Here is a 57,671-nt window from a genome sequence, read left to right as displayed (position 1 = left end):
AAATATCTGGGGTGATGTCCCATTCCTACAGGATATTTACGCTTGGCCGCACAATGAAAACTGAGTACTCTCAGTGAGATAGAGATTATGAAACATACCGTTGAAGTGATGATTTCCGAGCAGGAAATAAAGAACCGTGTTACAGAATTAGGGCAACAGATCACCACCGCTTACCAAGATCGTGGTAGAGAGATGGTGTTAGTCGGCTTGCTGCGCGGTTCATTTATGTTTATGGCGGACCTTTGTCGAGCGATTGACGTTTCTCACGAAGTTGATTTTATCACTGCCTCAAGTTACGGAAATGGCATGTCTTCAACGCGAGATGTGAAAATACTGAAAGATTTAGATGAAGATATCCGCGGTAAAGATATTTTGATCGTGGAAGATATTATCGATTCAGGTAATACCTTAAGCAAAGTTCGCGAAATCTTACAATTGCGTGAACCTGCCTCCGTGGCGATCTGTACTTTATTGGATAAACCCGAGCGTCGTGAAGTTGACGTGACCGTGGAATACGTCGGTTTCTCAATCCCTGATGAGTTTGTCGTCGGTTACGGAATCGATTATGCTCAACGTTATCGTCATCTGCCTTACGTTGGACGTGTTGTCCCTGAGTAATGGGGAAATAGCACAAAGTTTCAGGCCAGCCTTGCTGGCCTGTTCTATAATGGACGAGGCTCAGATGACCTCGGCATGTTCAAGCATTGTTCGTCAGGAGATTACCCGACGACGGTGGCACATTAGTTTTCACTTCATCTTGTGATGACACGAAATCCCTTAAGATATTCCTCTCTGTGCACCGTTCGCGTTCTCTGCCACTAATACTGAGGGTAATCGACGCTTAAGTCTGATTAGGATATTGATAGGGTTATATCGAGTCGTGGTCAGGTTGATTTACGTCTCAGCCAAGAGCGGACGCACGGGTATTGGCTGCGATAGTAAAGACCAATGCTGTTCTTGGAGACTGCTTAAAAGCCGTCGTTCAGATCCCTTCATTCCCTTCCTTCACCATAAGGTCGAATGAGGACTATTTTTAAATACTCATCTGTCATAAACAGGCGTGGAGTTGATATGAATTATGCACTGGAAATTTCCGGGCTAACAAAAACGTATGGCAACCAAGTTCAAGCGTTAAAAGGGATTGATTTAACGGTAGAAGCCGGGGATTTCTACGCGCTACTCGGCCCGAATGGGGCAGGGAAGTCGACGACCATTGGGATTATTAGTTCGTTAGTGAATAAATCCTCAGGAATCGTGCGCGTGTTTGGTCATGACCTCGACACTGATAAAGTACGAGCCAAACTCCAGCTTGGTTTAGTCCCGCAAGAGTTTAATTTTAACCCTTTCGAAAGCGTCTTACAGGTAGTGACCAACCAAGCAGGGTATTACGGTGTAGAGAAAAAACTGGCCTTAGTGAGAGCCGAGAAATACCTAAGACAGCTCGATTTATGGGAAAAGCGCCACCAAAAATCACGAATGCTATCCGGTGGCATGAAGCGCCGCTTGATGATTGCACGTGCCTTAATGCATGAACCTAAGCTACTGATTCTCGATGAACCGACCGCCGGAGTGGATATTGAATTACGCCGTTCAATGTGGGGATTCTTGAAGCAGCTTAATGAGGCCGGTACCACCATTATTCTGACCACGCACTATCTGGAAGAAGCAGAGATGCTATGTCGAAATATCGGTATTATTCAACGTGGTGAATTAGTTGAAAATACCAGTATGAAGGCATTGCTCGCTAAAGTGGTTTCCGAAACCTTTATTCTTGATCTGGCCCCTCATTCTGCCCCTGCGGTATTAGACGGCTTTCAGTATGAGGTGATCGATGGCACAACCTTAGAGGTTGAAGTGCTGCGAGAGCAGGGGATTAACCAAGTCTTTAGCCAACTCTCAGCGCAAAATATTCAAGTGTTGAGTATGCGAAATAAGGCAAACCGTTTAGAAGAGCTATTTGTCGATTTAGTCAGTAATACGGGGAAAGAGAAGTAATGGCACACTTATATTGGGTAGCACTTAAGCGGCTATGGGCGAAGGAAATCCATCGATTCGGACGGATTTGGATCCAGACCTTAGTCCCTCCTGTTATTACCATGACGCTCTACTTTATTATTTTCGGCAATTTAATTGGGTCGCGAATTGGTGATATGCATGGCTTTACCTATATGCAATTTATCGTTCCCGGACTGATTATGATGTCGGTAATCACTAACTCTTATGCCAATGTGGCATCCTCCTTCTTTAGTGCCAAGTTCCAACACAATATCGAAGAGTTACTTGTCGCACCGGTTCCCACACACGTGATCATTGCCGGCTATATCGGTGGGGGCGTGGCGCGGGGGATTTGTGTCGGCGCACTGGTGACGGCTATTTCGCTACTCTTTGTGCCTTTCCATGTCTTCTATTGGCCAATGGTGGCATTAACCATTTTACTGACCGCTATTGTCTTCTCTTTGGCTGGACTACTGAATGCTGTCTTTGCCCGTAGCTTTGACGATATTAGTCTGATCCCGACTTTTGTCTTGACGCCTCTCACCTATTTGGGTGGCGTCTTTTATTCTCTCTCGCTGCTGCCCCCTTTTTGGCAAGCGGTATCCAAGTTAAACCCTATCGTTTATATGATTAGTGGTTTTCGCTACGGTTTTCTGGGGATCCAAGATGTACCGGTGCCTTTGACGTTAGCAATACTTGTGGTATTCGTAGCGGTGTTTTATGCGATTGTCTGGGCGTTAATCGAGCGGGGTAAAGGGTTACGCAGCTAACCCCTCCCACCCGATCCCCCTAGTGTGAGAGGGAAAACCCTCACACTAGGGGAGTGTTACCTGCTGATTATCGATCAGTCGGGCTTTCCCCAACCATGCTGCCATAAGAATAACGGCTTCACGGCTTTGTGCGGTCAGCGGCATCAGGGTCTGCGCATCACAGATAGCAATACCATCAGGCTGCCAGCCCATTTTCGTTAGACTCGCGACAGCACTATCGACGATAGCGGTATACGCTTGCTCCCCTTGTTGTAAACGCTCGGCCATCAACTTCATCGTCTGACTTAACTCAACCGCTTGCAGACGCTCAGCGGCGGTGAGGTAGCCATTGCGTGAACTGAGGGCAAGGCCATCTTCAGTTCGAACGGTCGGTACGCCAATAATAGTGATGGGGTAATTAAGGTCGAGCACCATTTTGCGAATAATGGCCAATTGTTGAAAATCTTTCTCGCCAAAACACGCCACATCCGGCTGGACGATATTAAATAATTTACTGACTACCGTACTGACACCGCGAAAATGGCCGGGACGGCTAGCCCCCTCCAGCAGCTCAGAAAGCCCAGGCACATGAACGAAGGATTGCTCAGTGAGTCCTGTCGGGTAGAGCGTATTGGCCGCAGGGGCGAATAACAGATCCGCCTTATCCGAGAGTAATTGCTGATCTTGTTCGAGGGTGCGCGGATAGCGCGCTAAATCATCAGACCGATCAAACTGCATCGGGTTAACAAAAATCGAGACCACAACATAATCAGCTAACTGCTTCGCTCGCTCTACCAGCGTAATATGCCCCTGATGGAGATTTCCCATGGTCGGCACAAACGCGATGGTTTTACCTTGGCGGCGTAAATCGCGCAATTGCTGTTGTAAAGTAGGGATTTCATGAAATGTCTGCATGGAAAGCGTTCTATCCTTTAAAACTGTGGGCCAACTCAGGGAAAGTACCCTCTTGCACATGGCGTTGATACTGCGCAACGGCAAGCGCGATCGAGCCGGTATCCGCTAAGAAGTTTTTCGCAAATTTAGGCACATAGCCTGAAGTAATACCGATAACATCCTGCATGACAAGAATTTGACCATCGGTATGCGTCCCTGCACCAATGCCAATGACCGGAATTGATAGCGCCTCGGTAATACGTTTTGCCAGAGAAATAGGGACGCACTCGAGCACCAGCAGTTGCATACCGGCGGCTTCGAGGGTGAGTGCATCATTAAGTAGCTGTTCCGCTTGCGCTTCTGTTTTACCTTGAACCTGATAACCACCGAAGATATTGACCGATTGCGGGGTTAATCCAATATGACCGCAGACGGGGACTGCGCGCTCAGTGAGATAACGGATGGTATCCGCCAACCACGCACCGCCTTCGATCTTGACCATATTCGCACCGGCCTGCATTACGCGTGCGGCATTGTGGCCCGCTTGTTCAAGCGTCGGGTAGCTCATAAAAGGTAAGTCAGTGAGCAGTAAGACGTTTGGTGCACCTTGACGCACATGGCGCGTGTGGTAAACCATATCATCGACAGTTACCGGAACCGTCGAGTCATGGCCTTGTATCGTCATTCCTAAGGAGTCGCCGACCAGTAATACTGGGATATCTTGCTCAGCGAACAGCCGCGCGAAGCTATAATCGTACGCCGTGAGTGAGGCGAATTTTTTACCTTCAAGTTTCCACTGACGTAAATTTTTCAGGGTGATAGGTGTCATTATACACTCTTGTCAAGGATAAACATGACGCGGAGTTTACAGTAACTCCCACTAGACGGGAATCCCTATCCCACTTTAGGCATTACCACAGAGTGATGGTTGAGGTGTCTAACGAAGCCAAGCAGCTTGCTACACTGCCCTTGTCACCAAGGGGAAGGTCGCCTGCCACTTCGGCTAATGGGACGAGCATAAAAGCACGATTATGCATGTCGTAGTGAGGCAGTACCAATCGCTCGCTCGTCATGAACTGTTCGCCGAACAGCAGCAGATCAAGGTCGAGCGTACGTGGCCCCCAACGTTCATCTTTGCGCTCCCGTCCTTGTTCCAATTCGATTCGTTGGGTATGGTCCAGCAGCGCTAAGGGTGATAACGCCGTCTCTAACACCACCACGGCATTCAAAAAGTCGGGCTGATCTTGTGGGCCGTAAGGGGGCGTCCGATAGAGAGAGGAGGTATTGATAAGCGTTGTCTCAGGCAGGGCCGCGAGGGCGGTAATCGCCCTCTGGCACTGATCGAGTGGGTCCCGTAAATTGCTACCGAGTGCAATATAGACACGCGTCATATTAGCTGCCGTTTCGACGCGAGTTGTTACTTTTCGGTGCACGCTTACGCGGTCTATTGTAGCGGCGTCGCTGGGCCGGATCGCTGCCTAAATCTTGTAACATCGCGGCTTGGTCGTTCGCATTCTTAGTCTGGAACTCGGTCCACCACTCACTCAACCGTTGAAGCTCTGCGGAGGATTCCACTGCCGCACGCAGAACCAATAGGTCATAGGCTGCGCGGAATTTAGGGTGTTCCATCAATTTCCAAGCGCGTTTGCCGTGACGACGAGAGATCCGCAGTTGCAATGTCCAAATATCACGGATCATGGTGGTGAAACGTTTAGGTATCGCTATCGCTCGGCAGGCTTCATCTAACGTATCGTTCATCGCCAAAGAGAAGGCCTCAAAGAAAGGCAGGCCACTCTCTTGAGCAATTTGCTGCGCTTTTTCTTGCAGTGGATACCAGTACATTACCGCAAACAGAAACGCAGGATTGACGCGTCTATCGTTTTGGATACGGTTATCGGTATTTTTAAGCACCTGTACTAGGATGCGCTCCATTGGGCTGTCCCCCCCCTCAGTGAAGTACTGATGGACTAACGGGAAGAGCGGCTCAAAAAGGTGGTATTTACGTAATAATGGGTAGGTCTGCTCACCGTAACCAGATTGCAGCAACTTCAACGTTTCTTCGAAGAGACGCGCAGGTGGAATATTTTTTAACAGCCCGGCGAGTTCGCTAATAGGCGCTGCGGTCTCAGGAGCGATAGTCATTCCGAGTTTCGCACTAAAGCGAATCACACGTAGCATCCGCACCGGGTCTTCACGATAACGGGTTTCAGGATGGCCAATGAGGCGAATAACGCCCTGTTCTAGGTCGCTTAATCCGTTAACATAATCGCGTACGGTGAAGTCTGCAGCGCTGTAATAGAGACTGTTAATGGTTAAATCACGGCGTTGGGCATCGTCTTCGATACTGCCGAAAATATTGTCGCGCAACAGCATGCCGTTTTGGCCCTGTTGTGACGTATTGCGATCAACGCTTTCTTCTTGTTCATGATGGCCGCGAAAGGTGGCAACCTCAATCACTTCTGGGCCAAACATAACATGTGCCAAGCGAAAACGTCGGCCAACTAATCGGCAGTTGCGGAATAATTTACGCATCTGCTCTGGGGTGGCGTTAGTCGTAATATCAAAATCTTTAGGTTTTTTACCCAGAAGAAGGTCACGAACCCCTCCACCGACCAAGTAGGCCTCAAAGCCAGACTTATTAAGACGATGCAGTACCTTCAATGCATTATCACTAATATCTCGGCGAGAGATAGTATGTTGATCGCGTGGAATGATCGTTATCGGTGGTGGGACGTTTTCTGCAGAGGTGCTCTCCTCGTCACGCGTAAGGATTTTTCGGCAAAAATTAGCGACTCGGGTAAAAATAGTACACCTCAACAATAAAAAGTAGATACGGTTCTAAAATGAGAGGCTCATCATAGCCTGTTGTGAATCATTTTAGAATGTTGATAACACATCTGTAGTAATGAAAGTGCTATTAATTGGGATTTTTGCTCTCTGCCACCGTTGTGTTGCCTGCTGAATGAGTTGCTCAACGCTGAAATCATGCCACGTATCGTCGACCTCTTGTCCTAGCGCTGCCAAGGCCAATATCAGCATTCGCTGTGGCGCTTCCCGTGGAAGTGGGGGGGCATGATTTTGTTTTGAAAGCTTACTACCTTCCTGATTCAATGCGAGCGGTAGGTGCAGGTAATCGGGGGCATTCCATCCTAGTTGCTGAAATAACGTAATTTGCCGCACCGTGGGCTCAATCAAGTCCGCTCCCCGTACCACTTGCGTAATGCCTTGGTCATGGTCATCCACCGTCACGGCAAGATTATAGGCAAATAACCCATCTCGACGATGTATAATAAAATCCTCTTGCGCTAACTGAGGATGGCAGTGGACGGTTCCTCGTAACAGGTCAGTGAACTGGGTAACGGGAGAGTGTTGGAACAAGCGTAGTGCTGCACCTTCTGCGCTGTGCTGGGCATTACGGCAGGTACCGAGATAGTATCCCCCCGATTGCTGAATCGCTTTACGGCTACAGGTACAGAAGTAACTGCGCCGATGCGTAATCAGCCAGTCGAGTATTTCTCGATAACGAGCATGATGCTGTGACTGCCAAATGACCGGACCATCCCAGGTTAACCCATAGTATTCGAGTTGTTGAAGGATACGTTGGGAGGCTCCTGCAATCTCTCTGGGGGGATCGATATCTTCGATGCGGACGCGCCACAGACCGTTTTGCGATTTGGCATCCAGATAGCTGCCGAGTGCGGCCATTAACGAACCAAAGTGGAGGTCACCTGAAGGGGAGGGCGCAAAGCGTCCAATGATAGGTGTAGAGTGCGTCATAATAGAAGTAATCGCACAGCCACTCGCAATAGGGCGCCGCGGCCGTGCAATTAGGTATATCCTCGATCAGCGGTAGGGTTAGCCTGCCATCTGTTTTTCGCGAATTTCTGCTAGCGTTTTACAGTCGATACACATATCGGCGGTAGGACGCGCTTCAAGACGGCGAATGCCGATTTCTACACCACAAGCTTCACAAAAACCGAAGTCGTCATCTTCAACTTTTTTCAGCGTTTTTTCTATTTTCTTGATTAACTTACGTTCACGATCTCGGTTACGCAGTTCCAGACTGAACTCTTCTTCCTGTGTTGCGCGATCGGCCGGGTCAGGAAAGTTAGCCGCTTCGTCTTGCATATGACTAACGGTACGGTCTACTTCATCCCTGAGTTGATTGCGCCAAGCAACAAGAATTTTCTTGAAGTGTTCCAGCTGGGCTTCGTTCATATACTCTTCGCCCGGTTTCTCCTGATACGGCGCCACCCCAGCGATGGCGAGGATACTTAGAGACGATGTTTTACGGTTTTGCCCTTCTTGCATGTTGCTTCTCCTGGATAACACGCACTATCGATTCCTGATTCCCATTAAGGGAAAAAAAACAGGGCGCTATAAATATCAGAAACCTTGTGGGTTGGCAATTGCTGATAACGATGAGTTTCGCGTTATTGATAATATGTTTCTAATTAAAGAGGAAAAAGTCCTAAAAGAAAACATTTAGCCTGTTATTCAACGAATGGTATCGGGTCCACGAGTAACAGTCGATGGCGACTCATCTGTGCACGATAGACAATGACCTCGACACCTGCCGCTATCGCTTCACGTAAAAGTTGCGCATAGGTGGGATCGAGATGTTCGGCCGCACTCACTTGATCAATCCCCGAATGTAATACGGCAAACAATAGCCCCGCACGATGGCCTTGTTTTACGATCGACATCAATTCTCGAAGATGCTTTTGCCCACGTAGCGTGATGGTATCGGGAAAATAGCCTTTTCCATCGAGTAATAATGTGACTGATTTCACTTCAAGGTAATATTTTTGTGCCTTGTCATCGGTGAGAACGAAGTCAATTCGACTCTTCTCATCGCCGAACGCCACTTCTCGTTGCCAATGCGTAAACTGCGCGAGTGCGGAAATGCCCTGTCGAAGCAGGAGCTCTTCCACGAGTTGGTTCGCGCGTAGCGTATTAATACCGATCCAATGCTGGTCGGCGGTTTGTGTCAGTTCCCAGCTATAAGGATATTTACGCGTAGTTGAGGTGGATGTGGAGTACCAGATCGTATCACCTGGCGTCGCACACCCAGTCATTGCACCAGTATTTGCGCAGTGGATAGTGGTAATTTCTCCGCTGGGGAGGCGGACATCAGCGAGAAAGCGTTTGTAGCGTTTAATTAAGGTGGCGGGCTTTAGGGGGGGGGTGAATTCCATTAATCTTGCTCTCTGTCAAACAGGGGATAGCACTGTTCGGTGTTAAGGATGATTCTGCCACGCTGATAGCGGCTTCTTATTAACGATACCTCTTGGCAGGTGACAGGCCATGAGAAATCGCGTTTCGGCAAACGGATTGAGGTGGGTACCTGTCTGAGAAGCGTGACATGGGGATGAAAAGGAAAAGCCGGTTGCGGGCAGCCTACACGGGCGGCTCTTGAGCGTAACAGATCGGCTAACTGTAAAAGTTCACGCGGCGCGGGGCGGCATCCTACCCATAGCTGTCCAGAACGAGGCCAATACCCAGCATCGTTGAGGGTAAAAGTAAACGACGGTGAACGCAGCCCGCTAATCATAGACTGTAGTTGAGTCAGTTGTGACACCGTCGGGGCGTTCATCCACGCCAGCACCATGTAGAGTTGCTCTCGGGGAACTGGGGTGCCGGTGTCTGCTGGCAGAGCGGTAGCGCGCCATTGAATCAGTTGCTCAGTGGTGTGACTGGGAAGAGTTAAGGCGAGAAAGTAATTATCAGTCGCAGTTGTTCGGGAAACCACAGAGTTCCTTAAGACGATAGGAGGCAAGTATCACCTACCAATTAATGCTATAATGGCCATAGTATCATAATCCCTAAACGGAGCGAAGATTGAGCGTCCTCCCGATTCACGATGTGCTGGATGAGTTAGTGCTAGCCCTCACTCATTCACCTCAAGTTATTCTTCAGGCCCCCCCTGGTGCCGGCAAATCGACTTGGCTTCCTATACAGTTACTGCAACGCCTTACACTAAGCGGCAAAATTATTATGGTAGAGCCAAGACGGCTCGCCGCCAAAAATGTGGCGCTTCGCCTTGCCCACTATTTGGGGGAAGCTCCCGGTGAGACGGTCGGTTACCGAATGCGTGCGGAGCAATGTATAGGTAAAACGACACGGCTTGAGGTCGTTACCGAAGGGGTACTGACTCGATGGTTACAGCAAGATCCCATGCTAGACGATGTCTCACTGGTGATCATCGATGAGTTTCATGAGCGCAGTGTCCACACTGATCTAGCATTAGCCTTTCTGTTAGATATTCAACAAGGATTACGTGAGGATCTTAAACTCTTAATTATGTCGGCGACTCTCGACAATCGTCGGTTAGGGGAGGTATTGGACCAAGCACCGACCATCACCTCGGAAGGTCGACATTATCCGGTGGAACGCTTCTATCACGGGCTCCCGTCTCAGGGGCTGTTTTACGTACATCTCGCGAATAAAATCCTTAACGTACTGCGGCAAGAACAGGGTGATATGCTGGTTTTCTTACCGGGCGAACGTGAAATCCATCAAGTAATAAATGAGGTCACGGCACGATGCCCAGTTGGGGTGGAATTGAGGCCCTTATACGGCGCGCTACCCATTGCGCAACAAGAACTTGCGATCAGCCCCTCTGCCCCGGGGCAACGAAAAGTCGTCTTCGCCACCAATATAGCCGAGACTAGCTTAACGATTGAAGGCATAAGCTTAATTATCGACTCGGTATTAGAACGTATATCGTTATTTGATTTACGGGCGGGTGCTCATCGACTTAAAACACAGTTTATCAGCCAGTCGTCATTAACCCAACGGGCTGGGCGAGCCGGTCGCTTAATGCCAGGAAAATGTTGGCATTTAATTGCGCCTGAGCAAGCTGAGCGTTTGGCCGAACAAGCGACTCCTGAGATTTTACGCAGTGATTTAACCGGTCTGTTACTCAATGTGTTGGCTTGGGGCTGCCAAAAGATCTCTGCGTTACAGTGGCTAGACCAGCCCTCTCGACCTGCGCTAGCCTACGCCAAGGCACAACTTCGCCAATTTGGTGCCATTGATGCAAGTGGCACGTTAACGGCGAAGGGACGAAAAATGGCTGCACTCGGGATTATGCCACGCCTTGCGGCAATGCTGGTCGCAAGTAAGGGAACCGATAGCGTATCGACTGCAGCAATGTTAACAGCCATCATCGAGCAACCGGAACGACGCAGCGAGGGGGACTTACGTGACCATCTCTCCGCCCCAAGTACAGTATGGATGACCCGAGCTAGGCAAGTCTGCCGGATGCTGGAGGAAAGATTTTCATTCAGCCCTCTCGATGATGCTCTCGCACCTTTATTATCGGCGTTTGCCGACCGTATTGCCTACCGACGAGGAACGACCCATCGCTATCAACTCGCAGATGGTCGCGGCGCGACATTAACCTTAGATCATCCTCTGACCCGTTATAATTGGCTGCTCGCGGTACAATTACAGTTGCCAGCTGATCGGCACGAGGCCCATATTCAGTTAGCTTTTCCCCTATCGCTAGACGATATTCGACATCAGGCACCGCAGTTAATTACCCATCGGCACGCGCTAGAGTGGGATGAGAGTCAGGCGCAATTTAAGGTCTGGCAACATGAGGTCATAGGCGAGATTATTGTTAGCTCGCGGCCAGGAGACAAACCCAATCCAGAACAGTTGATCGCGGCGTACTTAGCCTGGATAAAAGATAAGGGCTTGGCGGTTTTACCTTGGGATCAACCTGCACTCGAATTGAAACAGCGGCTGAGTTATGCGCAACAGTGGCTACCTGAATGCGATTGGCCAGCAATAACCGATACCGACCTGATGAATAATCTTGAGGGATGGTTAGGACCAGAACTGACTCGCTTGCCTTCATTTGGGAATTTTTCACGCATTAATCTCTATCAGGCTTTAAAATCTCAGTTATCCTGGGAGCAGTGGCGGTGTCTAGAGACCGAGGTCCCCAGCCATATTGAGGTCCCTACGGGTAGGAAAGTTGCGATCGATTATCTTTCTCCACGCGCGCCTTTACTCTCGATAAAAGTGCAAGAGATGTATGGGCAGCAACGTCCGCTTACCGTCGCATGTGGGCGGGTAAATGTAGTGATAGAATTATTGTCACCGGCACAGCGGCCGATCCAAATCACGCAAGACTTAGCGGGTTTTTGGCAAGGCAGCTGGCGTGAAGTTCAAAAAGAGATGAAAGGGCGCTATCCTAAACATCTGTGGCCTGACGATCCGGCCAACACCTTACCGACGACGAAAACCAGAAAGTCGTCCACGTGAAATTTAGTAACCAATCTTTCGGACGGTTCTGTGTTTTTGGACCTAAAATAGAGATAAAGTATGTCGCCGATTGAGGCAAAGCCTGGAGAGAGAATCCATGTCTGGGAATGATCGCGAACCCATAGGGCGTAAAGGAAAATCCACGCCAAAGGGAAAAAGCCCCCCGGCTTCACCACGCAATAAGAAATATCAAGACGATCCGGATAGCTATGATGATGAGGAGAATACGTCATTGCCTGCAACTAAAAAGCGCGGAAAAACCCCGCAAAAAAGCCATAAGAGAAGTTGGCTAGGTCTACTACTAAAAATCATCTTAGTCGTTGCTGTTATCGTTGCAGCATGGGGGGTCTACCTAGATTCTGAGATCCGCCATCGGATTGATGGGCGAGTATGGGACCTTCCAGCGACGGTTTATGGGCGTATGGTCAGTCTTGAACCCGGCATGCCGTTCGATCGTAAAGATATGATCGCCTTGCTTGAAGGAACACAATACCGTCAAGTAACGAAAATTACTCGTCCGGGTGAATTCTCTGTTAAAGGCAACAGTATTGAATTACTCCGCCGACCTTTCGACTTTCCAGATGGTAAAGAAGGCCAGATTCATACTCAGCTGAATTTCGAAGACGGTGAGCTTAGCGAGATCAAAAACCTCGATACTGGTCGTGATTTTGGCTATTTCCGTCTCGACCCGCGCCTCATCACCATGATGCAATCCCCTAATGGTGAGCAACGTCTATTTGTTCCTCGTGCTGGATTCCCAGCTCTCCTTGTCGATACCTTAGTCGCGACAGAAGACCGCCATTTCTACGAGCACGATGGAATTAGCCTCTACTCTATTGGACGGGCGTTCGTCGCAAACCTTACCGCGGGGCGTGCTGTGCAAGGGGGAAGTACCCTGACCCAGCAATTGGTTAAAAACTTATTCTTAACGAATCAGCGTTCACTGTGGCGTAAAGTGCGCGAAGCCTATATGGCGGTGATCGTTGACGCACGCTATAGCAAAGATCGCATCTTGGAACTCTACCTTAATGAGGTGTATTTAGGCCAAGCGGGTAATGACCAGATTCGTGGCTTCCCACTCGCCAGTTTATACTACTTCGGTCGTCCGGTTGATGAACTCAGTCTCGATCAGCAAGCGCTATTAGTCGGTATGGTAAAAGGGGCTTCGCTGTACAACCCTTGGCGCAACCCGAAATTAGCGTTAGAGCGTCGTAACTTAGTGCTGCGTCTGCTGCAACAGCAAAAAGTCATCAACCAAGAACTTTACGATATGCTCTCTGCACGGCCATTAGGGGTTCAACCTAAGGGCGGAGTGATCACTCCACAGCCTGCGTTTATGCAAATGGTTCGTAATGAACTGCAGCAAAAGCTGGGCGATAAAATGCAGGACCTCTCGGGGGTGAAAATCTTTACGACGCTTGATCCGATTTCGCAAGACGCGGCAGAAAAAGCGGTCGAAGAAGGGATTCCAGTCCTACGTAAACAACGTCGCCTCGCCGATTTAGAAACGGCAATGGTAGTGGTCGACCGTTTCAGCGGTGAAGTTCGTGCAATGGTTGGCGGCGCTAATCCTCAGTTTGCCGGGTATAACCGTGCCATGCAGGCGCGTCGTTCTATTGGTTCTTTAGCCAAGCCTGCGACTTACCTCACCGCGTTAAGCCAGCCACAGCAGTATCGTTTGAATAGCTGGATTGCTGACCAACCGTTGGCGTTAAAACAACCGAACGGTCAAGTGTGGCGTCCTGAGAATGACGATCATCAGTTTAGTGGTAAGGTCATGCTCGTCGATGCATTAACCCATTCGATGAACGTGCCGACCGTTAACCTGGGGATGTCATTGGGGCTTAAAAATGTGGTGGATACTTGGACCAAGCTGGGTGTCAGCCAAGACCAGTTATCGCCGGTTCCGGCAATGTTACTGGGCGCGCTGAACTTGACGCCGGTCGAGGTTGCACAGGCCTTCCAAACCATTGCTAGCGGCGGTAATCGGGCGACATTATCGGCGGTACGTTCGGTGATCTCTGAAGACAATAAAGTGCTGTATCAGAGCTACCCACAAGCACAGCAGGTCGAGCCGCCAGAAGCTGCTTATCTGACGCTTTACTCGATGCAGCAAGTGGTGGACCACGGGACCGCTCATGCATTAGGAAGCCAATACAACAGCATGCATCTGGCTGGTAAGACGGGTACGACCAATAACTTGGTTGACAGCTGGTTTGCGGGGATCGATGGTAAGGAAGTCGCCATCACTTGGATTGGTCGCGATAATAACCAATCGACCCGTCTCTATGGGGCGAGTGGTGCGATGCAAATTTACCGTCGTTATCTGGCCAGTCAGCCGCCAACGCCTTTACAGTTGACGCCTCCCGATGATGTGTCGATGATGCCTGTCGATTCAGCGGGGAACTTTGTCTGTAATACTGGCAGTAGCACTTGGCGTAGCCTACCCGTTTGGACGGCTGATCCGACCGCGCTGTGCCAACAGCAGCAGCAACAAGTCGAGCAGCAACAGCAACAGTTGCAGCAGCAACAACAGCAAGAGCAACAAGGCAGCCAAAGTAATGGTGTTGCGGGTTGGATAAAAGATATGTTTGGCCACTAAGCTAAGTGGAGAGACATTAAAAAAGCGCTGCCATGGCAGCGCTTTTTTTATCTTGATAGTAGATTACGCTAATTTTGCAAAGCTGCGGCGAGCCGCTTCGATTGTACGATCGATATCTTCTTCACTGTGAGCCAGCGACATGAAGCCCGCTTCAAAGGCTGAAGGGGCAAAGTAGACGCCTTCTTCTAACATCAGATGGAAAAATTGCTTAAAGCGCTCGGTATCGCAACGCGTCACATCCGCGTAACAGGTGACCTCTTTATCTTCAGTAAAGAATAAACCGAACATCGCACCCACCTGATTGGTCACTAATGGAATAGCGTATTGCTCAGCCACTCGCTGGAGTCCTGAGCAGAGGCGTTTCGTCAGAGAAGTCAGCGTGCTATGAACACCTGGCTGAGAAAGTTGTTTTAAACATGCATAGCCGGCTGCCATGGCAATAGGGTTACCAGAAAGCGTACCCGCTTGATAAACTGGCCCTAATGGCGCAAGCGCTTCCATCACGTCTTTACGGCCCCCGAAGGCACCGACAGGCATACCGCCGCCGATAATTTTTCCAAGGCAGGTAAGGTCTGGTGTGACATTGTAGTACGCTTGGGCACCGCCTAAAGCAACGCGGAAACCGGTCATCACTTCATCTATAATAAATAGCGCACCGAATTCATCACATAAATCACGCAGGCCTTGTAGGAATCCAGGTTGTGGTGGGATGCAGTTCATATTTCCTGCAACAGGTTCCACAATCACACAAGCGATATCGTCAGGATATTGCTCGAAGGCCTGGCGAACGGAATCAAGATCGTTATAAGTACAAGTCAGGGTATGACGTACCACATCTGCCGGGACACCTGGAGAGTTAGGCTGTCCAAGAGTTAGGGCGCCGGAACCCGCTTTAACAAGCAAGTGGTCGGCATGGCCATGGTAGCAACCTTCGAATTTAATAAGCTTATCGCGATGAGTAAACCCACGTGCTAAACGGATGGCACTCATCGTTGCTTCTGTCCCAGAGTTCACCATACGCACCATATCCATCGAAGGAACCAGATCGCAGACCAGTTCCGCCATTTTGACCTCCATCTCGGTAGGGGCACCGAAACTCAAGCCCCGTTCAGCCGCTTCGATCACGGCATTACGGATTTCCGCGTTATTGTGTCCCAGTACCATAGGGCCCCATGAACCGATATAGTCGATATAGGCTTTACCGTCGGCATCATAGATATAAGCTCCCTCTGCGCGCTCAATAAACAGAGGGGTCCCCCCCACCCCTGAAAACGCTCGGACCGGTGAGTTTACGCCGCCTGGGATAACGGATTGCGCTTCTTGAAACAGTGTTTCAGACTTATTCATGACAGATTCCTGCATAACAGAGAAAGAATACCCCACAGTGTAATGGAAAATGCCCCAGGCTGTTAATGGCAGGATGAAGGATGGGGCGTCTCACGGCACGGTTGGTTTAGTTGTAGGCTTGATTGCGAAGCTATGCTGACTGATAATAGAGGGATAAGGTTGTAAGTTGACCCTCTCTTTTTGGAGCAGAATAATGAGCGATGACGTGGCTAATGTGCCGTTACAATTTACTGATGCAGCGGCGAATAAGGTCAAAACCTTAGTTGCTGATGAAGATAACCCAGAATTAAAATTACGGGTATATATCACGGGCGGTGGCTGCAGTGGTTTCCAATACGGATTCACCTTTGATGATAAAGTCAACGATGGCGATATGACCATTGAGAAACAAGGTGTGGCCTTAGTGGTCGACCCAATGAGCCTGCAATATCTCGTCGGCGGTTCTGTCGATTATACTGAAGGCCTTGAAGGCGCTCGCTTTATCGTTACCAATCCTAATGCAAAAACCACCTGCGGATGCGGCTCTTCCTTCAGCGTCTAAGCTTTCTCCCCGTCAATTTACCAAGCTTAATGAGTGTAATGTGTTAAGCACGGCCTGAATTTTCGGGGATGACTGTTGCGCGACTTTATAACGTAAAGTTAAGGCTAATCCATCCAGTTTGACCTCCGGCAGAATCATCACTAGCTCCCCTCGCTCTAGCCTTTCTTTGATTAACCAATAAGGCAATTGTGCCACGCCAATCCCTTGGCCGACTGACATTAGGTGTGCTTCAGTATGGTTAACGATCAAGCGATAGTGGGAAGGATGCCAAGCTTGTGGATGGCTATTCGTGGGGATAACCCACGGTTTCATTTTCCCGTTTTGCGCTTGATAGCCGACGATATGTTGGGCGCAAAGTGCACTTAGCGTATTCGGCATACCGTTTTCTTCGATAAAGTCTGGACTTGCGCAAAAGACCATTTTTTCGTAGCCAAAATGCTGGAACCCCTCCTGTGTATCGAGCGCTATATCCCCCCCTATCCGTACAGCGATATCGATCTTCTTTTGCTTCAGGTCGAGTAATGTATCCGAGAAATGTAAGGTCAGGCGTAATTCTGGATAGCGTTGCATTAACGAACAAAGTATCGGCAGCACCACCACTTTTCCAAAGGTCTCCGGTAGCGCGAGGGTAACTTTTCCGGTGGGTAAGTCTCGACTCAATTTTAACGCGGTCTCGGTTTCGGTTAACTGGCTGAGGATCTGTAGACAGGTTTCGTAATACGTATTGCCCGCATCGGTCAGCTGTAACGTTCGCGTTGTGCGATCGAATAATCGGTAATCAAGTCGTAGCTCTAACGCTTGAATTGCCTTACTGATGGCAGAAGGAGAGAGATGTAGCTGCTTCCCCGCTTCAGTGAAAGTTCCCGTTTGAACACAAGCAATAAATTGATGGATGTTTTTAAAACGCTAATCGTGCATATTTGTGAATTCTATTCAAAAGTAATGTGAAATATTACCTCAGATGAGCTTTTAATTCTCGGCTAAGCTAATTCGATACACTTACTTTTGGAGGTTCCATGCAAAAAAGCACTTATTATCGGTTACAGTGGTATTACAGTCAGCGTTCTCGCTTTTGAGCTAATGCAACAAGAGTGGGAGGTGACGAATCTCTCTCGCGGGCAGTCACCTCTACCGGAAGGTGTGCATGGGCTCACTGCCGATCTCACCTCCGTGGAGCAGGTGACTGTCGCGCTATGTGATCAGCGGCCGGATGCGGTATTTTTTACTGTATGGCCTCGCCAAGAGAATGAGAAAGCAAATATCCGCGTAAACGGGGCAATCGTACGGCATGTCATCGATGCCCTAGGCGATCGCTTATCCAGCAGTCACGTAGCACTGGTCACTGGGCTTAAGCATTATCTGGGACCCTTCGAGGCTTACGGCGCAGCGGAAACTGTTATTACGCCGTTTAGAGAAGAGCAACCACGCCAACCTGTGGATAATTTTTACTATGCGCAGGAGGATGAGATTTTTGCTGGGGCTGAACGTTATGGTTACCGCTGCAGCGTGCATCGTTCACACACAGTTATTGGGGCTGCTCAAGGTAATGCGATGAATATGGGACAGGCCCTTGCGGTGTACGCGGCACTCTGCCGTGAACAAGGATGGCCTTTTGTTTTTCCAGGTTCTCCTAAAAATGGCAGGGCGTTTCAGATGTTACGGATGCAGGAATTTTATCCCGTCAATTGATCTGGGCAATAGATGCCGTCGATGCACAGAATGAAGCGTTCAACATCGTTAATGGTGAGCATTTTCGCTGGAAATGGTTATGGCCGCGGCTGGCGAATTATTTTGGTATTGAGTCTGGTGTCTATCCAGGTCATGCAACGCCACTTGATACAATAATGCAGCTGGCTGATGCCCGACAGTTGTGGGCAGCGATCGCGGAGAAATATTAGTTGCAGACGAAGCAGGCGGATAAGCTTGCGTCATGGTGGCACACCGACGCCGATCTTGGTCGACCTTTCGAGGCCTTCACTGATATGACGAAGAGCCGGTTAGCGGGGTTTATGGATTATCAATCCACCGAGCAAAGTTTTTATTGGTTGTTCGATCAACTGATTGATAAAAAGATCATTCCTGACTTTAAAAAAACGTCGGGCTAATGTGAATTTTTTACGGCTAATTTGTGAGTTAGCGTAAAGTTTTATAGTTGATAAATCCCGCGTAGAGCGGGATTTTTTTTCGACACTAGCCGAGTTTCTTAACCATCGCTTCGACCAATAACGATGACTGTTGGGCGGCAATGGTCAGGAATTCGTCGAAACTTAAATGAGAAGCCTGATCGGCCACATCGGAGATCGAGCGGACAACCACGAAAGGTGTCTTAAATTGATGGCAGACATGGCCTATCGCTGTCGCTTCCATTTCCACTGCAATAGCTTGCGGGAAAGTCGTGCGAATGCGAGACAAGGTTTCAGCCCCATTAACGAATGCATCACCACTGACGACCAACCCAGTGACGGTGTGTAGCGCTAAGTCTGCCGCGCACGTTTTTACTATTGAGGTAAGCTTTTCGTCTGCTTGGAAAGCTGCGGGACAGCCAGCCATTTGACCAGGCTCGTAACCGAATGCGGTGACGTCCGCATCGTGATAGCGTACTTCACTTGAGACCACGATATCACCGATTTTAAGACTACTCTCTAAGCCACCTGCTGAACCGGTATTGATGATCACATCAGGTTTGCAGAGTTGAAGTAACAATGTCGTCCCTAATGCGGCAGATGTTTTACCAATCCCTGATTTCAATAGCGCAATATCGACGCCATGCAATGTGCCGGTATAGATCTCACACCCTGCTAAACTAAGCGTTTGGCGTTGTTCGATTTTATCGCGGAGCAGCGTAACTTCTTGCTCCATCGCTCCAATAATGCCTATCTTCATGGTATTTCCTACTAAAACGGTGGATTCAATTATGTGAGTTAGCATAGTCTATCACGGTGTAAGAAGGAATTGATGTCGTCGGAGGGGAGGAGAGGGTGAGGATTAATTTTAAAGACAAGATTAGCGTTAAAAGACCTTTTAATAATGGACGTATTCCTGAGACAGAAGAACAAATTAGCCGGGTTTTTGAAAGCGATCGCGGGCGTATCATCCATTCCGCAGCTTTACGGCGTTTACAGCAAAAAACCCAAGTCTTCCCTTTAGAACGTAATGCCTCCGTTCGCTCGCGGCTGACGCACTCTCTTGAAGTCCAGCAGGCTGGACGCTATATCGCCCGCGAAATCTTATTGAAACTGCAGCGGCAATCTGGACTTGAATACTTCGGTCTTGAAAATTTTGCCCGCAGTTTTGAGAGCTTAGTTGAGATGGCCTGCTTACTGCACGACGTGGGTAATCCGCCTTTTGGACACTTTGGGGAAGCGGCTCTGAAAGATTGGTTTCAGGAGCACTTAGCGGTAGGCATCCCCGGTATTAATAACGAGGATCCCCATCTTACACCGTTGATTGACAAGATCCGTACCGATCTCAGCCATTTTGAGGGTAATGCACAAGGTATTCGCTTGGTGCACACTATTTTACAGCTTAATCTTAGCTATGCCCAAGTGGCCTGTATCATGAAGTACACCGCCCCGGCCTGGTGGCAAGGTGAAAAGCCAGAAGCCTATTCAACATTGATGAAGAAACCGGGATTCTACCTATCAGAAGAACCCTATATCGAGAAACTGAGAAAAGAAACGCAACTAGCTGAGTTTCATCGCTTTCCTTTGACTTACATTATGGAAGCCGCAGATGATATTTCTTATTGTATCGCCGATTTAGACGATGCCGTGGAGAAAGCAATTTTCAATGTTGACGCACTTTATCGGTATTTAGCCACAGAGTGGGGGGGGATACAGCCGAATGATTTATTTTCGCGCACGGTAGAGGAAGCTTGGAGTGAGGCGAAAACGAAGAAACGGCGAAGTAAAGGCGATCAATTTTTCATGTCCTTACGTGTGTATGTGCAGCGAGAGCTTGTTAAACATGCCGTACAGCGCTTTATTGAGCATCTTCCTGAGATATTTGCAGGAAGCTTTAATCATGCGCTGCTCGAAGACCAAGGAGATGCCGGGCGATTATTAGCGACGTTTAAGAAAGTGGCGCGTAAACATGTTTTTCGCCACTCGGAAGTGGAGCAATTGGAGTTACAAGGTTACCGAGTTATTCGGGGGCTGTTAGATATTTATCAGCCGATGATGCTGCTCTCTTATGATAATTTTCATCGACTGATTACCGAAGACGAATTACCCGGTTTCCCGATTGAAACCCGACTTTTTCACCGCTTATCGGATAAGCATTGCAAAGCCTATTGTCACCATCTACAGCAGTGTCAACATCTTCCCCATTCGACCTTAATGCTGTGGGAGCGTTACTACCGGTATCGTTTGATTCAAGATTATGTAAGTGGCATGACGGACCTCTATGCTTGGGAAGAATATCGCCGTTTGATGGCCGTCGATTTCGTTTAAAGAGTGTCAAGAATTTAAATATTTTTTTACGTTTTTACAGGGAGTTGGGAAGGAACTAATTGGTATACATTTCATTCTTAAGTGAATCATCACAGCAATGATGCGAGAAAGTAAAAATAAGAGAATCCGACTATGAAAAAAAATATTTTATCACTCAGTATGGTTGCACTCAGCCTCAGTTTAGCATTGGGTTCAGTCAGTGTCAGTGCGGCACAAACTGCATCGGCCGATAGCCAACAAATGCCTAGTCTCGCGCCGATGCTGCAAAAAATTATGCCTTCCGTGGTGAGCATTAGTGTCGAAGGCTCGACTACCGTAAAAAATCAAGCTAATCAGCAATTTCAGCAGTTTTTTGGCGACATGACTCCCTTTTGCCAGCAAGGCTCACCTTTCATGAATTCACCACTTTGCCAAACGCCGAATCAAGGGCAAGGTGGGCAGCAAGAGAAGTTTCGGGCGTTAGGTTCAGGAGTGGTGATTAATGCTGAAAAAGGTTACGTGGTGACGAATAATCATGTGGTCGATAATGCCTCGAAAATTACCGTTCAATTGAGCGATGGACGCCGCTTCGAGGCCAAAGTTATAGGTAAAGATCCGCGTTCCGATATCGCCTTAATCCAACTAAAAGACGCGACCAATTTGACCGCCATTAAGATGGCTGACTCTGATAATCTCCAAGTTGGCGACTATACCGTTGCGATTGGTAACCCCTATGGATTGGGTGAGACTGTCACGTCAGGGATTGTCTCAGCACTCGGGCGCAGCGGCCTGAATGTAGATAATTACGAGAACTTTATTCAAACAGATGCCGCTATAAACCGGGGAAATTCGGGGGGAGCACTGGTTAATCTTAATGGTGAATTAATCGGTATTAATACCGCGATCCTCGCGCCAGACGGCGGTAACATTGGTATTGGCTTTGCTATCCCAAGCAATATGGTGAAAAACCTTACGGCTCAGATGATTGAATATGGTCAGGTGAAGCGCGGGGAATTGGGGATTATGGGTACAGAGCTTAATTCTGAATTGGCAAAAGCCATTCATGTTAATGCTCAGCGTGGCGCCTTCATTAGCCAAGTATTGCCCAATTCTTCAGCTGAAAAAGCGGGGATGAAACCGGGTGACGTGATTGTGTCGATGAACGGTAAGCCGTTAAACAGCTTTGCCGCCCTACGGGCTGAGGTGGGATCATTACCTGTCGGCACTAAGCTGGCACTTGGCGTAATTCGTGATGGTAAACCGATTAATGTCACACTCGAACTGCAACAGAGCCGTCAAGATAATGTCTCTTCAGCAACGATTTATGCTGGAATTGAAGGTGCAGAGTTAAGTAATTTAGTCAGCAATGGACAAAAGGGCGTACACGTGGATGCGGTCAAAGCTGGCTCAACGGCTGCGCGTATTGGTCTACGTAAGGGCGATGTTATTCTGGGGGTCAATCAGCAATCGATCGCTAACCTAGGTGAGCTTCGCAAGGTACTCGATACAAAACCTGCCGTGCTAGCCCTAAATATTAAGCGTGGAAACGCTGTGTTGTATTTACTGGCTCAATAGATACGGGGTTATTTTCGCCACAGCTCACTCACTCGCAGTGGGCTGTGTTAAGGCAGCGCATAAAATTTAATTGATAAAAAAGTTGTGCAAAGGAAAAAAGTATGTCTATTATAGAGACATCGGTTTGTAGTACAGACCTTATGCAAGCAAATTTAGTAAAGCAGTCTTCATTTCAAGCGTTATCCATCGATATCCTTTCTCATGAGCCTCCTTTTAAAGTGACCATAAGCTATTTACTGTATAGCAGATCAGATTCGCCATTCTGAGCGGATCGATAAGTAAGGATTTAACGATGTCTACTAAGATGACTGGTTTAGTAAAGTGGTTTGATGCAGGTAAAGGTTTTGGTTTTATCTCTCCTGCAGACGGTAGCAAAGACGTGTTTGTTCACTTCTCTGCAATCCAAAGCAACGATTTTAAAACGTTAGACGAAGGCCAAAATGTCGAATTCTCAATCGAGAACGGCGCGAAAGGACCTTCTGCTGCAAACGTTGTTGCGCTCTAAATAATTAAGATATTGTGATAGTTACGATAGCGATGAAGGTGTTGACCGGAGCAGTTAATTATCATATAAGAAAATCCCGCATTGAGCGGGATTTTTTTTATCTACGATTATTTAAAGCGAGTAAGTCGATCGAGATCCGCTTCAATCTCAGCGATCTTATTAGAAACGACCGCTTCTAAATGACGAAGGTCTTCCAGAATTTTATTTTTCAAATCGACCTCTAAAGGATCTTGTTGGCATAACTGATCCAATTCTTCAATCACATAAGAGAGGTTGGGATTGATCTGTTGAGCATCTTTTTCAGATAGATGATCAATCGACTCACTTTGGCGGGGATATTTAAATTTGACGCTTTTCGCGAAAAACTCGCCTTTATCCTTTCTAAAATAGATCTTTAAAATATCGTGGTGGGCTTCTTGGCGAAGGTTGTAGCGATCAATTTCTTCAGGATGGGTGATCCCTAAGCTTTTTAAATTATCAAACATAGTTGTTAACCTCTCGAGTTCACCTTTGTCCAGAAGCAATCATATCGTAGACAAGAAGCGAGTGGGACAATTAATCATCAATGCTACGAAGTAACTCGTTCACGCCGACTTTAGCGCGCGTTTTCGCATCAACTTTCTTAACGATAACGGCACAGTAAAGGCTGTGGCTACCGTCTTTTGCTGGCATGCTGCCTGAAACAACGACTGAGCCTGCAGGCACGCGGCCAAAGAAGACTTCACCGGTTTCACGATCATAAATACGCGTGCTTTGGCTGATATAAACACCCATGGAAATAACAGAACCTTCTTCAACGATAACACCTTCGACGATTTCAGAACGTGCACCAATAAAGCAGTTGTCTTCGATAATCGTTGGATTTGCTTGCAGCGGCTCTAACACTCCACCGATACCAACGCCACCCGAAAGGTGAACATTTTTACCGATTTGCGCACAGGATCCTACGGTTACCCAAGTATCGACCATTGTTCCTTCGTCGACGTAGGCACCGATGTTGACATAGGAAGGCATTAAGACTGTGTTACGAGCAATATATGCGCCTTGACGCACGGCGGCAGGTGGGACAACACGTAAGCCTTCTTGACGAAAACGCGCGTCATCGTAGTCAGCGAATTTTAAAGGGACTTTATCGAAATAGCGGGTTTCAGCGCCATCCATCACTTGGTTATCATTGATGCGAAACGAAAGAAGCACTGCTTTTTTTAGCCACTGATGCGTTACCCACTCCCCGTCGATTTTCTCGGCGACACGTACTTCACCTTTATCGATCAGCTGAATGATTTGATTTACGGCATCGCGCGTTTCAGCGTCAACATTGTTAGGCGTGATTTCTGCACGGCGTTCAAAGGCAGCTTCGATAATTTTTTCTAACTGTTGCATCATAATTTCCCAAAAATTCTCATTGTCTAAGTAAGCAGTAAATAAAACTCAACTACCAGTGTGGGGTAAAGCGTAAAGACTTTACCCATTACGATCTTCCTTGAACTATATTTTATCGGTTGGATTGAGGGTCTCTGTCAACCTTTGACGCAGTTGCTCGCGCATTTTTTTACTCAATCCACGGCGTTCGTTGTCGGCAAGAATGAATAAATCTTCAACACGCTCACCAATTGTACTGATTCGAGCACCGTGGAGAGAAATATCAAGCTCAGCAAATATCGCGCCAATCTGCGCTAATAAACCGGGTTGGTCTAAGGCAACAAGCTCTAAATATGTCCTCCGGTCGGTATGACCAGGTAAATAGTGCACGCGCGTTTCAACGGTGAAGTGACGCAAGCGTGATGACGTCCGTCTTGTTTTCGGTATTGTCCATTTCTCTTGCTGCAAGGATTGCGTCAGACCTTGAATGATTGAGGCATGACGATCTGGTGCTAAAGGGGAACCCTCTGGCTCAAGGACAATAAACGTATCCATCGCCATTCCATCACGGTTAGTAAAAATTTGGGCGTCGTGAACGCTTAAGTTTCTCCTATCTAATTCACCGGCAACCGTAGCGAATAAATAGGCGCGGTCCGGGCTCCAGATAAATATCTCTGTTCCCCCCCTTGCAGATTGTGGGCTAATCAACACTAAGGGTTCGGATAGGCTATGTTTGAGCAAGTGCTGTGCATGCCAAGCTAATTGTGTCGGCGTATGGCGTAAAAAATAATCTGCTCGACAGCGATTCCATAAATGGAAAAGGCGATTTTCATTCACATCGTTCATACGCAATAGTGCTAGCGCTTGCTGGCGATTATGCCTGACCCGCGAACGAAGATCGGGACGTTTATCTTTGCCACGACGCAGCTGTTTTTCAGTTGCAATGAAGAGCTCACGTAATAAGCTCTGTTTCCAGCTGTTCCACAGACTTTCATTAGTTGCACAAATATCCGCGACAGTCAGACAGGTTAAGAACTTGAGTTGGCGTTCATTGACCATTATTTCAGAGAATTGGCGAATAACTTCTGGGTCTTGAATATCTCGGCGTTGTGCGGTGACGGACATCAAAAGATGATGTTCGACCAGCCAAGCAATCAGATCACTGTCGCGAGAGTTGAGTTGATGTAGCTTTGCAAAAGCGTGAACATCTTCAGCGCCGAGCAGGCTGTGGTCGCCCCCTCGGCCCTTCGCAATATCGTGAAAGATAGCCGCAATAATTAAAATTTGGTGATTAGGCGAACGTTGCCAAATTTCTACGCATAATGGGTGCTGTGGACGGACCTCTTCTTTACCGAAACTTTCTAGCTTCTGTAGCACCCGCATGGTGTGCTCATCAACGGTATAAGCGTGGAACAGATCGAACTGCATCTGACCGACTATCGATTCCCATTGCGGCAGATAAGCTGCTAATACGCCATGGTGGTGCATCGGCATCAATGCTCGGCTTACTGCTCCGCTGCTGCCTAAAATCTCGAGAAAAAGGGGTCTAGCCGCAGCGATATCACACAGCGGTTTTTCCAGTTGCTGTAGTGCTAAGCGCAGTTGACGCAAGGTTGCTGAATAGATGCCGGTGATTTCTGGATGACGAACCATCACGAGAAACATCTTTAAGATCGTTTCGGGTGATTGAGTAAAGCTCTGGTTATCCCGAAGTTCGATCAGGTCACCTCTTAACCGAAAAAGGTCATCGATAGGGCGAGGACGTTCCGTGGTCGGTAGAGTGAGTATCGCTTCATCAAACAACTGCAATAACATCGTATTAAGCTCGCGGATACGGCGCGTCACACGATAGTAATCCTTCATCATCTTTTCAACAGGGGTATTGCCTTCACCGAGATAATTGAGGCGGGTTGCGACAGAGAGTTGGCGATCAAACAATAATCGATTGTCATAGCGGGTTAGGGTTTGATGCAACGCAAAACGTAATCGCCAGAGGAATGATTGACATTTTTTAAGTTCATCGCGCTCTTCGTCGGTAAGAAAACCGAATTGCACCATATTATCTAAGGATGTCGCGCCGAAGTGGCGGTGTGCAACCCATTGCAACATATGGATATCGCGTAATCCTCCTGGGCTGCTTTTGATGTCGGGCTCTAGATTATAACTGGTACCGTGATAGCGAAGGTGGCGTTCGGTTTGCTCTTTAATTTTTGCTGAAAAAAAGTGGACAGAGGGCCAGAACTCTTCGCTAAATATATTTTTTTGCAGTTCAAGAAATAACGAGACATCACCGATCAACATTCTCGATTCGATTAAATTGGTGGCAATCGTTAAGTCTGCTAGCCCCTCTGTTAGACACTCATCGAGTGTGCGAACGCTTTGCCCAACCTCGAGTTTAATGTCCCAAAGTAGGGTGATAAGTTCGCTTATATGTTGGGCTTGCGCTGGAGTAAGAGGCTGGCGACTCAGAATTAATAAATCGATATCTGAGAGTGGTAGCAATTCTTGACGGCCATAGCCCCCGACGGCAACTAACGCCAGTTCGGTCGATTCAGTGAGCTGATAGTAGGTCCAGAGTCGCTGTAGGAGATGATCGATAAAATGGCTACGCGCAGCGATAAGTTCATCAACGGCCACGCCTTGATCAAAGGCTTCAGCGGAGCGCTGCTGAAAGCAGTCTAAAGCGGCTTTAATACTATCACGCTGCAATTGATCGTCTTGCCAGCTGTCTGGAACGTGGATTAATTCAGTCAAAGCTTGAGGAACAGGCTCGCTCATTTACTTATTCTCATCATAAAAAAAGCCGGCAGGTAGCCGGCTTTATGATTAATTCGGTAAGATCTTACTTAGTTGACTAACACCGCAGGTAGGGTTTCATCTTTACGAAGCGTTAAAATCTCACAGCCAGTATCTGTGACCACAATAGTATGCTCGTATTGTGCAGACAAGCTTCGATCTTTAGTTTTTACTGTCCAACCATCTTTCATGCTGCGAATTCGGTAGTCACCTGCATTCACCATCGGTTCGATGGTGAACGTCATGCCGGCCTGCAATACGACACCTTGATCATCTGCATCGTAGTGCAGCACTTGTGGCTCTTCGTGGAATCCTTTACCGATACCATGGCCACAGTATTCGCGTACCACGGAGAAATTTTGCGCTTCAACAAACTTCTGAATTTCTTTCCCCAGAGTACGTAAGCGAATACCTGGTTTCACCAATCGTAATGCCAGATATAGACTCTCTTGAGTGATTTTGCAGAGACGCTCACCTAGGATAGTGGGTTTACCCACGATAAACATCATTGAGGTATCGCCGTGGTATTCATCTTTGATGACGGTAACGTCGATATTGACGATATCGCCTTCTTTTAATAGACGTTCGTCGCTCGGGATACCGTGGCAAACGACTTCGTTGATAGAAATACAGACCGATTTCGGGAAGCCGTGGTACCCCAAACATGCCGAAACAGCTTGTTGTTGTTCAGTAATATACGTGGCGCAGATGCGATCCAGTTCACCAGTGGAAATACCGGGCTTAACGTGTGCACCAATCATTTCCAGCACTTCTGCGGCAAGGCGGCCCGCCACACGCATTTTTTCGATTTCTTCGGGTGTTTTAATTGAGATAGCCATAAATTTCGTTTCCATAGTAGCCAGAATACACAGCGCTGGCGATTACCTAATAATTGCGACATAGGTTAACACAGGCTGCCCCTGCGCTGCCAATAGCCCGCTCGTAAAGCACCATTGAAGCCTGTTAAAAGTGAACAAAATATAGCACCAAGGACTATTTTATGGTATAAAGCGCGCCGATGATTCTTTATCTCTCATCTCGAAAGATAAAGCATCACTTACACTCATTATGTGAAAGGTGGTTTTCGCAGTTTACTGTGAAGGTCAAACCAAAACACACATGTACCGACACATACTCCGGGGTGCCTGTAAAGGTCGGTGGTATGGGGTACATGGAGGCTCAACCCCAATTAAAATTTTAGAGGTTATAATGGCAACTGTTTCAATGCGCGATATGCTGAAGGCTGGTGTTCACTTCGGTCACCAAACTCGTTACTGGAATCCAAAAATGAAACCTTTCATTTTCGGTGCTCGTAACAAAGTTCACATCATCAACCTTGAGCAAACTGTACCAATGTTCAACGACGCTCTGGCTGAGTTGCACAAGATTTCTTCTCGTAAAGGGAAAATCTTAATGGTTGGTACTAAGCGCGCAGCAAGCGAAGCTGTTAAAGAAGCAGCACTAAGCTGTGACCAGTACTTCGTTAACCATCGCTGGTTAGGTGGTATGCTGACTAACTGGAAAACTGTTCGTCAGTCAATCAAACGCCTGAAAGATCTTGAATCACAATCACAAGACGGTACTTTCGAGAAGTTAACTAAGAAAGAAGCATTAATGCGTGGTCGTGAACTGGCTAAACTGGAAAACAGCTTAGGCGGTATCAAAGACATGGGCGGCCTGCCTGATGCATTATTCGTTATCGATGCTGATCACGAACACATCGCAATCAAAGAAGCAAACAACTTAGGTATCCCAGTATTTGCTATCGTTGATACCAACTCTGATCCAGATGGTGTTGATTACATTATCCCTGGTAACGACGATGCGATCCGTGCAGTCACCCTGTACTTGACCGCTGTAGCGACGACTGTTCGCGAAGCGCGTTCACAAGATTTGGCTGCACAAGCAGAAGCTGCATCTTTAGAAAACGCCTGATAATCTTTACTCGAAAGAGTACTGGCATCAGATGTAATCTGTCAGGGGCCAGCAATGGCCCCTTCGTATATTCAATGTATTGGATGTCCTTTTAGACGTTTGATGCATATTCACTCCTACGAAAATGATGCTGTTTAGGCCCAATAGTGGAAGTAAACAGGTCACAGTTAACCGAGGAAAATAGAATGGCTGAAATTACCGCTGCTCTGGTAAAAGAACTGCGTGAGCGTACTGGCGCAGGCATGATGGATTGTAAAAAAGCGCTGACTGAAGCGAGTGGCGACATCGAGCTTGCAATCGAAAACATGCGTAAATCTGGTGCGATCAAAGCGGCTAAAAAAGCGGGTAACGTTGCAGCAGACGGCGTGATCAAAACTAAGATTGCTGGCGATTACGCTGTAATCTTAGAAGTTAACTGCCAAACTGACTTCGTTGCTAAAGATGCTGGCTTCCAAGCGTTCGCTGATAAAGTGTTAGATGCAGCAGCCGCTGATAAAGTCACTGATGTTGAAGTGTTAAAAGCGCAATTCGAAGAAGAGCGTGTTGCACTGGTCGCTAAAATTGGCGAAAACATCAACATCCGTCGCGTTGCAGTATTAGAAGGCGACGTTTTAGGTAGCTACCTGCACGGTGCTCGTATCGGTGTTGTGGTTGCAGCTACCGGTGCTGATGAAGAGCTGGTTAAGCAAATCGCTATGCACATCGCTGCAAGCAAGCCAGAATTCGTTAAGCCTGAAGATGTGTCTGCTGAAGTTGTTGAGAAAGAGTACCAAGTACAGCTCGACATCGCGATGCAATCTGGCAAGCCTAAAGAAATCGCAGAAAAAATGGTTAAAGGCCGTATGGAGAAGTTCACCGGTGAAGTTTCACTGACTGGACAGAGCTTCGTTATGGACCCAAGCAAAACTGTTGGTCAACTGCTGAAAGAAAAAGGCGCTGACGTAACTGGCTTTATCCGCTTTGAAGTGGGTGAAGGTATTGAGAAAGTTGAGACTGACTTCGCTGCAGAAGTTGCAGCAATGTCTAAGCAGTCTTAATGCTAAAAAGAACCGCCAGTTAGGCGGTTCTTTTTTGTCAACGGTAACACTATCCGATTTTTTCTCATTCTGTTTTTTTCAACGAAAAATATGGGATGATTAACCCGAAAACTACTCCTATTATTCAGCCAATTTCCGGGAATAAACTATTATGGCGACGAACGCAAAACCTGTATATCAACGTATTCTTCTTAAACTGAGTGGCGAAGCGCTTCAAGGAACTGAAGGTTTTGGCATTGATGCGAGTATCTTAGACCGCATGGCTCAGGAAGTTAAAGAGTTAGTCGAACTTGGTATTCAGGTCGGTGTCGTTATTGGTGGCGGCAATTTATTCCGTGGAGCCGGTCTGGCGAAGGCAGGTATGAACCGTGTTGTCGGTGACCACATGGGAATGCTTGCAACAGTAATGAATGGCTTAGCGATGCGTGATGCCCTTCATCGTGCATACGTCAATGCACGCTTGATGTCAGCCATCCCTTTGAATGGTGTGTGCGATAACTACAGCTGGGCGGAAGCAATTAGCCTACTGCGCCAGAATAAAGTTGTTATCTTCTCAGCAGGAACGGGAAATCCATTCTTCACCACCGACTCAGCAGCCTGTCTTCGTGGAATTGAAATTGAAGCAGATGTCGTCTTAAAAGCAACGAAAGTTGATGGTGTCTATTCTGCCGACCCCGTTCAATTCCCTGATGCAGTGCTTCACGATAAAATCAGCTATCAAGACGTTTTAGAGCGTGAGCTGAAAGTCATGGATCTTGCTGCCTTTACGCTAGCACGCGATCATAATTTACCGATTCGTGTTTTCAACATGAATAAGCCAGGTGCGTTGCGTCGAGTTGTGATGGGCGAAAATGAAGGCACATTAATTTCGCAATAATTCCTGTGTCTTAGAAAATAAGGTATATTCTGGTAGAGATAAGTTCGTTCGGGGCTGTCGGCCAGAGTGACAGGTAAAGTGAATTACTCCGACAGTCATCGGAGTGCATCAACAATCCAAGGGTTTTAAAGTGATTAACGATATTAAAAAAGATGCAGAAGTCCGTATGGACAAGTGTGTTGAAGCGTTTAAAACAGCTATCAGCAAAATTCGTACCGGACGTGCGTCCCCGTCACTGCTTGATGGTATTGTCGTCGAATACTACGGTACCCCTACGCCACTGCGTCAATTAGCCAGTGTTACGGTAGAAGACTCAAGAACGTTAAAGATCAACGTTTTTGATCGCTCTATGGGCCCGGCGGTCGAAAAAGCGATTATGGCGTCAGACTTAGGATTAAACCCGAGTTCTGCAGGGGCCGATATTCGCGTGCCACTTCCTGCGTTGACGGAAGAACGCCGTAAAGACTTAATCAAAATTGTTCGTGCTGAAGCTGAACAAGGCCGTGTTTCGGTGCGGAATGTGCGCCGTGACGCAAATGATAAAGTGAAGGCGTTATTAAAAGATAAAGAAATCAGTGAAGATGATGATCGTCGCTCTCAAGATGATGTTCAAAAACTCACCGATGTAAGCATCAAAAAAGTTGATGCTGCACTTGCGGATAAAGAGAAAGAACTTCTCGATTTCTAAGCATTAATTCTGCTTTACAACGCCGTAATGAGGGCTCAGTGATTGAGTTTTCTTACGGCGTTTTGTTTAGGTCATTGGGTAATGATGTGTTCTCACCTCACTAAGAGAATGGAAAGTCGATGCAACGATTAACGATACTGGGTTCTACCGGCTCGATAGGCACTAACACCTTGGATGTGGTGAGAGAAAATCCTGAGTTATATAAGGTAAGCGCATTAGTCGGTGGAAAAAATTCTGCTTTGATGGCCGAGCAATGTGTAGAATTCCGACCAGATTATGTCGCCATGGCAGACGATGAATCTGCGAGAGAGCTGCGTGAGCGGCTGGCGACATTAAATTTATCGATCGATGTCTCTTCAGGTATAAAGGCTGCATCAGAACTGGCGGCATTACCCGAAGTCGATCAAGTGATGTCATCAATCGTTGGTGCATCCGGACTTTTGCCGACACTTTCTGCAATCAAAGCAAGTAAGCGTGTCCTTTTAGCCAATAAAGAGTCCTTGGTGACCTGTGGCAAATTATTTATGGATGCAGTCCATGACTACAATGCACGTTTGTTACCAGTGGATAGTGAACACAATGCTATTTTTCAGAGTTTACCTGAGACTTTGCAACAACAACTTGGGTATGGTGACTTAAGCGATAACGGTGTCGACTCCATCATTCTTACCGGGTCCGGCGGGCCGTTTAGGCAGACGCCAGTAGAAGAACTCGTCCACAAGACACCGGACCAAGCTTGCGCCCATCCTAATTGGTCAATGGGTAGAAAGATCTCGGTGGACTCGGCAACCATGATGAATAAAGGTTTGGAATATATTGAAGCGAGATGGCTGTTTAATGCCCAACGCGCGCAGATGGAAGTTATCATTCATCCGCAGTCAGTCATCCACTCGATGGTCCGTTATCGCGATGGTAGCGTAATCGCGCAGTTGGGAACACCCGACATGAGAACACCGATTGCCCACTCAATGGCATGGCCGAATCGTGTGAGTACCGGTGGTAATCCTTTAGATTTCACCCAGCTGCAATCCTTGACTTTTGATCACCCGGATTACCAACGTTACCCTTGTCTGGCACTGGCTATCGAAGCTTGCGATAAAGGTCAGTCCTTTACTACGGCATTAAATGCTGTAAATGAAGTGGCGGTTGCCGCATTTTTGCTGGGACGTATTTTATTCACAGATATTGCGGCACTTAATTCAGATGTTTTAGGTCTAATACACTTTGCCGAGCCTAAGAGTATCGATGATGTTTTACAAATTGATAAAGAGAGCCGCGCCTTAGCACGTCAACAGATAGAAAGACTCTTCTAGGGCTTTTCTGCAGGGCAACAGATTTGTCGCTCTATGCGGAAAATGGTATAGTCGCTCGCCGTCTTTTCTGATTTCACGCGTACTCTTAATTGATTGGAATAGGCTACCGGAAAAAAGTTGCGAATAAACCGATGCGTTTTTAGAGAGAGTAAAGCCCGATATGTTGTCAAAAGGCCAAAATGAAGCAGAATGGCTACCTCAAATTTTACCACAACACGTTGCTATCATTATGGATGGGAACGGACGTTGGGCGAAAAATCGCGGTAAATTAAGGATGTCAGGCCATAAAGCTGGCGCTAAGGCTGTTAGGAAAACGGTACGTTTTGCGGCTAAACACCACCTTAAGGCGCTCACTCTCTATGCTTTCAGTAGCGAAAACTGGAGCAGGCCGGCCCAAGAAGTGACTGCGCTAATGGAGCTATTTATCTGGGCTTTAGAGAGCGAAGTAAAATCATTACATAAAAATAATGTTCGCTTACGCGTGATTGGCGATACCTCAGGTTTTAACAAAAAAATTCAAGACCGCATCGCTAAAGCGGAAATGCTCACGGCAGAAAATAGTGGATTGACCTTAAACATTGCCGCGAACTATGGTGGACGTTGGGATGTCGTCCATGGCGTGAAACAGCTAGTGGAACAAGTGAAAAAGGGAGTACTACAACCAGAAGATATTACGGAAGATAGCTTGAACTCGCAGCTTTGCCTCTCGGACTTACCTGCCGTGGATCTTGTGATCAGAACCGGTGGTGAGTATCGAATTAGTAATTTCTTGATATGGCAAGTAGCGTATGCAGAGTTCTATTTTAGCCCGGTGCTTTGGCCCGATTTTGATGAACAAGAATTTCAAGGAGCGTTGGATGCCTTCTCTCAGCGTGAACGCCGATTTGGCGGTGTCGTGTCCAATGAATCCTAATATCCGGGGGTTTTTTTGTTAAAGTCTCGACTCTTAACCGCAATTATTCTGATACCACTTGTTATTGCGGCACTCTTTTTCCTCCCTGCTGATGGCTTCATTCTGGTCGTCTTGACCATTACCATGCTCGCCGCATGGGAGTGGGGGCAGTTCGCCGGGCTAAAGACACCCTTGCAACGTATTCTCCTCGCATTAGTATTCGGATTGTTACTTGCCGGTATGGTGTTTATGTTGCCACCTTATCAACGCGATATCCATCAGCCTTATGTCGCTCTCTCTCTTTGGATCTCCCTTAGCTGGTGGTGCGTCGCATTGCTGATGGTACTTGCCTACCCAAAATCGAAAATATTATGGGAACGTTCAAGACTTTTACCGTTAATTTTCGGTGCCTTGACACTAGTCCCTTTTTTTTGGGGCATGCTAGTCCTACGTCAATATCATTACGATTTTGACCGCTATGCTGGTGCCTGGTGGCTGTTATTTGTTCTTCTACTTGTGTGGGGGGCCGATTCAGGTGCCTACCTCTTTGGAAAGTTATTTGGTCGACATAAACTTGCACCGAAAGTATCACCAGGTAAGACGCTAGAAGGATGTTTAGGTGGCCTAGCGACTTCAGCGGTAATCGCTTGGGCATTTGCCTATTTTGCGCCCCTCAATGTTGCACCGACTAGCCTCATCTGTAGTGCAGTCATTGCTACCTTAGCTTCTGTGTTGGGCGATCTGACGGAAAGCATGTTCAAGCGTGCGTCAGGTATTAAAGATAGTGGCAACCTGATCCCAGGACACGGCGGTATTCTTGATAGAATCGATAGTTTGACGGCGGCTGTCCCCGTCTTTACTTGCGTGCTATTACTCATATTTCAGGTGAAATAAGGAGTTAACCTTTGGGAAGTTTTTTCTGGAGTCTTGCAGCGTTTATTGTCGCTATAGCGATACTTATCACTGTTCATGAGTTTGGACATTTTTGGGTAGCGCGACGTTGTGGAGTTTGGGTTGAGCGTTTTTCAATAGGTTTTGGTCCTGCTATCTGGCGGCGTAAGGATAAGAAAGGGACAGAGTTTGTTATCGCAGTTATTCCTCTCGGCGGTTACGTTAAGATGCTGGATAGTCGTGTCGAGGCAGTGCCCGAAGATCGCCGTCACGAAGCGTTTGACTATAAGACAGTAGGCCAACGCAGTGCCATTATTGCCGCAGGGCCGGTGGCAAATTTTCTGTTTGCGATAGTGGCCTATTGGTTGGTCTTTATGCATGGCGTTCCGGCAGTCAAGCCAATTATTGGGCAGGTAGTGAGTGGTTCGATCGCTGAGCAATCTCATTTAACCGCTGGCGCGGAACTAAAATCGATAGACGGTATCGAAACTCCTGACTGGGATGCTGCCCGTTTAGCCCTGATATCAAAAATTGGTGATACTTCAGCTGAACTAATGGTAACTCTGCGTGGTCAACAGGGGCAGGTCGAAAAACATGTCGACTTACGACAGTGGAAATTTGACCCAGAAAAGCAGGACCCCCTGGTCGCCTTAGGCTTGATTCCGGTTCAACCAAAAATTGAACAAGTGCTCGCCCAAGTGCAAAAAAGTTCTCCAGCCGATAAAGCAGGTTTGCAAGCTGGCGATAGGATCGCTAAAGTCAACGGTCAGCAGGTGTATGATTGGGCCTTTTTTGCCAAGGTAATTAAAGACAGTCCACAACAGCCGTTAAAAGTGGACGTCGAGCGCGAGGGGAGATTGGTGGCGTTGATCTTAACGCCAGACGTTAAGCCGGGCTCAAGTAAAGAAGGCTTTGCAGGGGTAATACCTCGTGTTGAACCGCTACCGGATGCTTATAAAACCGAGCACCGTTATGGTCCATTATCTGCCTTGGCAGAGGCCACGACTAAATCCTGGCAACTGATAAAGCTTACTGTAACAATGCTTGGTAAGTTAGTGTTAGGCGATATCAAGCTGAATAGCCTCAGTGGTCCAATCTCGATTGCACAAGGTGCAGGGGCCTCAGCGGGATATGGCATGATTTACTATTTAATGTTTTTAGCATTAATTAGTGTGAATTTAGGGATCATCAACTTAGTTCCCTTACCTGTGTTAGATGGAGGGCATTTACTCTTCCTCTTGATTGAGAAAATCAAAGGCGGGGCAGTGTCAGAGCGAGTTCAGGCATTCAGTTATCGTATTGGTTCAGTACTACTAATACTGTTAATGGGCCTGGCACTTTTCAATGATTTCTCTCGCTTGTAGACGATAATCTACTTGTGAGGATTAGTTAGGAACACGCAAAAAAACGATGGCGATGAAAAAATTGCTCATAGCGTCGCTGCTGTTCAGCAGCGCCACCGTGTACGGTGCAGACGATTTCGTGGTGAGAGACATTCATTTCGAAGGCCTGCAGCGAGTCGCTGTCGGCGCGGCCCTGCTCAGTATGCCGGTACGTGTTGGTGATACAGTCAACGACGATGACATTAAAAACAGTATTCGTTCCCTCTTTGCAACGGGTAACTTTGAAGACGTTCAGGTATTACGTGATGGTAATAACCTGATTGTTCAAGTTAAAGAACGCCCAACGATCGCTAGTATTACCTTCTCGGGTAATAAGGCCGTCAAAGAGGATCAACTTAAACAAAATCTAGAGGCTTCTGGAGTAAGGGTTGGTGAAGCGCTTGACCGTACGACTATCTCTTCGATCGAGAAGGGACTTGAGGATTTCTACTACAGCGTTGGTAAGTATACCGCTAGCGTTAAAGCTATCGTTACGCCACTGCCGCGTAATCGCGTCGATCTCAAATTTGTCTTCTCTGAAGGTGTGTCTGCTAAGATTCAGCAGATCAACATCGTTGGCAACAAGGCATTTAGCTCTGACGAGCTGATCTCGCGTTTCCAATTGCGGGATGACGTGCCGTGGTGGAACCTTGTTGCTGATCAGAAGTATCAGAAACAAAAACTGGCTGGTGACTTAGAAACCCTACGTAGTTTCTACTTGGACCGTGGCTATGTACGTTTTAATATCGACTCGACCCAAGTCAGCTTAACCCCTGACAAGAAGGGCATTTATATCACTGTTAATATTAACGAAGGCAGCCAATATAAAATTGCTGGCGTTGATGTTAATGGAAATATGGCGGGTCACTCGGCCGAAATTGAAAAGCTGGCTAAAATCGAGCCAGGTGAACTTTATAACGGTACCAAGGTTACGCAGATTGAAGATAACATCAAAAAACTGCTGGGGAACTATGGTTACGCTTATCCTCGTGTGATGACTCAGCCTGAGATCAATGATGCAGACAAGACCGTCAAACTGCATATTAGTGTTGATTCTGGTAACCGCTTCTACGTCCGTAAAATTCGCTTTGAAGGCAATACAACCTCTAAAGATTCAGTCCTACGCCGCGAGATGCGTCAAATGGAAGGGTCATGGTTAGGAAGTGGCCTTGTCGACCAAGGTAAAGAGCGTTTAAACCGTACAGGTTACTTTGAGACCGTTGATGTGGATACGCAACGTGTTCCAGGTACCACCGACCAAGTCGATGTTATTTATAAGGTTAAAGAACGTAATACCGGTACTTTTAATATTGGTGTGGGTTACGGTACCGAAAGTGGCGTCAGCTTCCAAGTTGGTGTGACTCAAGATAACTGGATGGGAACAGGTAACACCGTAGGAATTAGTGGAACGAAAAACGACTACCAAACCTACGCTGAGCTTTCCATGACAGACCCGTACTTTACGGTTGACGGAGTTAGTTTAGGCGGACGTGTCTTTTACAGTAATTACAAAGCGGATGACGATGACTTATCCGATTATACTAACCGTAGCTATGGCTTAGATGGGACCTTAGGCTTCCCAATCAATGAAGATAATTCATTGCGTCTAGGTTTGGGATATGTGCATAACGATTTATCGAATATGCAACCCCAAGTTGCGATGAAACAATATTTCGACTCAGTCGGTAAAAGTTTTTCACTCACCAACGATGATACAAAATACTCGGCCGACGATTTTACGCTTAATTTAGGTTGGACTTATAATACTCTAGACAGAGGCTATTTCCCGACCTCAGGTAACCAAACCAATCTTAATGGTAAAATCACGATTCCTGGATCTGATAACGAGTACTATAAAATAACTCTAGATACTCAACAGTATTTACCACTCAATAAGGATCGTACCTGGGTATTACTAGGAAGAGGAAGGCTTGGGTATGGCGATGGTCTTGGTGGAAAGGAAATGCCTTTCTACGAGAACTTCTATGCAGGGGGATCGAGTACAGTGCGTGGATTCCAGTCAAACACGATTGGTCCTAAAGCGGTTTATTACAACTATGGCTCAAGTTCCAACTGTGGTACGTCAAGCTATGCTAAGTGTAAATCTGATGACGCGGTCGGCGGTAATGCGATGGCCGTGACTAGTCTAGAACTGATTACCCCTACGCCATTCGTGAGCGAAAAGTATGCTAACTCATTAAGGACATCTGTATTTGTTGATGCGGGAACGGTTTGGGATACTTACTGGAATAACACTGATGAAATGAAAGCGCTGGGTATTCCTGACTACAGTAAGCCAGGCAATATTCGCGTTTCATCGGGTGTCGCTCTACAATGGATGTCTCCACTTGGACCGCTTGTATTCTCTTATGCACTACCGATTAAGAAATACGAAGGCGACAAATCGGAGCAGTTCCAATTTAATATCGGTAAAACGTGGTAATATATTATCGGTAAATCAATTGCGATGGCAGGGAATTCTCCCTGTCATTTTGCATAAAATGGTGTTTTACGCACTCAAGGTAATGGAAAGGAGTATATAGTGAAAAAGTTGTTATGTGCCGCGGGTCTTGGATTGGCATTAGCTGCATCAGCTGCACAAGCTGCTGATAAAATTGCAGTAGTGAACGTCTCCAATATTTTCCAACAGTTACCCCAGCGTGCAACCGTTGCGAAGCAATTGGAAAATGAGTTCAAAGGTCGTGCGACTGATCTTCAAGCACAAGAGCGTGCTATCCAAGCTCAAATGCAGAACTTGCAACGTAATGGTTCAACCATGAAAGCAAGCGAGCGTTCTAGCTTAGAGAAAGATATCATGGCTAAGCGTCAAAGCTTTGAAAATAAAGCACAAGCTTTTGAGCAAGACAACCGTCGTCGTCAAATGGAAGAGCGTAATAAAATTCTATCCAGCATCCAAACTGCAGTGAAGAAAGTTGCTGACGATGAAGGGTACGACGTAGTACTGGATACCAATTCAGTTGCTTACGCAGCGAATTCAAAAGACATCACGTCTGATGTGTTGAAACAGGTTAAATAACCGATGGCATCTATTCGTCTGGCTGAACTAGCCCGCCAATTAGATGCAACGGTGCATGGAGATGGCGATATCGCCATCTCCGGCATTGCGTCGATGCAATCTGCGGGTGCCGATCAGATCACATTTCTTGCAAACAGTCGTTACCGCGAGCAACTCTCTCAGTGTAACGCTGCAGCTGTGGTGCTGACGGAAGCTGATTTAGAATTTTGTCAGAGTGCAGCATTAGTGGTTAAAAACCCTTATCTTACTTATGCAAAATTAGCGCAAATTTTAGATACTACTCCCCAACCTGCAGAAAATATCGCTCCCTCAGCGGTTATCGCCAGTGATGCCTCACTCGGTAATAACGTCTCTATTGGTGCGAATGCTGTTATAGAGTCAGGTGTGGTATTGGGTGATAACGTCGTGATCGGTCCTGGCTGTTTTGTCGGGAAAAAGACGACAATCGGTGCCAATACGCGGTTATGGGCGAATGTGTCGATTTACCATGAGATTAAGATCGGCAGCAACTGCTTAATCCAGTCAGGGACGGTAATTGGTGCTGATGGATTTGGTTACGCAAATGATCGTGGCAATTGGATAAAAATTCCTCAGATCGGTACTGTTGTGATCGGTGACCGGGTTGAAATTGGTGCCTGTACGACCATTGATCGTGGGGCGTTAGATAATACGCAGATCGGCAACGGTGTCATCATCGATAATCAATGTCAGATTGCACATAATGTCATTATTGGCGACAATACTGCAGTCGCAGGTGGTGTCATCATGGCAGGTAGCTTGAAGATAGGACGTTACTGCATGATTGGCGGCGCTAGCGTCATCAATGGTCATATGGAAATTTGTGACAAAGTGACTGTAACAGGAATGGGAATGGTTATGCGGCCGATCACTGAGCCAGGCATCTATTCTTCGGGTATTCCGCTACAATCAAACAAGCAGTGGCGAAAGACTGCTGCATTGGTCATGAATATCAATGAGATTAATAAACGTTTGAAAACGCTCGAACGTCAAGCTACCTCGAACAGCGACACCTAAGAGCCGAAGGCCATCCTCACGTCATCGTTGCATAATTATATAAACAATGAAATGTGCGCGGCCTGTTTACCCTTTGCGACCGGTTAACTTTTTTCATCGTGTCGTGTTTTTGCTAACATTTTAGAGCAGGAAGAGTATCTTGACTACTGAAACACATACTCTGGCGATTGAAGAGATCTTTGATTTACTTCCACACCGCTATCCGTTTTTACTCGTTGATCGCGTTTTAGATTTTGAACCACATACTTATTTACGTGCGGTTAAAAATGTCAGTGTGAATGAACCGTTTTTCCAAGGTCACTTTCCTGGTAAACCTATCTTTCCAGGTGTATTGATTCTGGAAGCAATGGCACAAGCCACCGGGATTCTCGCGTTTAAAAGCGTTGGGGGATTAGAACCTGGTGAACTGTACTATTTTGCTGGTATCGACAGCGCGCGCTTTAAAAAGCCAGTTGTTCCAGGCGATCAGATGGTGATGGAAGTCACGTTTGAAAAAACTCGCCGTGGCCTGACTCGCTTCAAAGGGGTCGCAACCGTTGACGGTAAAGTCGTCTGTGAAGCGACCATGATGTGTGCCCGTAGCCGGGAGGCGTAAAAGTGATTGATCAGTCAGCTCGCATTCATCCCACGGCCATTGTCGAAGAAGGGGCTAAAATTGGCCCTGAAGTGACGATTGGTCCTTTTTCGATCATCGGAAATAATGTAGAAATCGGTGCTAGAACAGTATTGAAATCTCATGTGGTGGTAAATGGTTTCACGCAGATAGGGCAAGATAACCTAATCTTCCAATTTACGTCTATTGGTGAAGTTAACCAAGACCTAAAATATGCAGGAGAGGATACTCAAGTGATCATTGGTGATCATAATAGTATTCGTGAAGGGTGTTCTATTCACCGTGGCAGTGTGCAGGGAGGGGGGGTTACTCGTCTTGGTAATCACAATCTCCTGATGGGGAATACTCATATTGGACATGATGGGCTGATTGGTAACCACTGTATCTTCGCTAACAATGCTACATTAGCCGGACATGTGACGGTGGATGACCACGCAATTATTGGCGGAATGACCGCAGTGCATCAATGGTGCACCATTGGTGCCCACGTAATGGTCGGCGGCTGTTCGGGAGTGGTACAAGATGTTCCACCTTATGTGATTGCACAGGGTAACCATGCCTCACCTTATGGTGTCAATATCGAAGGGCTTAAACGCCGCGGCTTCAGTAAGGAAGCATTACACGCTATTCGTAATGCCTACAAACTTCTGTATCGCAGTGGCCGCCCTCTCGAAGAGATTAAGCCACAAATCGCTGCTTTGGCTCAAGAACACAGCGAAGTTCAACCCTTCTATGATTTCTTCGCACGTTCGACCCGCGGTCTAATACGATAAAAGGTTTTCATGCGTCCTTTGACTGTTGCCCTTATCGCCGGAGAAACCTCCGGCGATATTTTAGGTGCCGGATTAATCCGTTCGCTTAAACAAAAAAATCCAAATATCCGATTCGTTGGTGTCGCTGGCCCGCTTATGCAAGCGGAAGGCTGCGAGGCTTGGTACGAAATGGAGGAGTTGGCGGTAATGGGGATTGTCGAGGTACTAGGCCGTTTAAGAAGGTTACTCCACATTCGCCGTGAGTTAACTAAGCGGTTAACTGAGCTAAAGCCTGATGTTTTCGTTGGGATCGATGCACCTGATTTTAATATCCCGTTAGAAGGCAAACTAAAGCGAGCGGGGATCCCGACCATTCACTATGTTAGTCCCTCTGTTTGGGCATGGCGTCAAAAAAGAGTCTTTAAAATAGGCCGTAATACCGACTTAGTGCTAGCCTTTCTGCCATTTGAGAAAGCTTTCTACGATCGCTTTGATGTGCCTTGCCAATTTATCGGCCATAAAATGGCGGACGATATCGCCCTTCATCCCGATAAGTTTGCGGCACGACAGACCTTGAATATTCCTCCTCAAGCGCGTTGCTTAGCGCTTCTTCCCGGTAGTCGATCGAGCGAAGTCGATATGCTGAGTGCAGATTTTTTACGCGCTGCAGTCTTACTGAGAGAGCGTTATCCTGATCTTGAGATTATCGTTCCTGCAGCGAATACGCTCCGGGCCGAGCAATTCCTTACCATCAAGCAGGAAATCGCACCAACGTTATCGCTGCATTTGGTTGAGGGGAAAGCACGTGAAGTGATGATCGCGAGCGATGCTGCAATACTGGCTTCGGGGACTGCTGCATTAGAGTGCATGTTAGCGAAATGTCCTATGGTAGTTGGCTACCGAATGAAACCTTTCACGTTTTGGCTGGCGAAACGTTTAGTCAAAACGCAGTGGGTATCCTTACCTAACCTTCTTGCTGGTCGAGAATTAGTGAAGGAACTCCTGCAAGAAGAGTGTACGCCCCAACGCCTGGCGGCTGCTCTTGAACCGTTATTGCATGAAAGTCCTGAGCGGCAGGAATTACTTACAACTTTCCAAACATTGCATCAGCAAATACGCTGGAATGCAGATAAGCAAGCTGCACAAGCAGTACTGGGACTTATTGATGGCTGATTTTGTTTACCCTATCGCCCACTGTATCGCGGGTGTCGATGAAGTGGGGCGTGGACCTTTGGTAGGCGCTGTTGTCACGTCAGCCGTTATCCTAGACCCAAATAACCCTATTTTGGGATTGGCTGACTCGAAAAAAATAAGTGAAAAGAAACGGCTGATATTATGCAGTGAAATCAAAAAAAAAGCGTTATCTTGGTCAATTGGCCGTGCAGAGCCGCATGAGATCGATCAGCTGAATATTCTTCATGCTACGATGCTTGCGATGCAGCGAGCGGTTGCGGGGTTATCATTGACGCCTGATTTTGTATTGATTGATGGTAACCGTTGCCCCGTCTTACCAATGCCTGCTCAAGCGGTGGTGAAGGGGGATAGTTTAGTCGCAGAAATCAGCGCGGCCTCTATTCTAGCGAAAGTTACGCGAGACCAAGAAATGGCGGACCTCGACCAGCAATATCCTGAGTACGGATTTGCACAACACAAAGGCTATCCTACCGCTAAGCATCTAGAACAACTGACACGTTTTGGTCCAATTCCTGAGCATCGTCGCAGTTTTGCCCCGGTCAGAAATATATTGGCTACCCTGTCAACCTAATCAGTAAACAGTAACCCTGATAAGCGAGTATTATGGCTAACCCACGTTTTATTCATCTTCATGTCCATAGCGATTACTCCATGATTGATGGTATCGCTAAAACCGGTGCTTTAGTCAAAAAAGCAGCGAGTTTAGCTATGCCTGCTCTGGGTATCACGGACCATATGAACTTGTGTGGTTTGGTCAAATTTTATGGCGCTGCGTTAGGGGCCGGTATTAAACCTATTATCGGCGCTGATTTGAAAGTGATCAATCCTCTATTGGGCGACGAGCCAATGCAGCTCACCGTGCTCGCAGCCAACAACGAAGGCTATCAGAACCTAACATTGCTTATTTCTAAAGCCTATCAACGGGGATACGGGCAACAAGGGCCAATTGTTGATCAGCAATGGTTAATTGAACATGCTTCCGGCCTTATCTTGTTATCCGGGGGTTTTAAAGGGGATGTGGGTTATAGTCTGTTAAGAGGTAATGCTGCGCTGGCGGAACAGTGCCTTGCCTTCTATCAAGAATACTTCCCAGACAATTACTATCTGGAACTTACCCGAACGGGTCGTAATGACGAAGAGAACTACTTACACCAAGCGCTACAGTTAGCGGTTGATCACCAGATTCCCGTCGTAGCCAGTAACGATGTTTGCTTCCTCAGCCATCAAGATTTTGATGCGCATGAAATTCGAGTCGCTATTCATGATGGCTATACACTTGACGATCCTAAACGTCCCAAACTGTATACCGAACAACAATATCTCCGTACTGAAGAGGAGATGTGCGAACTCTTTGCCGATATTCCCGAAGCTCTGGCTAATAGTGTCGAGATCGCCCGCCGTTGTAATGTCACCATCCGACTCGGTGAGTATTTTCTCCCACAATTCCCGACGGGTGAGATGACCACAGAAGACTTCTTAGTCGCAAGTTCCAAAGCGGGTTTGGAAGAGAGACTTGTGTTCCTCTTTCCCGACGAAGAGGTCCGTGCTGCCAAGCGCCCAGCTTATGATGAGCGCTTAGAGGTTGAATTAACGGTTATTAATCAGATGGGGTTCCCGGGTTACTTCCTTATCGTGATGGAATTTATCCAGTGGTCAAAAGACAATGGCGTACCTGTTGGCCCTGGCCGGGGCTCGGGTGCAGGTTCATTGGTAGCTTATGCACTGAAAATCACTGATCTCGACCCACTAGAATTTGATCTGCTATTTGAACGGTTCCTTAATCCAGAACGTGTTTCGATGCCCGACTTTGATGTCGATTTCTGTATGGAGAAACGTGATTTAGTTATCGATCATGTTGCCGAAATGTATGGTCGAGAAGCGGTATCACAGATCATTACCTTTGGGACCATGGCAGCAAAAGCGGTTATTCGTGATGTCGGGCGGGTCCTCGGGCATCCTTACGGCTTTGTTGATCGGATTTCGAAGTTAATCCCGCCTGATCCTGGAATGACCTTAGAGAAAGCTTTCATCGCCGAGCCTCAGCTACCTGAGATTTACGAGGCCGATGAAGAAGTCAAAGCTTTGATCGATATGGCTCGTAAGCTTGAAGGGGTAACGCGTAATGCCGGTAAACATGCGGGAGGCGTTGTTATCGCGCCAACCAAAATTACTGACTTTGCCCCGCTATACTGCGATGAACTGGGTCAGCATCCCGTTACGCAGTTTGATAAAAATGACGTGGAATATGCTGGGCTTGTCAAATTTGACTTCCTAGGATTACGGACACTCACTATCATCAACTGGGCATTGCAGATGATCAATGCACGGCGTGAGAAGCAAGGTGAGCCGCCAATCAATATCGATGCGATCCCACTCGATGATAAAAAAAGCTTCGACATGCTTCAGCGTGCCGAAACCACCGCCGTGTTCCAGCTTGAATCGCGGGGGATGAAAGATCTTATTAAGCGACTTAAACCCGACTGCTTTGAAGATATGATCGCACTGGTCGCATTATTTCGTCCAGGCCCATTACAGTCCGGAATGGTTGATAACTTTATAGACCGGAAACATGGCCGTGAGGCGATTTCGTATCCAGATATTCAGTGGCAGCATGAAACTCTGCAGCCAGTGCTTGAGCCAACCTATGGCATCATCCTGTACCAAGAACAGGTAATGCAGATTGCACAGGTGCTCTCAGGTTACACATTAGGCGGTGCTGACATGTTGCGCCGAGCGATGGGTAAAAAGAAACCGGAAGAGATGGCCAAGCAGCGCTCAGTCTTCAAAGAGGGTGCAGAGCGAATGGGCGTTGACGGCGAGTTGTCGATGAAGATCTTCGACTTAGTGGAAAAATTTGCTGGCTATGGTTTTAATAAATCCCACTCAGCGGCCTACGCGTTAGTTTCCTACCAAACCTTATGGTTAAAAGCTCACTATCCAGCAGAGTTTATGGCTGCCGTCATGACGGCTGATATGGACAATACGGAAAAAGTGGTCGGTCTCGTCGATGAATGTTGGCGAATGGGCTTGAAGGTCCTGCCCCCAGATATCAACGCTGGGCTTTATCCTTTCCACGTCAATAACGATGGTGAAATTGTTTATGGTATTGGTGCAATAAAGGGCGTTGGTGAAGGTCCAATTGAAGCAATACTTGAAGCGAGGAATCAAGGCGGTTATTTTAAGGAGCTATTTGACCTCTGCGCGCGCACGGATATCAAAAAAATTAATCGCCGTGTGATGGAAAAACTGATAATGTCCGGTGCCTTCGACCGATTAGGGCCACATCGGGCGGCATTAATGAGTGCACTCAATGATGCACTGAAAGCTGCCGATCAGCATTCAAAGGCGGAAGCAACAGGGCAGGGCGATATGTTTGGGGTTCTTGCAGAAGAACCTGAACAAATCGAACAGTCATATGCCAGTATAAATCGATGGCCAGAACAGGTACAGTTAGACGGTGAAAGGGAGACGTTAGGGTTATACCTTACAGGTCATCCCATTAATCAGTACCTGAAGGAAATCGAACGTTATGTTGGCGGGATGCGCTTAAAAGATATGCATCCTACTGAGCGTGGAAAAATAACCATTGCAGCAGGGTTAGTCCTCGCGGCAAGAGTGATGGTCACGAAACGTGGCAACCGAATCGGTATATGTACACTGGATGATCGTTCTGGCCGTTTAGAAGTAATGTTATATACTGACGCGCTAGACAAATATCAGCAGTTACTGGAAAAAGATAAAATTCTGATCGTTAGTGGACAGGTCAGTTTCGATGATTTCTCTGGTGGTCTTAAAATGATTGCAAGAGAAGTGATGGATATTGATGAAGCCCGCGAAAAATATGCCCGCGGTCTTGCTCTTTCACTGATAGACAGGCAAATTGATGACCAGCTTTTAAACCGTCTTCGACAAGTGCTCGAACCTCACCGTTCAGGCACTATCCCGGTGAATCTCTATTATCAAAGAGACGATGCTCGGGCTAAATTACGATTTGGGGCAACTTGGCGGGTGACGCCGAGTGATCGTTTGTTAAACGATCTACGTCTCGTCATCGGAACGGAGCAGGTTGAACTAGAGTTTGATTAAAACAGGAACATTATGAGTCTTAATTACCTGGATTTTGAACAGCCGATCGCTGAACTTGAAGCGAAAATTGATTCACTGAAATCCCTTGGCCCTCAAGATGAAAAGCACGACATTAATCTTGATGATGAAATTGAACGCTTGCGTGGCAAAAGTGTCGAGCTGACTAAGAAAATCTTCGCAGATTTAGGCGCTTGGCAAGTTGCACAATTAGCGCGTCATCCAATGCGTCCCTATACCTTGGATTATGTGCGAAATGCATTTGATGATTTTGACGAGTTAGCGGGTGATCGGGCTTATGCAGATGACAAAGCAATTGTCGGGGGTATCGCACGATTAGACGGGCGCCCAGTGATGATTATTGGTCATCAAAAAGGTCGCGAGACGAAAGAAAAAATTCGCCGTAATTTTGGCATGCCAGCGCCAGAGGGCTACCGTAAGGCATTACGTCTGATGGAGATGGCTGAGCGCTTTAAAATGCCTATCATCACGTTTATCGATACTCCAGGGGCTTACCCAGGTGTTGGTGCGGAAGAACGTGGTCAGGCGGAGGCGATAGCTCGTAACTTGCGTGAAATGGCTGGTCTAACCGTACCGGTGATTTGTACTGTTATCGGTGAAGGCGGCTCGGGTGGAGCATTAGCTATCGGTGTGGGCGATAAAGTCAACATGTTGCAATATAGCACCTACTCCGTTATTTCTCCTGAAGGATGTGCGTCGATCCTGTGGAAGAGCGCGGATAAAGCACCGTTAGCGGCCGAAGCAATGGGTATTACGGCCGATCGTCTTTCAGAACTCGAGCTAATTGACACCGTGATCCCTGAGCCATTAGGGGGAGCGCACCGCCACCCTAAAGAGATGGCTGCAGCGCTAAAAGAGCAATTATTAACGGATCTGGCTGAGCTTGATGAACTCTCTACCGATGAGTTATTAGACCGTCGTTATGAGCGTCTGATGAGCTACGGCTACGCGTAAGCATTCGCTAATAAATAAGGTCGCTTTGGCGGCCTTTTTTTATCACTTTTTATTAGGGGGGAGCGGCTATGCTACATCTCAAAGCTATCCACCATATCGCGATTATCGCCTCCAATTACCCACAGAGTCGGCATTTCTACTGTCAGATACTTGGTCTTCAGCTACTTAATGAAATCTATCGTGCTGAGCGCCAATCTTGGAAGGCGGATCTTGCGTTAGACGGGCGGTATGTTATTGAACTCTTTTCCTTCCCCGATGCCCCTCCCCGTATCAGTTATCCCGAAGCGTGCGGGTTACGTCACCTCGCCTTTGCTGTTGAAGATCTTGAGCAGGCGATACGCTTTTTAGCCTCGCATCACATTGAGTGTGAGCCGATCCGAATTGATCCTATTACTAATAAAGCCTTTACCTTCTTTAGTGATCCTGATGGCTTACCGCTGGAATTCTATCAAGATGGAGTAGACGATGCCGAGTGATCTCAAGCTTTATGGTCATCGAAAGCTTCTGGTTGGCTTTAGTGGGGGACTTGATTCAACCGTTTTATTGCATCAATTATCGCAATTGCGATTTAGGCAATCGCTCTCTCTGCGCGCTATCTATATTCATCATGGATTAAGCCAGCATGCAGACCAGTGGTTAGTACACTGTCGACGTGTATGTGCTGAGTTAGAGATTCCTTTTGTTAGTCGCAACGTGCAACTGTTAGGCGAAAAAGGCGGGGTTGAGGCTGAAGCACGAAGCTTACGTTATGCCACGTTTAAGCAAGTCCTTGATCCTGATGAAGCATTGGTGACTGCTCATCATCAAGATGATCAGTGCGAAACTTTTCTCCTCGCGTTGAAACGCGGCAGTGGGCCAGCAGGCTTATCGTCAATGCCTGCGATGCGTAAACTAGAGAATCACTGGCACCTACGCCCCTTATTACATGTACCTCGGCAAGAGCTAGAACACTATGCAACCTCTCATCAGTTGCGCTGGATCGATGATGAGAGCAATCAGGATGATCATTATGATCGAAATTTTTTGCGCCTACGTATCTTGCCGCGATTAATACAACGCTGGCCACAATTCTCACGCAGTGTCACCCGTAGTGCGGAATTATGTGCTGAGCAGGAGAGTTTACTGGATGAATTGCTGGCATCAGATTTACAACGGTGCGTAGCGGATGACGGCTCAATCGATATCGGCTACTTAGCGGGTGCTACAGAGCAGAAACGGAATGCTTTATTACGGAGATGGTTAAGTCACAGAGGTTCAACGCCCCCGTCCCGTGAGGCCCTAACGCGTCTCTGGCAAGAAGTTGCCTTAAGCCGAGATGACGCAAGCCCACAATTGCTGATAGGCAATAAGTCTTTAAGGCGCTACCAGCAGCGCCTCTATCTTTGTCGGATGTTTCCTGCCTTACGCGGAACCTGCTTTTCATGGCAGAGTGCTTCAACGCCGTTGGTGCTCCCCAACGGTCTCGGAACCTTGCGCTTAACGGCGACGAATAGCCAAGGTTTGCGTTTACGGGCGCCCACTGATGAAGAGTCCATGACTGTGCGTTTTGGCCAATCGGCTTATCTGCACCTTGTCACGCGGCAGGGCGGAAGAAGCCTGAAAAAAATATGGCAAGAGAAAGCGATTCCAGTCTGGTTAAGAGAAAATATCCCGCTAATCTATTTCAACGAGGAGTTGGTTTGCGCCCCAGGCATTTTTATGACAGAAGCTGGCGTGTCGAAGAAAGGTGAAGGATACGTTGTAGTGTGGGAGGGGATAGATCCAGAGCTAAAACCTTGGATACATTTTAGCTCTGGGGAAGAGACTAGTTTTGAGTGATGGTGATAGTCCCAATTTCAGGGTGACTAAAGCTTTCGATAGCATCTAATCGTACTTCACGCTGTTCACCATGATATTTATACGCAAGATACTCAACTTTTTTTCTTAAGAACAAATCGGCTGCTTCTGCCTTCAACGACTCACCGCTACGTAGGGTGAGTTGGAGTAACAAATGATGTTGGCAGGCGAGTTCCAGATTGTCATAGTCATCACAATTAATGGGCTGATAGGTATCATTGATTGACATAATTGCTCACCTGTAAGTAAATGGCGGATTCCCGCGGGCCTTACACAAACGCACTACAGTGTAATGCGTCACTGAACTTTAAGTTTATGGCAACGTAATATGCCAGACTATCCTGAGATAATACGAAGACTTACACTATGTTGTCACTTTTTATCTTTAGACTAGCCTAGGTGTTTGTAAGGCGTAATGCAAGTCAGCCCACACATCCTGCTAAAGCACAATGGGGCATAATTGGAGAACTTATGGCGCTAAAAGCCACTATATTTAAGGCTAATGTCGATATTTCAGATCTTGATCGATACTACTATGCCAGCCATACCTTAACCTTGGCACGTCATCCTTCTGAAAACGATGAGCGGATGATGCTCAGGTTGTTTGCATGGTGCCTTTACGCATCGGAGCGACTAGAGTTTACCCGAGGGCTATCTTCTGGTGAAGAACCTGAAATTTGGCAACATCATGATCACGGTAGTCCAGACTTATGGATTGAACTGGGATTACCTGACGAAAAACGGTTAAAAAAAGCGGTTAGCCAAGCGTCGAACGTGGTGTTATTTACTTATCAATCTCGCGCCGCAGCGGTTTGGAAGCAGCAAAACTCAGGAAAGCTTACACAATTTAAAAATCTGACGATTTGGCATGTGACTGATGAACAATTAAGTCGGCTCGCGGCATTAGCACAACGAAATATGTCGTTGCAAGTTACCTTGCAAGAAGGTGTTATCTGGCTTTCAGATGGCAGCAATAATGTAGAAATAGAGTTAGAACTATGGCAGAAAGCAGTGTAATTATTATCAATGCGCAGCAGAAGATTACGAGTACAGAAATAGAAACTTCCGCAATTCGCGCCCAAGGTGCGGGTGGTCAAAATGTAAATAAGGTTTCCTCCGCCATTCATCTTCGCTTTGACGTCAGAGGATCGAGTCTTACAGAGGATGCGAAAGCCCTGATTATGAGCAAGCGCCATCATCTACTGACTGAGGACGGGGTAATAGTGATTAAGTCGCAGAATGCGCGTTCTCAAGAGAAAAATAGAGCGTTGGCGATTGAACGACTCCGTGCAGTGTTGGCACAGTTATTAGTGGTATCGAAAACCCGTAAGGCGACTAAGCCCTCAAAGGCGTCTAAGCTTCGTCGACTGGATGGTAAAAGCAGGACGTCGTCGAAGAAAAATCTACGGGGTAAGGTGATTCTAGAGTGACAAATAGTGGCCCTCGTAACGAGGGCCATGAAGAGGTTTTTAGCGATTAATTTGAGACAGTAAACGCTCAACAATCGCTTCTGGTGATAGCATCTCTTTTTCACCGGTACGACGATTCTTGTACTCAATTTCATTATTATCTAAATTACGATCACCGATAACAATGGCGTGTGGGACACCAATCAATTCCATATCGGCAAACATTACGCCTGGACGCTCTTTTCGGTCATCTAAAATGACATCGAGTCCTGCGCTACGCAGTTGTTCGTAAAGCTTTTCGGCTAATTCTTGTACGCGGAATGACTTATGCATATTCATCGGTAAAATCGCGACGTGGAAAGGTGCAATGGCTTCTGGCCAAATAATTCCTCTCTCATCATGATTCTGTTCAATGGCTGCAGCGACAACCCGTGTTACGCCGATTCCATAACATCCCATGAGTAAGGTTTGGTTACGACCGTCTTCACCTTGAACGGTCGCTTTCAATGCTTCTGAGTATTTGGTTCCCAGTTGGAAGATATGACCCACTTCGATACCGCGCTTAATTAGCAGGGTACCTTTACCGTCGGGGCTCTTATCGCCGGTTACCACATTACGGATATCGGCGTAGCGTGCTTCTGGCAGGTCACGTAGCCAGTTGACACCAAACCAGTGTTTACCGTCTAGATTTGCCCCTACAGCGAAATCGCTCATGACTTTCAAGCTATGGTCAGCAATGATCGGCATCGCTAATCCAATAGGTCCCAGTGAGCCCGGACCCGCACCAATAGCATCACGAATTTCTTGCTCCGTTGCAAAACAGAGCGGCGAAGCAACAACATCCAATTTCTCTGCTTTCACTTCATTCAATTCATGATCCCCACGAACTAACAGCGCCACTAAGGTATGTTCGCTCTCTTCTGCTGCTTTGACGATAAGCGTTTTAACGGTTTTATCGATTGAAAGAGAGAACTGCGAGACTAGATCAGCAATAGTCTTGGCATGGGGGGTGTCTTGTTGCATCAAGGCTTGAGACGGTGCAGCGCGTTCGGTAGTCGGAGCAACGGCTTCAGCTAATTCGATATTGGCTGCATAATCCGACTGATCAGAGAAGATGATGTCATCCTCGCCACTCTGCGCGAGGACTTGGAATTCGTGAGACGCGCTTCCACCAATCGACCCAGTATCCGCTTGCACAGCACGAAAATCTAATCCCATACGACTGAATATCTGGCTATACGCGCGATACATGATGTCGTAGGTCTGTTGCAGAGAGTCTTGATGGCTATGGAAAGAATAGGCATCTTTCATAATAAATTCGCGCGAACGCATCACACCAAAGCGTGGCCGAACTTCATCGCGAAACTTAGTCTGAATTTGGAATAAGTTTAAGGGTAATTGTTTATATGAGCTCAATTCGTTACGAATAAGATCGGTAATCACTTCTTCATGCGTAGGGCCAAGCACGAAAGGGCGTTCGTGGCGATCTTTTATACGTAAGAGCTCGGGACCGTACTGTTCCCAACGTCCACTCTCTTCCCATAAGTCGGCAGGTTGAACAACAGGCATCGTCACTTCAACGGCACCTGCATTTTCCATCTCCTCACGGACGATTTTTTCGACTTTACGTAAAACACGAACTCCGGTCGGTAACCAAGTATATAATCCTGAGGCAAGTTTACGGATCATCCCTGCACGGAGCATTAATTGATGACTGATTACTTCAGCATCAGAAGGAATCTCTTTGAGCGTTGAAAGTAGATATTGAGTAGTACGCATGAATATGGTTCCAGTTGAACGGAAAGCTGTTTTAGTGAGTAGTATATAGTTTATCAGTGAGTGAATGGCGTAAAAAGCCTATTTCATTGGCTCGATTGCAATCACTTCTGTTCCCAACGGTGTTACCTGCCAGCGTACAGTAAAATCACTCAAACTGGCAGCATAAAAATGAGCATCATCTTGGCGGCGGCGGTACGCCGGGCGAGGATCTTGCGCGAGGACTTGTTGGATAAATTCAGCCAAGGTTGGATGACTGTGTTGATAACATAATAAATGCTGTTTCGCGGCATCCGAAAAATATACCTGCATGCTGGCTTCTGGCGCTGATTGAGCATAGCCGGCACGAGCATCGGGTAAAGACTCGGCAAAAGGTAAATAGGGTTTGATATCGACAATGGGCGTACCATCCACCAGATCGACACTACCTAATTCAAGGATTATCCGCTTTTTTTCATAGCGAACACCTTTAAACTCGACGAGAGACATACCTATGGGATTAGGTCTGAACGTTGAGCGGCTCGCCAATACACCAATTTTGTCGTTACCGCCAAGTCTAGGAGGGCGAACAAGTGGCTTCCATCCTTGCTGTTGGGTTTGGTGGAAAATGAAAAGCAGCCATAGATGGCTGAAGTTCTCGATACCACGTACCATATCGTGATGGTTATAAGGGGCGATAAGCTCCAGCTCGGCCCCCATTGCCGTGACCAACCTAGGTTGACGGGGAACCGCAAACTTCTCTTTCCAAGGGGAGTGAATCGTACCTATTTGTTCTAAAGAAAATGACTTCATTGAGTGACTTTTAACGCAGAGCCTTGGCAAACCGCTTCACGATAACAGCCAGAGTTAGTTGAAATGACTTCACATTGGTGAATAAGCACTGCGTTAGCTTTTAGTGACGATGCTTTTACCTGCATACGTTTACGTGCGGTATTAAGGTTAGGCGGTGAGCTTTGTGCGTTAGTCTGGCAGTCTTCACCCGAGACTTCACCTAAATCACGGAACGGCTTATTAATGAGGTCTGCAGGATTAGTATAGAGTTGTACCGGTGCTGCTCTATGTGCAGGTTTGCGTACCTTTTCTTGATGTTGAGTTTGAGGCTTTTCGGGGAAAGGCTCGACGGGTTTGTACTGAGTGGTACAACCGGCAAGTCCTACAATCACCATACAGAGTGGTAATAAGCTAAAACGCATTGAATCTTCCTCACTCAACTTTTCATTAGAGGGTTAGCATACAGGTATCGACGCCTGTTGAAAAAATAAAGGCGACTCTCGTCGCCTTTTCCTACTATATTAACAGTATTTACCAGCCTTTAACGGCGCCACCCTTAAAAATTTTCTCAGCGGCTTGTTCAACCTGCTCTGATTGATAAGCTTTGATAAATTTCTTAACGTTATCGGCATCCTTATTATCTTCGCGGGTCACAATAAGGTTGGTATAAGGTGAGTTTTTATCTTCAGCGAACAAACCATCCTTAACGGGAGTTAAGCCGATTTGACTCGCGAACGTTGTGTTAATGACGGCAATGGTAATTTTATTATCGTCTAACGAGCGTGGAAGCTGTGGGGCTTCTAATTCAACAATCTTCAGATTTTTAGGATTCTCCGTAATATCTAAAGAGGTTGGCAGTAGACCGACATCGTCTTTTAATTTAATTAATCCAACCTTTTGTAGCAATAGTAGTGAACGCCCTAAATTCGTTGGATCGTTCGGTACTGCAATTTGAGCACCATCTTGCAGTTGGTCTAAAGATTTAATTTTTTTCGAATAGCCGGCAATCGGATAGACAAAGGTTTTGGCTACCGAAGTGATTTTATATCCGCGATCTTTAATTTGCTGATCGAGATAAGGCTTATGCTGGAAGGCGTTGGCATCAATATCGCCTTTGCTCAGTGCTTCGTTAGGTAGAACGTAGTCAGTGAATGGAACCAGCTCAACATCAAGGTGATATTGATCTTTAGCAACTTTCTGAGCAACCTCTGCCACTTGTTGTTCAGAACCCGCAATGATCCCTACTTTGATGTGGTTGGGATCTTGTTGCGATTTCTGGTCACAACCAACTAAAGCTAATGTTGCAACAATCGCGCTGAGGGTGGCTAATTTTTTTAACGTAAAAGTCATGGGATTTCCTTAATTATTATCGAGACAAATTACTATTTATGAGTGACGAGCCTAACAACACGATCGCCGATAAGTTGGATCAGATAGACCAAAATAACCAGCAATACTAAAACCGTATTCATGATTGTCGCATTATAACCGATATAGCCATATTGGATACCAATTTGCCCTAAACCGCCTGCACCCACTGCACCGCCCATGGCAGAATATCCCACCAAGGTAATCAGCGTGATGGTTGCAGCATTAATAAGACCCGGTAACGCTTCAGGTAAAAGAACCTTACGGATAATTTGTAGCGGTGTCGCGCCCATTGAACGAGATGCTTCAATTAATCCAGAAGGAAGTTCAAGCAGAGCATTTTCGACCATACGTGCAATAAATGGCGCTGCGCCAATCGTTAAAGGAACGATTGCTGCTTGCAACCCTATTGAAGTCCCGACCAGTGCACGGGTGAAAGGGATCATCCAGACAAGTAAGATGATGAATGGGACTGATCTAAAAATATTTACTACCGCTGAAATAATGCGGTAAAGCACTTGGCTCTCTTTTATTTGCCCAGGACGAGTAATATAAAGCAGTACGCCAACAGGTAGACCAATAACAAATCCAAAGAAGCCTGAGACAAAGGTCATGACTAAAGTTTCCCAGATACCGCCGGCTAACAGCCAAATCATTGCCTCAGACATAGCCTAATACCTCTGTTTTCACTTGTTTTTGTTGTAGCCATTCGATGGCTTGTTGGCACTGTTGTTGTTCGCCCGCTATTTCGGTAAGCATAATGCCGAATTTAACCCCACCGGCATAATCCATCTGCGCGCTGATAATGTTACAGTCAACATTGAAGCGGCGTGAAATATCCGATAATAGCGGGGCATCAACGGATTGACCGGTAAACTCGAGTCTAATCAGCGGAACCTTGTTTGATTCAGCGGTATGGCCGAGACGCTGTTTATAGTCTTCAGGAATATCGAGATGCAGAGTTGATTGAATGAACTGCTGCGCGAGAGGTGTTTTTGGATGAGAGAACACCTCGCTCACTTTATCATTCTCGATCAACTCGCCCTTACTGATGACGGCTACTTGATCGCAGATACGTTTAACAACGTCCATTTCGTGAGTGATGAGTAGGATAGTGATCCCCAAGCGGCGATTGATATCTTTGAGTAATTCTAAGATAGAGCGAGTCGTTGCGGGATCGAGTGCGCTGGTGGCTTCATCACAGAGTAGCACTTTGGGATCGCAAGCAAGTGCACGGGCTATTGCGACACGCTGTTTTTGGCCTCCCGACAGGTTTGCAGGGCGAGCATCGTGCTTATCCGCCAGTCCAACTAGTTCAAGTAACTCAGTTACGCGCTTTTTTATATCAGCCTTAGAATGATTTTCCAGCTCAAGAGGCAGCGCAACGTTACCAAAAACCGTACGCGAATTGAGCAAGTTAAAATGCTGGAAAATCATACCAATTTCACGCCGAGCTAAGGTTAACTCATGGGCGTTTAACGTCGTGAGATCACGTCCATCGACAATGACTTTACCCAAGGTCGGGCGCTCAAGAAGGTTGACGCAACGTATAAGAGTACTTTTCCCTGCTCCTGAAGCACCAATCACGCCATAGATTTGCCCTTGGGGGACATGAAGCGTGACATCGTGTAAGGCTTGTATCGTCAGATTTCCCTGTTGAAATCGCTTAGTTATATTTTCGAGTTTTATCATTATAGTGTTTGTACTTAGTGTCATTATGCCGCTGAAGTAAGAAACCAAAATCAATTGGTGATTAGCTGGATGTTAAGCTATCTAGACGGCTAAATCAATCTGACCTTTTCATACTAAATAGAAAAGACCCATTAATTTCCGATATCCATCTCTATATAAAGAAGGTGATAGAAGCAAACCGCATTAGTCACCTTACCAGTGATAAAGTGTGGTAAAGGCATTTCACCAGATTTGGGAAATTACGTCGAAGTAAAGACAGTGAACATTATATGGCGTTCGTGCGATAATAGCTCCTTGACTGAAATGGAGTAATTTTTTGTTATGAAACCCGCAATTTTTTTAGACCGTGATGGCACGATTAATCTCGATCATGGTTATGTACACCTTAGTGATGACTTTCAATTTATAGATGGTGTAATTGACGCAATGGTTCAGTTGAAGAAGATGGGATATCTACTCGTTCTCATCACTAACCAGTCAGGGATTGCAAGGGGATTATTCACGGAAGACCAATTTATACATCTCACCGAATGGATGGACTGGTCGCTCGCGGATAGAGGTGTCGACTTGGATGGGATTTATTTTTGTCCTCACCATCCTCAAGCGATTATTGAAGAATATCGACAAGATTGTGAGTGTCGCAAGCCTAAAGCAGGAATGTTTGTTGATGCACAAGCTCAACTCGATATCGATATGAGTGCTTCTTATATGATTGGGGATAAAATGGAAGATATGTTGGCAGCCTCAGCAGCTGGTGTGGGACATAAAGTTTTGGTAAGAACAGGAAAAGATGTTACACCGGAAAGCGAATCAGCAGCAGACGCAGTGCTCAATAGCCTCGCTGACCTCCCTAAATATCTCGCTAAAAAGCAGTAATCGCTGGCTTTATCAACATAATGCTTGAACTTTGAACGCTTGAGCATTTTTTTTAAAAAAAATGCTCAAAGGGTATTGCGCCTTTTTCTGAACTCCCTATAATGCGCATCCACTGACACGGCAAAGCGAGATACGCAGCGCGGTGACAGGGACTGAAGCGATTCGG

General features: G+C 46.9%; 53 protein-coding genes and 2 pseudogenes. 32 read left to right on the top strand and 23 right to left on the bottom strand.

Translation table 11 applies throughout. From position 1 onward, the window contains the following. Window positions 1-87 precede the first annotated feature (87 nt). The 3 genes from hpt (at window position 88) to MKR94_RS10350 (ending at window position 2,765) form a co-directional block, all read left to right on the top strand. Window positions 88-618: a hypoxanthine phosphoribosyltransferase gene (gene hpt, locus MKR94_RS10360; RefSeq protein ID WP_241646833.1), complete on the top strand. Its 531-nt coding sequence runs from the start codon at window positions 88-90 to the stop codon at window positions 616-618. 453 nt (window positions 619-1,071) lie between these two features. Continuing rightward, window positions 1,072-1,995 (top strand): ABC transporter ATP-binding protein, encoded by a 924-nt coding sequence (locus MKR94_RS10355; RefSeq protein ID WP_241646832.1) that lies wholly within the window; start codon window positions 1,072-1,074, stop codon window positions 1,993-1,995. Beyond that, entirely contained in the window at window positions 1,995-2,765 is a 771-nt protein-coding gene (locus MKR94_RS10350) for an ABC transporter permease (protein ID WP_241646831.1), read from the top strand. The genes MKR94_RS10355 and MKR94_RS10350 overlap by 1 nt, the downstream gene beginning before the upstream one ends. Window positions 2,766-2,810: 45 nt before the next feature. Here MKR94_RS10350 and panC read toward each other — a convergent pair whose 3' ends face one another. The 8 genes from panC to thpR all read right to left on the bottom strand — a co-directional run bounded on the left by panC (window position 2,811) and on the right by thpR (window position 9,390). Then, window positions 2,811-3,659, bottom strand: coding sequence for a pantoate--beta-alanine ligase (gene panC, locus MKR94_RS10345; RefSeq protein WP_241646830.1), 849 nt, complete (start codon window positions 3,657-3,659; stop codon window positions 2,811-2,813). A 10-nt stretch (window positions 3,660-3,669) separates the two neighbouring features. Further along, window positions 3,670-4,467 carry a 3-methyl-2-oxobutanoate hydroxymethyltransferase gene (gene panB, locus MKR94_RS10340; protein ID WP_241646829.1) on the bottom strand — a complete coding sequence of 266 codons (798 nt, stop codon included), beginning with the start codon at window positions 4,465-4,467 and terminating at the stop codon, window positions 3,670-3,672. Between the two features lie 82 nt (window positions 4,468-4,549). Continuing rightward, a complete protein-coding gene (gene folK, locus MKR94_RS10335) occupies window positions 4,550-5,029 on the bottom strand; it encodes a 2-amino-4-hydroxy-6-hydroxymethyldihydropteridine diphosphokinase (RefSeq protein WP_241646828.1) in 480 nt (159 codons plus the stop codon). A 1-nt stretch (window position 5,030) separates the two neighbouring features. Next, complete coding sequence (pcnB, locus tag MKR94_RS10330) at window positions 5,031-6,443, bottom strand: polynucleotide adenylyltransferase PcnB (protein ID WP_241646888.1); 1,413 nt, start codon at window positions 6,441-6,443, stop codon at window positions 5,031-5,033. Window positions 6,444-6,515: 72 nt separating this feature from the next. Continuing rightward, window positions 6,516-7,415: a tRNA glutamyl-Q(34) synthetase GluQRS gene (gene gluQRS / locus MKR94_RS10325; protein ID WP_241646827.1), complete on the bottom strand. Its 900-nt coding sequence runs from the start codon at window positions 7,413-7,415 to the stop codon at window positions 6,516-6,518. A 78-nt stretch (window positions 7,416-7,493) separates the two neighbouring features. Beyond that, on the bottom strand, window positions 7,494-7,949 hold the full coding sequence (gene dksA, locus MKR94_RS10320) for an RNA polymerase-binding protein DksA (RefSeq protein WP_048911544.1): 456 nt from the start codon (window positions 7,947-7,949) through the stop codon (window positions 7,494-7,496). Window positions 7,950-8,131: 182 nt separating this feature from the next. Next, the gene (sfsA, locus tag MKR94_RS10315) at window positions 8,132-8,836 is read right to left on the bottom strand and encodes a DNA/RNA nuclease SfsA (RefSeq protein WP_241646826.1); all 705 of its coding nucleotides are present in this window, start codon (window positions 8,834-8,836) and stop codon (window positions 8,132-8,134) included. Then, a complete protein-coding gene (gene thpR / locus MKR94_RS10310; protein WP_241646825.1) occupies window positions 8,836-9,390 on the bottom strand; it encodes an RNA 2',3'-cyclic phosphodiesterase in 555 nt (184 codons plus the stop codon). Before thpR ends, sfsA begins: the two co-directional genes overlap by 1 nt. Window positions 9,391-9,479: 89 nt before the next feature. On the opposite strand from thpR, the gene hrpB reads away from it, so the two are divergent. Together hrpB and mrcB are read left to right on the top strand one after the other, a co-directional pair. After that, a complete protein-coding gene (gene hrpB, locus MKR94_RS10305; RefSeq protein WP_241646824.1) occupies window positions 9,480-11,915 on the top strand; it encodes an ATP-dependent helicase HrpB in 2,436 nt (811 codons plus the stop codon). Between the two features lie 97 nt (window positions 11,916-12,012). Beyond that, window positions 12,013-14,517: a bifunctional glycosyl transferase/transpeptidase gene (mrcB, locus tag MKR94_RS10300; protein WP_241646823.1), complete on the top strand. Its 2,505-nt coding sequence runs from the start codon at window positions 12,013-12,015 to the stop codon at window positions 14,515-14,517. A 63-nt stretch (window positions 14,518-14,580) separates the two neighbouring features. Here mrcB and hemL read toward each other — a convergent pair whose 3' ends face one another. Continuing rightward, on the bottom strand, window positions 14,581-15,864 hold the full coding sequence (hemL, locus tag MKR94_RS10295; RefSeq protein ID WP_241646822.1) for a glutamate-1-semialdehyde 2,1-aminomutase: 1,284 nt from the start codon (window positions 15,862-15,864) through the stop codon (window positions 14,581-14,583). Between the two features lie 193 nt (window positions 15,865-16,057). Here hemL and erpA point away from each other — a divergent pair, with 193 nt between their 5' ends. Continuing rightward, window positions 16,058-16,405, top strand: a complete 348-nt coding sequence (gene erpA / locus MKR94_RS10290) for an iron-sulfur cluster insertion protein ErpA (RefSeq protein WP_241646821.1) — start codon at window positions 16,058-16,060, stop codon at window positions 16,403-16,405. A gap of 12 nt (window positions 16,406-16,417) precedes the next feature. On the opposite strand, the gene MKR94_RS10285 is transcribed toward erpA, so the two are convergent. Continuing rightward, window positions 16,418-17,065, bottom strand: coding sequence for a LysR substrate-binding domain-containing protein (locus MKR94_RS10285; protein WP_241646820.1), 648 nt, complete (start codon window positions 17,063-17,065; stop codon window positions 16,418-16,420). A gap of 78 nt (window positions 17,066-17,143) precedes the next feature. Beyond that, window positions 17,144-17,299: pseudogene (locus MKR94_RS17175) on the bottom strand (helix-turn-helix domain-containing protein); the annotation flags it as partial. A 111-nt stretch (window positions 17,300-17,410) separates the two neighbouring features. Here MKR94_RS17175 and MKR94_RS10280 point away from each other — a divergent pair. Next, window positions 17,411-18,510, top strand: a pseudogene (locus tag MKR94_RS10280) (SDR family oxidoreductase). Between the two features lie 85 nt (window positions 18,511-18,595). On the opposite strand, the gene mtnN reads toward MKR94_RS10280, so the two are convergent. Continuing rightward, window positions 18,596-19,288 carry a 5'-methylthioadenosine/S-adenosylhomocysteine nucleosidase gene (mtnN, locus tag MKR94_RS10275; RefSeq protein WP_241646819.1) on the bottom strand — a complete coding sequence of 231 codons (693 nt, stop codon included), beginning with the start codon at window positions 19,286-19,288 and terminating at the stop codon, window positions 18,596-18,598. A 95-nt stretch (window positions 19,289-19,383) separates the two neighbouring features. Here mtnN and dgt point away from each other — a divergent pair, with 95 nt between their 5' ends. The 3 genes from dgt to cspE all read left to right on the top strand — a co-directional run bounded on the left by dgt (window position 19,384) and on the right by cspE (window position 22,915). Next, on the top strand, window positions 19,384-20,856 hold the full coding sequence (gene dgt, locus MKR94_RS10270; protein WP_241646818.1) for a dGTPase: 1,473 nt from the start codon (window positions 19,384-19,386) through the stop codon (window positions 20,854-20,856). A gap of 132 nt (window positions 20,857-20,988) precedes the next feature. Continuing rightward, the gene (degP, locus tag MKR94_RS10265; protein ID WP_241646817.1) at window positions 20,989-22,410 is read left to right on the top strand and encodes a serine endoprotease DegP; all 1,422 of its coding nucleotides are present in this window, start codon (window positions 20,989-20,991) and stop codon (window positions 22,408-22,410) included. Between the two features lie 292 nt (window positions 22,411-22,702). Continuing rightward, on the top strand, window positions 22,703-22,915 hold the full coding sequence (gene cspE / locus MKR94_RS10260; protein WP_241585676.1) for a transcription antiterminator/RNA stability regulator CspE: 213 nt from the start codon (window positions 22,703-22,705) through the stop codon (window positions 22,913-22,915). Window positions 22,916-23,022: 107 nt separating this feature from the next. Here the strand turns inward: cspE and MKR94_RS10255 are convergent, their stop codons facing one another. The 4 genes from MKR94_RS10255 to map all read right to left on the bottom strand — a co-directional run bounded on the left by MKR94_RS10255 (window position 23,023) and on the right by map (window position 27,912). Further along, window positions 23,023-23,400: a DUF3461 family protein gene (locus tag MKR94_RS10255; RefSeq protein WP_241646816.1), complete on the bottom strand. Its 378-nt coding sequence runs from the start codon at window positions 23,398-23,400 to the stop codon at window positions 23,023-23,025. A 70-nt stretch (window positions 23,401-23,470) separates the two neighbouring features. Beyond that, on the bottom strand, window positions 23,471-24,298 hold the full coding sequence (gene dapD / locus MKR94_RS10250) for a 2,3,4,5-tetrahydropyridine-2,6-dicarboxylate N-succinyltransferase (RefSeq protein WP_241585672.1): 828 nt from the start codon (window positions 24,296-24,298) through the stop codon (window positions 23,471-23,473). Window positions 24,299-24,403: 105 nt separating this feature from the next. After that, complete coding sequence (gene glnD / locus MKR94_RS10245; RefSeq protein ID WP_241646815.1) at window positions 24,404-27,055, bottom strand: bifunctional uridylyltransferase/uridylyl-removing protein GlnD; 2,652 nt, start codon at window positions 27,053-27,055, stop codon at window positions 24,404-24,406. A 68-nt stretch (window positions 27,056-27,123) separates the two neighbouring features. Next, entirely contained in the window at window positions 27,124-27,912 is a 789-nt protein-coding gene (map, locus tag MKR94_RS10240) for a type I methionyl aminopeptidase (RefSeq protein WP_048911556.1), read from the bottom strand. Window positions 27,913-28,282: 370 nt separating this feature from the next. On the opposite strand from map, the gene rpsB reads away from it, so the two are divergent. The 19 genes from rpsB (at window position 28,283) to tilS (ending at window position 49,595) form a co-directional block, all read left to right on the top strand. Continuing rightward, window positions 28,283-29,008 (top strand): 30S ribosomal protein S2, encoded by a 726-nt coding sequence (gene rpsB, locus MKR94_RS10235; protein WP_214212045.1) that lies wholly within the window; start codon window positions 28,283-28,285, stop codon window positions 29,006-29,008. 185 nt (window positions 29,009-29,193) lie between these two features. Next, complete coding sequence (gene tsf / locus MKR94_RS10230; protein WP_214216564.1) at window positions 29,194-30,045, top strand: translation elongation factor Ts; 852 nt, start codon at window positions 29,194-29,196, stop codon at window positions 30,043-30,045. Window positions 30,046-30,196: 151 nt separating this feature from the next. Further along, window positions 30,197-30,922, top strand: a complete 726-nt coding sequence (gene pyrH / locus MKR94_RS10225) for a UMP kinase (protein WP_241606220.1) — start codon at window positions 30,197-30,199, stop codon at window positions 30,920-30,922. 130 nt (window positions 30,923-31,052) lie between these two features. Beyond that, complete coding sequence (gene frr / locus MKR94_RS10220; RefSeq protein ID WP_062811997.1) at window positions 31,053-31,610, top strand: ribosome recycling factor; 558 nt, start codon at window positions 31,053-31,055, stop codon at window positions 31,608-31,610. Between the two features lie 119 nt (window positions 31,611-31,729). After that, a complete protein-coding gene (gene ispC, locus MKR94_RS10215) occupies window positions 31,730-32,923 on the top strand; it encodes a 1-deoxy-D-xylulose-5-phosphate reductoisomerase (protein WP_241646814.1) in 1,194 nt (397 codons plus the stop codon). Window positions 32,924-33,083: 160 nt separating this feature from the next. After that, the gene (gene ispU, locus MKR94_RS10210) at window positions 33,084-33,836 is read left to right on the top strand and encodes a (2E,6E)-farnesyl-diphosphate-specific ditrans,polycis-undecaprenyl-diphosphate synthase (RefSeq protein ID WP_241646813.1); all 753 of its coding nucleotides are present in this window, start codon (window positions 33,084-33,086) and stop codon (window positions 33,834-33,836) included. Between the two features lie 15 nt (window positions 33,837-33,851). After that, entirely contained in the window at window positions 33,852-34,709 is an 858-nt protein-coding gene (gene cdsA, locus MKR94_RS10205) for a phosphatidate cytidylyltransferase (RefSeq protein WP_241646812.1), read from the top strand. Window positions 34,710-34,720: 11 nt separating this feature from the next. Further along, complete coding sequence (gene rseP, locus MKR94_RS10200) at window positions 34,721-36,070, top strand: sigma E protease regulator RseP (RefSeq protein ID WP_241646811.1); 1,350 nt, start codon at window positions 34,721-34,723, stop codon at window positions 36,068-36,070. Between the two features lie 46 nt (window positions 36,071-36,116). Continuing rightward, window positions 36,117-38,531 (top strand): outer membrane protein assembly factor BamA, encoded by a 2,415-nt coding sequence (gene bamA / locus MKR94_RS10195; protein ID WP_241646810.1) that lies wholly within the window; start codon window positions 36,117-36,119, stop codon window positions 38,529-38,531. Between the two features lie 99 nt (window positions 38,532-38,630). Continuing rightward, window positions 38,631-39,125 (top strand): molecular chaperone Skp, encoded by a 495-nt coding sequence (gene skp / locus MKR94_RS10190; protein ID WP_099822530.1) that lies wholly within the window; start codon window positions 38,631-38,633, stop codon window positions 39,123-39,125. A gap of 3 nt (window positions 39,126-39,128) precedes the next feature. After that, window positions 39,129-40,160 carry a UDP-3-O-(3-hydroxymyristoyl)glucosamine N-acyltransferase gene (gene lpxD / locus MKR94_RS10185; protein ID WP_241646809.1) on the top strand — a complete coding sequence of 344 codons (1,032 nt, stop codon included), beginning with the start codon at window positions 39,129-39,131 and terminating at the stop codon, window positions 40,158-40,160. 139 nt (window positions 40,161-40,299) lie between these two features. Continuing rightward, window positions 40,300-40,755: a 3-hydroxyacyl-ACP dehydratase FabZ gene (gene fabZ, locus MKR94_RS10180; protein ID WP_048911569.1), complete on the top strand. Its 456-nt coding sequence runs from the start codon at window positions 40,300-40,302 to the stop codon at window positions 40,753-40,755. Between the two features lie 2 nt (window positions 40,756-40,757). After that, entirely contained in the window at window positions 40,758-41,546 is a 789-nt protein-coding gene (gene lpxA, locus MKR94_RS10175) for an acyl-ACP--UDP-N-acetylglucosamine O-acyltransferase (RefSeq protein ID WP_241646808.1), read from the top strand. A gap of 9 nt (window positions 41,547-41,555) precedes the next feature. Next, window positions 41,556-42,698, top strand: coding sequence for a lipid-A-disaccharide synthase (gene lpxB / locus MKR94_RS10170; protein WP_241646807.1), 1,143 nt, complete (start codon window positions 41,556-41,558; stop codon window positions 42,696-42,698). Then, window positions 42,691-43,290, top strand: a complete 600-nt coding sequence (rnhB, locus tag MKR94_RS10165; protein ID WP_241646806.1) for a ribonuclease HII — start codon at window positions 42,691-42,693, stop codon at window positions 43,288-43,290. The genes lpxB and rnhB overlap by 8 nt, the downstream gene beginning before the upstream one ends. Before the next feature lie 32 nt (window positions 43,291-43,322). After that, entirely contained in the window at window positions 43,323-46,805 is a 3,483-nt protein-coding gene (gene dnaE / locus MKR94_RS10160) for a DNA polymerase III subunit alpha (protein ID WP_241646805.1), read from the top strand. 12 nt (window positions 46,806-46,817) lie between these two features. Next, window positions 46,818-47,777: an acetyl-CoA carboxylase carboxyl transferase subunit alpha gene (gene accA, locus MKR94_RS10155; protein ID WP_241646804.1), complete on the top strand. Its 960-nt coding sequence runs from the start codon at window positions 46,818-46,820 to the stop codon at window positions 47,775-47,777. A gap of 68 nt (window positions 47,778-47,845) precedes the next feature. After that, window positions 47,846-48,253: a VOC family protein gene (locus MKR94_RS10150; protein ID WP_241646802.1), complete on the top strand. Its 408-nt coding sequence runs from the start codon at window positions 47,846-47,848 to the stop codon at window positions 48,251-48,253. Continuing rightward, complete coding sequence (gene tilS / locus MKR94_RS10145) at window positions 48,243-49,595, top strand: tRNA lysidine(34) synthetase TilS (RefSeq protein ID WP_241646801.1); 1,353 nt, start codon at window positions 48,243-48,245, stop codon at window positions 49,593-49,595. The genes MKR94_RS10150 and tilS overlap by 11 nt, the downstream gene beginning before the upstream one ends. Here the strand turns inward: tilS and rof are convergent. Then, window positions 49,582-49,842 (bottom strand): Rho-binding antiterminator, encoded by a 261-nt coding sequence (gene rof / locus MKR94_RS10140; RefSeq protein WP_241646799.1) that lies wholly within the window; start codon window positions 49,840-49,842, stop codon window positions 49,582-49,584. The genes tilS and rof overlap by 14 nt on opposite strands. A gap of 242 nt (window positions 49,843-50,084) precedes the next feature. Here rof and MKR94_RS10135 point away from each other — a divergent pair, with 242 nt between their 5' ends. Together MKR94_RS10135 and arfB are read left to right on the top strand one after the other, a co-directional pair. After that, window positions 50,085-50,630: a YaeQ family protein gene (locus MKR94_RS10135; protein ID WP_241646797.1), complete on the top strand. Its 546-nt coding sequence runs from the start codon at window positions 50,085-50,087 to the stop codon at window positions 50,628-50,630. Beyond that, window positions 50,612-51,043 carry an alternative ribosome rescue aminoacyl-tRNA hydrolase ArfB gene (gene arfB / locus MKR94_RS10130; RefSeq protein WP_241646795.1) on the top strand — a complete coding sequence of 144 codons (432 nt, stop codon included), beginning with the start codon at window positions 50,612-50,614 and terminating at the stop codon, window positions 51,041-51,043. Before MKR94_RS10135 ends, arfB begins: the two co-directional genes overlap by 19 nt. Window positions 51,044-51,082: 39 nt before the next feature. Here the strand turns inward: arfB and proS are convergent, their stop codons facing one another. The 6 genes from proS to metN all read right to left on the bottom strand — a co-directional run bounded on the left by proS (window position 51,083) and on the right by metN (window position 56,629). Continuing rightward, a complete protein-coding gene (gene proS, locus MKR94_RS10125) occupies window positions 51,083-52,801 on the bottom strand; it encodes a proline--tRNA ligase (RefSeq protein ID WP_241646794.1) in 1,719 nt (572 codons plus the stop codon). A gap of 78 nt (window positions 52,802-52,879) precedes the next feature. Further along, a complete protein-coding gene (tsaA, locus tag MKR94_RS10120; protein ID WP_241646792.1) occupies window positions 52,880-53,590 on the bottom strand; it encodes a tRNA (N6-threonylcarbamoyladenosine(37)-N6)-methyltransferase TrmO in 711 nt (236 codons plus the stop codon). Then, on the bottom strand, window positions 53,587-53,991 hold the full coding sequence (gene rcsF / locus MKR94_RS10115) for an Rcs stress response system protein RcsF (protein WP_241646791.1): 405 nt from the start codon (window positions 53,989-53,991) through the stop codon (window positions 53,587-53,589). The genes tsaA and rcsF overlap by 4 nt, the downstream gene beginning before the upstream one ends. Before the next feature lie 109 nt (window positions 53,992-54,100). After that, entirely contained in the window at window positions 54,101-54,919 is an 819-nt protein-coding gene (locus MKR94_RS10110) for a MetQ/NlpA family lipoprotein (protein ID WP_241646789.1), read from the bottom strand. Between the two features lie 32 nt (window positions 54,920-54,951). After that, window positions 54,952-55,605 carry a methionine ABC transporter permease MetI gene (locus MKR94_RS10105; protein ID WP_048911584.1) on the bottom strand — a complete coding sequence of 218 codons (654 nt, stop codon included), beginning with the start codon at window positions 55,603-55,605 and terminating at the stop codon, window positions 54,952-54,954. Further along, complete coding sequence (gene metN, locus MKR94_RS10100; protein ID WP_241646787.1) at window positions 55,598-56,629, bottom strand: methionine ABC transporter ATP-binding protein MetN; 1,032 nt, start codon at window positions 56,627-56,629, stop codon at window positions 55,598-55,600. Before metN ends, MKR94_RS10105 begins: the two co-directional genes overlap by 8 nt. Window positions 56,630-56,950: 321 nt before the next feature. Between metN and gmhB the strand changes: the two genes are divergently transcribed. Next, the gene (gene gmhB, locus MKR94_RS10095) at window positions 56,951-57,505 is read left to right on the top strand and encodes a D-glycero-beta-D-manno-heptose 1,7-bisphosphate 7-phosphatase (protein WP_241646786.1); all 555 of its coding nucleotides are present in this window, start codon (window positions 56,951-56,953) and stop codon (window positions 57,503-57,505) included. The last annotated feature ends 166 nt before the right edge of the window (window positions 57,506-57,671 follow it).

The sequence above is a fragment of the Rosenbergiella metrosideri genome (assembly GCF_022602565.1).
GTDB classification, from domain to species: Bacteria; Pseudomonadota; Gammaproteobacteria; order Enterobacterales; family Enterobacteriaceae; genus Rosenbergiella; species Rosenbergiella metrosideri.
The sequence above is the reverse complement of the archived record's forward strand: the minus strand, read 5'-3'. Positions and strand labels throughout refer to the sequence as shown.

Bases quoted from the DNA above. Each gene is read 5' to 3' on its own strand.
- hpt (WP_241646833.1), top strand. From the start codon at position 88: ATGAAACATACCGTTGAAGTGATGATTTCCGAGCAGGAAATAAAGAAC.
- MKR94_RS10355 (WP_241646832.1), top strand. From the start codon at position 1,072: ATGAATTATGCACTGGAAATTTCCGGGCTAACAAAAACGTATGGCAAC.
- MKR94_RS10350 (WP_241646831.1), top strand. From the start codon at position 1,995: ATGGCACACTTATATTGGGTAGCACTTAAGCGGCTATGGGCGAAGGAA.
- panC (WP_241646830.1), bottom strand. From the start codon at position 3,659: ATGCAGACATTTCATGAAATCCCTACTTTACAACAGCAATTGCGCGAT.
- panB (WP_241646829.1), bottom strand. From the start codon at position 4,467: ATGACACCTATCACCCTGAAAAATTTACGTCAGTGGAAACTTGAAGGT.
- folK (WP_241646828.1), bottom strand. From the start codon at position 5,029: ATGACGCGTGTCTATATTGCACTCGGTAGCAATTTACGGGACCCACTC.
- gluQRS (WP_241646827.1), bottom strand. From the start codon at position 7,415: ATGACGCACTCTACACCTATCATTGGACGCTTTGCGCCCTCCCCTTCA.
- dksA (WP_048911544.1), bottom strand. From the start codon at position 7,949: ATGCAAGAAGGGCAAAACCGTAAAACATCGTCTCTAAGTATCCTCGCC.
- sfsA (WP_241646826.1), bottom strand. From the start codon at position 8,836: ATGGAATTCACCCCCCCCCTAAAGCCCGCCACCTTAATTAAACGCTAC.
- mrcB (WP_241646823.1), top strand. From the start codon at position 12,013: ATGTCTGGGAATGATCGCGAACCCATAGGGCGTAAAGGAAAATCCACG.
- hemL (WP_241646822.1), bottom strand. From the start codon at position 15,864: ATGAATAAGTCTGAAACACTGTTTCAAGAAGCGCAATCCGTTATCCCA.
- erpA (WP_241646821.1), top strand. From the start codon at position 16,058: ATGAGCGATGACGTGGCTAATGTGCCGTTACAATTTACTGATGCAGCG.
- mtnN (WP_241646819.1), bottom strand. From the start codon at position 19,288: ATGAAGATAGGCATTATTGGAGCGATGGAGCAAGAAGTTACGCTGCTC.
- degP (WP_241646817.1), top strand. From the start codon at position 20,989: ATGAAAAAAAATATTTTATCACTCAGTATGGTTGCACTCAGCCTCAGT.
- cspE (WP_241585676.1), top strand. From the start codon at position 22,703: ATGTCTACTAAGATGACTGGTTTAGTAAAGTGGTTTGATGCAGGTAAA.
- MKR94_RS10255 (WP_241646816.1), bottom strand. From the start codon at position 23,400: ATGTTTGATAATTTAAAAAGCTTAGGGATCACCCATCCTGAAGAAATT.
- dapD (WP_241585672.1), bottom strand. From the start codon at position 24,298: ATGCAACAGTTAGAAAAAATTATCGAAGCTGCCTTTGAACGCCGTGCA.
- glnD (WP_241646815.1), bottom strand. From the start codon at position 27,055: ATGAGCGAGCCTGTTCCTCAAGCTTTGACTGAATTAATCCACGTTCCA.
- map (WP_048911556.1), bottom strand. From the start codon at position 27,912: ATGGCTATCTCAATTAAAACACCCGAAGAAATCGAAAAAATGCGTGTG.
- rpsB (WP_214212045.1), top strand. From the start codon at position 28,283: ATGGCAACTGTTTCAATGCGCGATATGCTGAAGGCTGGTGTTCACTTC.
- tsf (WP_214216564.1), top strand. From the start codon at position 29,194: ATGGCTGAAATTACCGCTGCTCTGGTAAAAGAACTGCGTGAGCGTACT.
- pyrH (WP_241606220.1), top strand. From the start codon at position 30,197: ATGGCGACGAACGCAAAACCTGTATATCAACGTATTCTTCTTAAACTG.
- ispC (WP_241646814.1), top strand. From the start codon at position 31,730: ATGCAACGATTAACGATACTGGGTTCTACCGGCTCGATAGGCACTAAC.
- ispU (WP_241646813.1), top strand. From the start codon at position 33,084: ATGTTGTCAAAAGGCCAAAATGAAGCAGAATGGCTACCTCAAATTTTA.
- bamA (WP_241646810.1), top strand. From the start codon at position 36,117: ATGGCGATGAAAAAATTGCTCATAGCGTCGCTGCTGTTCAGCAGCGCC.
- lpxD (WP_241646809.1), top strand. From the start codon at position 39,129: ATGGCATCTATTCGTCTGGCTGAACTAGCCCGCCAATTAGATGCAACG.
- lpxB (WP_241646807.1), top strand. From the start codon at position 41,556: ATGCGTCCTTTGACTGTTGCCCTTATCGCCGGAGAAACCTCCGGCGAT.
- rnhB (WP_241646806.1), top strand. From the start codon at position 42,691: ATGGCTGATTTTGTTTACCCTATCGCCCACTGTATCGCGGGTGTCGAT.
- dnaE (WP_241646805.1), top strand. From the start codon at position 43,323: ATGGCTAACCCACGTTTTATTCATCTTCATGTCCATAGCGATTACTCC.
- accA (WP_241646804.1), top strand. From the start codon at position 46,818: ATGAGTCTTAATTACCTGGATTTTGAACAGCCGATCGCTGAACTTGAA.
- MKR94_RS10150 (WP_241646802.1), top strand. From the start codon at position 47,846: ATGCTACATCTCAAAGCTATCCACCATATCGCGATTATCGCCTCCAAT.
- tilS (WP_241646801.1), top strand. From the start codon at position 48,243: ATGCCGAGTGATCTCAAGCTTTATGGTCATCGAAAGCTTCTGGTTGGC.
- rof (WP_241646799.1), bottom strand. From the start codon at position 49,842: ATGTCAATCAATGATACCTATCAGCCCATTAATTGTGATGACTATGAC.
- MKR94_RS10135 (WP_241646797.1), top strand. From the start codon at position 50,085: ATGGCGCTAAAAGCCACTATATTTAAGGCTAATGTCGATATTTCAGAT.
- arfB (WP_241646795.1), top strand. From the start codon at position 50,612: ATGGCAGAAAGCAGTGTAATTATTATCAATGCGCAGCAGAAGATTACG.
- proS (WP_241646794.1), bottom strand. From the start codon at position 52,801: ATGCGTACTACTCAATATCTACTTTCAACGCTCAAAGAGATTCCTTCT.
- tsaA (WP_241646792.1), bottom strand. From the start codon at position 53,590: ATGAAGTCATTTTCTTTAGAACAAATAGGTACGATTCACTCCCCTTGG.
- rcsF (WP_241646791.1), bottom strand. From the start codon at position 53,991: ATGCGTTTTAGCTTATTACCACTCTGTATGGTGATTGTAGGACTTGCC.
- MKR94_RS10110 (WP_241646789.1), bottom strand. From the start codon at position 54,919: ATGACTTTTACGTTAAAAAAATTAGCCACCCTCAGCGCGATTGTTGCA.
- MKR94_RS10105 (WP_048911584.1), bottom strand. From the start codon at position 55,605: ATGTCTGAGGCAATGATTTGGCTGTTAGCCGGCGGTATCTGGGAAACT.
- metN (WP_241646787.1), bottom strand. From the start codon at position 56,629: ATGATAAAACTCGAAAATATAACTAAGCGATTTCAACAGGGAAATCTG.
- gmhB (WP_241646786.1), top strand. From the start codon at position 56,951: ATGAAACCCGCAATTTTTTTAGACCGTGATGGCACGATTAATCTCGAT.